Raw genomic sequence first — 56,976 nt, 5'->3', positions numbered from 1 at the left:
CTGGACCGCGGGAGCGACACGGGCAGGCGACCCGAGGGGTTCACGCGGCCGGAGATGACGCCGGCGAGCGCACTGCCGCCCTCTTCTCCGGGGAAGAACGCCTGGAGCACCGCCCCGGGCTTCCGGGCACCGGCCTCGCCGGAGTCCTGAGCGCCGTCGAGCGCCCAGCCCACCGCGTACGGGCGGCCGGTGATCAGCACCATGACGACGGGCTTGCCCGCGGCGAGCACCGCCTCGACGAGCTCGCGCTGCACGCCGGGCAGGTCGAGCGACTCGCTGTCGTTGCCCTCACCCACCGTGCCCCGGCCGAAGAGCCCCGCCTGGTCGCCCACGACGACCACGGCGACGTCGGCCGCCTCCGCGGCGGCGACGGCCTCCGCGAAGCCGGACGTGTCGTCACCCTCGACCTCGCAGCCCTGGGCGAACGTGAGCTCGGGCGCGGGCAGGCCCGCGCGGTCGAACTCGGCGGCGAGCGCGTCGGCCACCGACGGGATCTCGAACCCTGTCGGGACGCCGGGGAAGTGCGCGAGCACGTGGTTCGCGAACGAGTAGCAGCCCATCAGCGCCTCGGGGCGGGCCGCGTTCGGCCCGATCACCGCCACGCGGGCGGGCTTGTCGTGCCACGAGCCGAGCGGCAGCACGCCGTCGTTCGAGAGCAGCACGACCGACTCCTCGGCGAGCCGCCTGGCCACGTCGCGGTGCGCGGGCGAGTCCAGGTCGACGACGGCGGGCGGCGCGTCCTCGTACGCCTCGGGCTCGAGGAGCCCGAGCTCCTCCTTCTGCCTCAGCGCGCGCAGCACCGCCCGGTCCACGATCTCGACCGGCACCGTCCCGTCCGTGACGAGCGCGGCGAGCGGTTCGAGGTACGCGTCACCCGACGGCAGCTCGACGTCTACGCCCGCCTCCAGCGCGGCCGCGGCGGCCGCACCCCGGTCGGCGGCGATGGCGTGCATGACGGTCAGGAACGCGACGCCGAAGTAGTCGGCGACCACGACGCCGTCGAACCCCCACTGCTCGCGGAGCAGACCCGTCAGGTACTCGCCCGACGAGTGCATGGGCACGCCGTCGACATCGTTGTACGACGCCATCACGCTTCGCACGCCGCCGTCGAGCACGGCCATCTCGAAGGGCGGGAGGAAGACGTCGGCGATCTCGCGCGGGCCGGCGCTCACCGGGGCGTGGTTACGCCCGGCCTTGGAGCCGGAGTAGGCGACGAAGTGCTTGAGCGTGGCGTGCACGCCAGCCCCCTGCAGCCCGCGCACGTACGAGGTGCCGACCGTCCCGACGAGGTAGGGGTCCTCGCCGATGCACTCGTCGACCCGTCCCCACCGGGGATCGCGGACGACGTCGAGCACCGGCGCCAGCCCCTGGTGGATGCCGAGCTCACGCATGGACTCCCCGATGAGCCGGCCCATCTCGGCCACGAGCTCCGGGTCGAACGACGCGCCCCACGCCAGCGGCGTCGGGAAGGTGGCCGCCTGCCAGGCCGCCAGGCCCGTGAGGCACTCCTCGTGCACCAGCGCGGGGATGCCCAGGCGCGTCTCACGCTTGAGCCTCCGCTGCTCGTCCCACAGCCACGCCGCCCGCTCCACCGGGTCGACCGGCCGCGTGCCGTACACGCGGGTGTAGTGACCCAGGCCGTTCTTCGTGGTCTCCTGGAGCGAGCTGGAGCCCTGGCCGCCGGCCATCTCGCCCTGCATCGGTGCCACGACGTTGCCGCCCTGGTCCAGCCAGTACCCGACCAGCTGGGCCAGCTTCTCCTCGAGTGTCATCTGTGCGTGCAGCTCGCGCACCCGCTCCGACACCTCGGGCATCGCCCGAAGCGCCACCGGCAGCTCCGTCATAAGAATCCTTTCTTGACATGCTTGTACGACCCTCTTGGGCGACCCTGCGCAGGGCGCGGCGCGCGGCCGCGCCCTGGGTCAGCCCTTGACGGCTCCGGTGAGGCCACCGACGATGCGCCGCTCGAACAGCGAGAAGAAGATCAGCGCGGGGATCATCGACAGCGACGTGAACGCGAGCACCCGTGCGGTGTCGACCGAGTACTGGGACGCGAACGCCTGGACACCCAGCGGGAGCGTGTACGACAGCTCGTCATTCAGGATGAACAGCGGCAGCATGTACGAGTTCCAGGACGCGACGAACGCCAGGATGCCGACCGTGACGACGCCCGGCAGCGACAGCGGCACGACCATCCGGAAGAAGAACCCGATGCGGCTCGCGCCATCGATCGACGCGGCCTCCTCGATCTCCTTCGGGATGGCCCGCAGGAACGGCACCAGGATGATGATCGTGGTCGGCAGCGCGAACGCGATCTGCGGCAGGACGATGCCGCCGATGGTGTTCATCAGGCCCAGGTCGCGGATCAGGATGTACAGCGGGGTGATCGCGACCGTCATCGGGAACATGAGCCCGGCCGCGAACAGCGAGTACATGGCCCCGTTGAGCTTGAAGTCGTACCGCGCCAGCACGAAGCTCACCATGAGCCCGAGCGCCACCACGCCGACGGTAGTGAGGATGCCCGCGACCGCGGAGTTGGCCACCTGGCGCCAGAACACCTCGCTCACCAGCACGCTGATGTAGTTCTCGATGACCCACGGGTTGGGCAGGCCCGACGGGTCGACGGTGATCTGCGCGTTCGTCCGGAACCCGCCCACGATGATGAAGAGCACGGGGCCGATGCAGATGCCGACGAAGAGGAAGGCGATGACATAGGTCATCGGGCTGCCCCACGCGACCTTCGGCAGCCGGCGGAGCTTCTGCGGGGACTTCGTGGGAGCTTCGAGGAGCGTCGCCATCACTTCTTCCCTTCCGTGAGCGCGCCCTCGGTGTCCCGGCGCAGCACGTACCGCTGGTAGACCAGCGCGATGACGAGCGAGATCAGGAACAGCACGACGGCGACGGCGTTGCCGTAGCCGAAGTTCCCGGCCAGGCGCCCGTTCAGGACCATGTAGGTCGCCATCGTCGAGGTGCCCGCGGTCGCGGAGATGTACTGGCCCCAGATGATGTAGACGAGGTCGAACAGCTGGAGCGAGCCGATGATCGACAGGAACGCCCAGATGCGGAGCGTCGGGCCGAGCAGCGGCAGCGTGATGGTCCGCTGGATCTGCCAGTACGAGGCGCCGTCGATCGCGGCCGCCTCGGAGAGCTCCTCGGGGATGCTCTGCAGGCCCGCGAGGAACAGGATCACGGCGAAGCCGATGTACTTCCAGCTGATGATGATCATCAGCGACCAGATGGCGATGTCGGGATCGGACAGCCAGTCGACGGCGAGGAAGCCGAGGCCCATCTTCTCGAGCATGTCGTTGACCGCACCGGAGGTCTGGAGCATCAGGCTCCAGCCGGTGCCGACGATGACCTCGGAGATCACGTAGGGCACGAAGATGAGGACCCGGATGATCGAGCGCCCGCGGATCTTCTGGTTCAGCAGGAGCGCGAGCGCGACGGCGGCCGGGCCCTGCATGAGCAGGGACAGCACGACGATGTAGCCGTTGTGCAGGAGCGCCTCGTGGAAGGCGGAGTCCTTGAAGATGATCAGGTAGTTGTCGAGCCCGACGAACTCCGTCGGCGGCCCGTACCCCTTCCAGCTGAAGAACCCGTAGTAGGCCGCCAGGAAGACGGGGAAGATGACGAACGCCAGGAACACGACGATGGCAGGGCCCGAGAGCAGGGTGATCTCGAGCGTCTTGCGCCAGTCGGTCCTCCTGCCTCGCCGCGGCCTACGGGCCGGGGACGACGTCGAGACGCCGCCCCCGGCCACCGTGGGTCCCTCAGGCGAGGCCGTCCGGGTTGCTGAGTTCTCGCCCAGGGAGTGAGTCATGTGGCTCGTTACTCCATTGCGGCCGCGGCGTTCACGGCGTCGACGATGCTCTGCGGGGTGCCGTCGCCGGCCAGCATCTCCACGACGCCGGCGTTGAGCGCGTTGCCCACGTTCTGGCCGTAGAGCGTGTCGAGCCAGACCGAGACGTACGGGGCCTCGTTGTAGGCCGCGAGCACGGACTGCAGCGCCGGGTCGGTCACGACGCCCTGCGCCTCCTTGCTGGCGGGCAGCGTCACGAACGCCTCGGCGTAGGCCTCCTGGTGCTCCTTCTGCATGAAGAAGTTCAGGAAGTCGGCGCACTCCGGGGGAGCCTCGACGAAGCAGGAGTAGCCGTCGACGCCGCCCATGAACGCGGCGGGGTCACCCTCGCCGCTCTCCGTGGCGGGGAACGGGAACCAGCCGAGGTCCTTCAGCGGCTTCTCGTCGGGGGTGAGGCCGGCGATCACGCCCGGGTCCCACGCCCCCATGAGCTCCATGGACGCCTTGTGGTTCGCGATCAGACCGGCGGAGGAGCCGGCGCCCTGCTGGGCCGTCGCGGTGAGGTAGCCGTCCTGGAACGGCTCGGTCTCGCTGAGGGCCTGCAGGTCCTCGCCGGCCGCGAGCCAGCACGGGTCGTCGAAGCTGCGCGACGCGGCGGCGGCCTCGAGGGTCTCCTGCGAGCACTCGCGGAGCGCGAAGAAGTAGAACCAGTGCGCGGCGGGCCACGCGTCCTTGGCGCCGAGCGCGATCGGTGCGATGTCGGCGGCCTTGAGGTCGGCCACCGCGTCGTTCAGGTCGTCGATGGTCGCGGGCGCCTCGGTGATGCCCGCCTCGTCGAAGAGGTCCTGGCTGTAGAAGATGCCGCCCGGGAGGACCGCCGTCGGCATGCCGTAGACCTTGCCGTCCACGGTGAAGGCGTCGAAGCCTGCGCCGACGTTGGTCTTCGTCGCCTCGTCGATCGTGTCGGTGAGATCCATGATCTGCCCGGCCTCGACGACGTCGGCCAGCTTGCCGCCGCCGCGCGCCATGAAGATGTCCGGCGCGTCGCCGGAGTTCAGGGCGGTCTGGAGCTTGCCGTCCATGTCCTCGTTCTGGATGGACTGGACGTCGATCGTCACACCGGGGTTGGCCGCCTCGAAGGCGGCGACCGTGTCTTCCCAGTAGGCCTTGCCCGGCCCGGTGGTGGAGTTGTGCCAGAAGGTCATCGAGACGTCACCGTCACCAGACCCTCCGTCGCTGCCGCCGGAACAGCCTGCGGCCAGCAGGGCAACCGTGGCGCCCAGGGCAAGAGTGCCCGCAGCCCGCGTCTTCCTCATCATTGTGGAACCCCTTGTAGTCGTCATCGACGGTCGGCAGGAGCCTGCCGGTGACGGACGACAGGTCCGTCAGTCAGGAGCGTGGCAGCCGGGCAACGGTTTCGTCAAACGGTTTCGATATCGATTTCGAAACGGATCGGTAAACCAGACACACCTCGCGGCCCGGGGTACCCTCACTTCCGTGCACAGTGGGACAGGCTCACCCGGGTCCACCGCCGGACCGGGTGACAGCGTGACGAGCGGTTCGGACACCCCGGATCCCTTCGCCATCGAGGAGCGTGCGACCGGCCGCGCCACGATCACCGACGTCGCGCGCGTCGCCGGCGTCTCGGTCGCCACCGTCTCCAAGGTCGTCAACGGCCGGTACGGCGTGGCCGCGGCCACCGCCGAGCGCGTGCTCGGCGTCGTCGCCGACCTCGGGTACGAGTCGTCCCTCGTCGCGCGCAGCCTGCGCCGCCGTCAGACCAACGTCATCGGCGTGCTGGTGGCCGAGTTCGAACCGTTCAGCACGGAGCTCCTCAAGGGCATCTCCGCCGCGATGGACGGGACGGGCTACGAGCTGCTCGCCTACTGCGGCGACGCCGGGCACTCGGACCACGTGGGCTGGGAGCGCCGCTCGCTGTCCCGCCTGGCCGGCACCCTGATCGACGGCGTCGTGATCGTCACGCCCACCCTGGCCCTGCCGGTGCACGAGGGCGTGCCCATCGTCGCCATCGACCCGCACACCGGCCCCACCGGGCCGGCCACCGTGGACTCCGACAACCTGGGTGGCGCCCGCACCGCCACCGAGCACCTCATCTCGCTCGGCCACACGCGCATCGGCTACCTGGGCGGACGTTCGGACCTGGAGTCGGCCCGACTGCGCGAGCTCGGCTTCTTCGAGGCGATGGAGGCCGCGGGCCTCGAGCCGGACCCGAGCCTGGTGCTCGAGGGCGGCTACCGCCCGGACCGGTCCGACCGCCCCACGCACGACCTGCTGGAACGCCCTGACCGGCCGACCGCCGTCTTCGCCGCCAACGACCTGTCGGCGATCCACGTCATCCAGGTGGCGCAGGAGCTCGGGCTGCGCGTGCCCGAGGACCTGTCGGTCATCGGTTTCGACAACGTCCCCGAGGCCGCCGCGTCCAGCCCGCCGCTGACGACCATCGCGCAGTCCCTGCACGAGATGGGCGCCGAGGCGCTGCGCATGGTCATCGCGATGCTCGAGTCGGGCGCCACCGCGGGCAAGCACACGCGCCTGCCCACGCGGCTGGTCGAGCGCGCGAGCACGGCTCCACCGCCCACGTCGAAATAACCTCGCCGACGGCGGCGGGCGGGGGCACCCTGGTGGGATGACCTCCCCCACCGGCCGCACGCCGGCACAGACGCCGTGGCATGTCATCGAGGTGGCGCCCGTACCGTCCGTCGACCACCCCGACGCCTGGGCGTACCACGGGACCGCCGAGGTCGAGCGGGCCACGGAGATCGCGAGCCGCGGGTACGACGACCTCGCCCGCCCGGCGCGGCAGACCGTCACCGGCATGCTGCATCAGGAGTACGCACGCAAGCAGCGGTTCGTCGCGGTCCTGGACCGGCCCGGCGGCGGAGCGCCTACCGCCGACGACGTGGTCGGCTTCGGGTTCGTGGCGATGACGCTCAAGGACAACACGCACACCGCCGACGTCCATGTGGAGGTCCACCCGGACCACCGGCGGCAGGGCATCGGCACGGCCCTCGCGGCGCGGGTGGAGGAGGCAGCCGCCGATGCGGGGCGGACCACGTTCTTCGTCTGGGCGGCGGCGGCGCGCGAGGCCGCCGCCGACGAGGAAGCGGTGGTACCGGCCACCGGCGTCGGGCGAATACCCGCCGACGTCCCCGGCGTGCGGTTCGCGCTCCGCCGCGGATACACGATCGAGCAGGTGGAGCGCATGTCACGGCTCGACCTGCCCGTGGATCCCGACGAGCTGGCGACGTTCGAGGCGGGGGCGCGCGCCAAGGCGGGTGACGACTACCGGACGCACACGTGGGAGGGCATCCCCGAGGAGTGGCGCGCGGGATACGCCCAGCTCATGACGCGGATGTCGACGGACGTGCCGCAGGGTGAGCTCGACTTCGGCGAGGAGACGTGGGACGCCGAGCGCGTCGGCGTGTACCTCGAGGAGCGCGCCGCGAGCGGCCAGCGCCTGCTGACCACTCTCGTGGAGCACGTCCCGTCCGGCGAGGTCGTGGCGGGTACGTCGTTCCTGCTGCAGGACGCCAAGCCGGCGTTCGTGTTCCAGGAGGAGACGATCGCGCTGAAGACCCACCGCGGCCACCGGCTCGGGATGCTCGTCAAGGCGGTCAACCTGCGCGAGCTGACCGCGCGCTACCCGCAGACCGAGCGTGTGCACACGTTCAACGCGGAGGAGAACGCGCACATGCTGGCCATCAACGTGGCCCTGGGCTTCCGCCCCTCGGGCGCAGAAGCAGCCCTCCAAAAACGCCTCTGACCCTTCGTCGAGTGCTGGCTATCTGCGGCCTCGCGGGCCGGAGAGGCGCAGATAACCAGCACTCAACGGGGCTTGCGGAAGCGGCCGACCAGGGTGAGGAGGCGGCCCGCCGTGCGGGTGACCACGCCGCCGGTTCCGTTCGCGACGTCCAGCAGCTGCCGTACCTGCTTGTGCGTGACGCCCGAGCCCGGCTGATAGGGCAGCCGGTCGAGGGGCATCGCGCTGGTCATGATCATGACGTCGTCCGACAGGCCCGCGCCCTGCAGCATCCCCGTGACCGTGGGGCCGATGACGGGGTGGGCCATCGCCTCACCCAGCGAGGAAGCGGCGGTGAGCGGCGGGACGACGCCGTCCGACGGCACCTCGGCGTCCGCGGTGGCCCGGATGTCTCGGCTCGACGCGCCCACCTCCACCCGGTAGGTACCGCCCTCGATCCGCCACCGGTCCGCCTGGACGTCCCAGTACGCGAGGTCGTCCCGGGCCACCGAGAGCTCCACCTCGCGGGACTCCCCCGGCGCGAGATCGACCACGGCGAACGCGACCAGTGAACGCGGGGCACGCGGGACCGGCGAGCCGGGCAGGGACACGTAGCACTGCACCACCTCGCGGCCCGCGACGCCGCCGGTGTTGGTGACGGTCACGCGCACGGTGAGCCCGACGTCGCCGGACGCGCCCTTCCCGTCGGCCGAGCCCTTCCCGTTGGCCGAGCCCCTTCCGTTGGTCGAGCCCCTTCCGTTGGTCGAGCCTGTCGAGACCCCCAGCCCCGAGTACCCGAACGTCGTGTACGAGAGCCCGTGCCCGAACGGGAACTGCACGTCCAGGTCGCGCGCGTCGTACCAGCGGTAGCCCACGTAGATGCCCTCGCCGTAGGTGACCCGCAGGCCCGTGCCCGGAAAGCTCGTCCAGGCCGGGGTGTCCTCGATGCGCAGCGGAACGGTCTCGGCCAGCCGGCCGGACGGGTTGACGCGCCCGTACAGCACGTCGGCCAGGGCCCCGCCGCCCGCCTGCCCCAGCAGCCAGCCCTCCACGATCACGGGCACCCGGTCCGCGAACCCGGACAGCCGCACCACCGAACCGTTGGACAGCACCACCACCACGCGCGGATTGACCTCCAGCACCCGGTCGAGCAGGTCGAGCTGGACGGCGGGCAGCTCGATGTCCGCGCGGTCGCGACCCTCCGCCTCGGCCGACTGCGGCAGGCCCGCGAAGAACAGCACCACGCCCGCGGAGCGGGCCGCGTCCACGGCGTCGGCGGCGAGTTCGTCCCCGCTGCCCTGGCGAAGTAGAGCGCGTGTCCGAGACCGCAGGGGGCGAGCGTCGCGGTCTCGGACACGCGCTCTACCTCGCCAGACCAGCGAGGGGTCAGTCACGTCGTAGCCCGGTGCGAAGAGGGCGTCGGGCGCCGCGTCCCGGATCGCCGTGAGGGCGTCGTCGAGCCGGGTCGGGACGATCTGGGACGATCCTGAACCCTGGTAGCGCGGCGTGCGGGCGAGCTCGCCGATCACCGCGACGCGGGTCTGCGGCGCGAGCGGCAGCAGGCCGCCGTCGTTCTTGAGCAGCACCACCGCGCGGCTCGCCGCCTCCCGCGCCAGGGCGTGGTGACCGGCGTCGTGCCAGGCCTCGGGATCGTGACCGCGCTCGGCGAGCGACGGCACACCGCCGCGCGCGGCCTGCGCCGCGAGCGCCAGCGCGACCACCCGGGTGGCCGAGCGGTCGACGTCGGCGAGGTCGAGGGCACCCGACCTCACCGCCGCGACGAGCTCCTTGACCCGGCCCTCTCCGGCGGCGGGCATCTCCAGGTCCAGGCCTGCGCGGACACCGGCGACGCGGTCGTGGACGGCGCCCCAGTCGGACATGACGAGGCCGTCGAACCCCCATTCGCCGCGCAGGATGTCGGTGGTGATGCGACGGTCCTCGCCGGTGTGGGTGCCGTTGATGCGGTTGTACGACGACATGAGCGTCGCGGGCCGGGCCTTGGTGACGACGCGCTGGAAGCCGCGCAGGTAGATCTCGCGGAGGGTGCGCTCGTCCATGTCGGCGGAGACGCGCATGCGTTCCGTCTCCTGGTTGTTCGCGGCGAAGTGCTTGAGGCTCGTGGCGACGCCGCCGGCCTGGATGCCGGTGACGAGGGCGGCGCCGATCTCGCCCGCGAGCAGCGGGTCCTCGGACACGTACTCGAAGTTGCGCCCGCACAGGGGACTGCGCTTGATGTTGATGCCCGGCCCGAGCACGACGTCGATGCCGCGCTCCTTGGCCTCGGCCGCCACTGCCTCGCCCACGCGCCGGACCAGGCCGACGTCGAACGTGCTGCCCAGCGCGACCGCCGGCGGGAAGCACGTGGCGGGGACGGCGCCCTCGATGTCGCCGACGTCGGGAGCGAGCCTGCGCACGCCGTGCGGGCCGTCCGCGAAGAAGGCCGACGGGACTCCGGGGGCCTCGGCGGTGGTCCAGAAGGATGCTCCGGACAGGAGCCGGGCCTTCTGCTCGACGCTGAGCTTCCTGACGATCGCCGCCGGGGCAGCTGCGGTGGCGACTGCGGTGCGGGCCTGCGGCTTCTTCGGCATGCGGTCACGCTACCCGTAGCAAAAAGCCGTGCGTCCGGGGACCGCCGGGAGCACCCTGGGCACATGACCTCAACCTCTGCGGTACCCGCCTCGTCGACGTCGACGTGGCGGCTGATGGCCCCTCCCCACCCGTCGTCGCTCGAGGACCCGGAGGCGTGGGCCTACCGGGGCATCGCCGAGCTCGATGCCGCAGTGGGCGCCGCCGACCTCGGTAACGCCGACGAGGCGCAGACGCCGCTCGGGATCCTGGTGACGATGAACAACCAGAACTACCGGCGCCGACTGCGGCAGATCGCCGTGGTGGACGCACCCGACGGGCCGCGGGTGGTGGGCAGCGTGCTCCTGAGCCTCTTCGTCCGGTCGAACCCGGAGCTGGCCATCGGCTTCGTCGTGGTGCACCCGGAGTACCGGCGGCAGGGGATCGGTACCGCCCTGGCCGACTGGATGCGCAGCACCGCACGCGCGGAGGGCCGGACGTCGGTCCTGGCCCCGGTCGACTTCGGGCCCGGGCCGGCGGAGGGCGAGTCGCTGGTTCCCGCGTCCGGCTCCGGCCGGGTCTCCGCCGACCTGCCGGGTGTCCGCCTGGCCCAGAAGCTGGGGCTGGGCCTGGAGCTCGTGGAGCGCCGGTCCCGGATCGACCTGCCGGTCGCACCCGAGACGGTTGCGCGGTTCGAGGCCGAGTCCCGTGCCGCCGCCGGGGACGCGTACCGCGTCCACACGTGGACGGCGCCGACGCCCGAGGAGTGGATGGTGCAGTACGCCGCTCTCCAGCAGGCCCTGGCCGACGACGAGCCGCGCGGCGGCCTGGATCTCGAGTCCGACGTCTGGGACCTCGAGCGCATCCGGGGCGAGGAGGCGGCGATGGCCGCCAAGGGCGACCAGTACGTCGTGACCGCGGCCGAGCACGTGGCCACGGGCGAGCTCGTCGCGATGACCATGCTGCAGTGGAACGACGAGAAGCCCGACCACACCGACCAGCAGGCCACGGTGGTGCTGGGCGCGCACCGGGGACACCGGCTCGGGATGCTCGTCAAGGCGGTGAACCTGCGGGAGCACGCGCGCCTGCGCCCCGGCGCCCAGCGCATCTACACCTGGAACAACGAGGAGAACCCGCACATGCTCGCGATCAACATCGCGCTGGGCTTCGTCCCGGCGGGCGGTAGCGCGGAGTTCCAGGGCCCGCTGTAGTCACAGGAGGTGGGCGGTCAGGTCCGGGCCGTCCCCGAACGCCTCCGGCGGGGCGAACGGGTGGACCGGGCCGCCCAGGTTCGTGTGCCGCAGGCGGAGCAGGTCCTGGTCCACCCCACCCGGGGTGAGCATGAGCATCCAGTCGTCGGCCATGTCGTACAGCTCGGTCTCCAGGTTGCCGATCTTCACGACGACGACGTCGGTCCCGCGCGGGTCCAGGCCGATCGCCGTGAAGTCGGACTCCAGGTGATAGGGCCTGCGCCGTTCGGTGAGGATCACCTTGAGCCCGCCGGCCGCCACCACGCAGACGGTGCCCGCCACCGGGTCGCCCTCGTGGACGTGCTCGACCACGCCGCGCAGCGTCACCGGCCCGGCCGGCCCGGCGTCGACCCGGGCGCCGGCCGTCACCTCGACGACGGCGCCCACGCCGGCGTCCGCGACCGCGCGGGCGGCCCCGGGATCGGGCAGGGACGCGTAGATGGCGCTCCGGCCGCCCACCTCCGGCGGGTTCGCGAAGGCGGGCTCCGCCAGGAGCCGGGCGAGGGTCCAGGTGACGTCCCCGGCGCCGCCGGCCATGGGGTTGTCGCCCGAGTCCGACAGGACGAAGGGCCGCGCGTCGCTCGCCAGCACGGCCTTCATGCACTCCTCGTAGGTGCCCGCCGGCGCGACGAGCTCGAACTCGCCGCGGGCGTCCCAGTACCGGCGGGCCAGGCGCTCCGCCTCGCGCGTGATGAGCGCGTCGTCGTCCCCCATGACGACGACGGCGGCCCGGCAGCGCGGCTCGTCCGCCCACGCGTACCCGACCCAGACGGAGGCGTCGAGGACGCCGTCGAGCGCGCCGACCCGTGCCACGTCCTCGTAGATGCCCCGCGCCGGCTCGACCCGGGTGCTCGTCCGCTCCCCCGGCAGCAGCACCGGGACCTGCACCCAGGCCTTCCGCGGCCGGCCCGCCCCGTCGATCCGGCGCAGCAGGTTCGTGGCCGCGCGCTCGCGTGCCTCGTCGTCGTCCTCGTGCGGTGTCATGCGATGGCAGGCGATCAGGTCGACCGTCTCGGCGAGCTCACGCGACACGTTGCCGTGCAGGTCCGTCGAGGCGGAGACCAGGCAGTCGGGCCCGACGGCGGCACGCACCGTCCGGGCGAGGTCCGCCTCCGCGTCCGTGTACCCGAGCACGGCCATGGCGCCGTGGATGTCGAGCAGCACCCCGTCGAACGGACCCTGCGCCTCCAGCGCCAGGCCGATCTCGGCGCGGACCGTCTCGTAGACGTCGGTGAGGGCCGGACCGCCCGGGAGCGCCCCGGCCCGCAGCACCCCCACCCATTCGGCCTCCCGGCGCAGCGGCGCGCCGTCCCGCAGGAACGGGTACCTCCGGACCAGCTCGTTGCCACGCAGCAGGGTGAACGCCTCCCAGCCCGAGCGATGCGGGGAGAACGTACTGGACTCGATGGCCATACCGCAGATCGCGATCCGCGGCCGATGGTTGGTACGGGTCACGCGCGCAGTGTAAGCGGGACGAGTGACGACTTAGTGGTTATTCCACGCCAAAAGGCCAGGTGTCAGCAGTTGAGCTGCCAGCACCTGGCCTCTTACCGGCCGCGGGTTCCGCGCTGGGATCAGTCGTCGTTCCGGTCGTCCGCGTCGTCGTCCGCGTCGTTCGGGGTGTTGTCGTCCTGGTCGTCGACGTAGTTCGCGTCGTTCGGCGAGTCGGCCGACTGCGCGGAGCCCGCGGTGTCGTGCGCCGACTCGTTCGGCGAGTCCGCCGACTCCGGCGACGGGTCGTAGTTCGCGTCACCGGGCGAGTCCGCCGACTGCGCGGAGCCCGCGGTGTCGCGTGCCGACTCGTTCGGCGAGTCCGCCGACTCCGGCGAGGGGTCGGCCGTCGTGCTGCCCGTGCCGCTGTCGGGCTGCGGCGCGCTGTCCAGGGCGACGGCCGCGGAGGACTCGGCGCGGGGGGCCGGGTCGTTCAGCGCCGCTGCCGTCGTGGCGCCGGCGACGCCGAGCACGGCTGCAGCTCCGACGATGGCCCAGCGCTTCTTCATGGTCGAGGGGTTCATCTCTGTGACCTCCGGTCTCGCGGCGCCCCGTTCGGGTGCCTCCTGATAGATAGTCTGCGTCGCCAGGATGAGGCGATGAGGAGACCTGCATGAGACGCCTCTCATGTCCGGGAAGGCGCCCCGGACGGTGGCCGGGCGTCAGCCCTTGAACCGGTAGCCCGCCCCGCGCACCGTCTCGATGCGGTCCGCACCCAGCTTCTTGCGCAGGTACCGCACGTAGACGTCGACCACGTTGGACCCCGGGTCGAAGTCGTAGCCCCAGACCCGCGACAGCAGCTGCTCGCGGGACATGACCTGGCCCGGATGCTGCAGGAACACCTCGGCCAGCGCGAACTCCCGTGCCGAGAGCTCCACCTCGCGCCCCGCCGCGGTGGCGGTTCGCGTACGCAGGTCGAGCCCGACGTCGCCGTGCTCCAGGCGGTCCGACGACGCCGCCTCCCCCGTCGTCCGCCGCAGCCGCAGCTTGATCCGGGCGAGCAGCTCGTCGAACCCGAACGGCTTGGACATGTAGTCGTCCGCCCCGCCCTCCAGGCCAGCCACCCGGTCGGAGAGCGAGTCCCGCGCCGTCAGGATCACCACCGGCAGCGTGGAGCCGACGTCGCGCAGGCGCTGCAGCACCGTGAAGCCGTCCAGCACGGGCAGCCCGATGTCCAGGACCATGAGGTCGTAGCCGCCGGACATCGCGTGGGCCAGCGCCGACGCGCCGTCCGACACCACGGTGGGCTGGAACCCGTGCGCCTTGAGCCCCTTGCGCACGAACTGCGCGATGCGCTCCTCGTCCTCCGCGATCAGGATCTGGTTCAACGTGCCTCCTCCTCGGTCGCCGCGCTCCTGCTACCTGCGTGCGTGCCCGACGGCGCCACACCGTCGGCCGGCCAGGTCATCACGAAGCGCGCCCCGCCCCCATCGGACCGTTCGACCACCACGTCCCCGCCGTGCCCCTGGGCGATGGCCCGCACGATGGCGAGGCCGAGACCCGAGCCGGACGCCCCGCCCGTCGTGCTGCCCCGCGCGAACCTGTCGAAGATGCGGTCCGCCTCCTCGGGCGGCACGCCAGGCCCGGTGTCGCGCACCCAGAGCCGCACCTGGCGGCCCGCGGGCCCGTCGAACACCTGCGTGCCGATGCCCACCTCGTCGTCCGGCCCGGTGAACTTCACCGCGTTGTCCGCGAGCTGCAGCACCGCCTGGGTGAGCCGGTGCACGTCGGCGACCACCTCGGCGTCCGCCCGGGCGTCCACCACCCAGCGGCGCGCGCCCAGTGCGCGGGCCTTGTCGTGCACGTCGTCGGTGAAGCGGCCCAGGTCGACGGAGGCGGTGGACACGAAGTCGGCCCGCTCCGCCTTGGCGAGCAGCACCAGTTCCTCGACGATCTGGCCCATCCGGGTCGTCTCGTCGAGCAGGAGGTCCCGCGTCTCGCGCACGTCCGCCGGGTCGTCCGGGTCGAGCACCTCCAGGTGGCCGCGCAGGACGGTCAGCGGGGTGCGGAGCTCGTGCCCGGCGTCGTCCAGGAACTGGCGCTGCGTCTCGATGGCCGTGGACAGCCGGTCGAGCATCGTGTTGAACGCGCCCGCGAGCTCGCCGAGGTCGTCATCGGTGGCCACGGGAACCCGCTGGGACAAGTCGGTCTCCGTCACGCGCGTCGCCGTCGAGCTCAGCTGCCGCAGCGGGCGCAGCAGCCGGTTCACCACCAGCCACGCGAACAGCCCCAGCAGCACCAGCGCCACGCAGCAGACGATCGCGTAGGTGCGCATCACGGCGTTCTCCGCCTCGAGCGCCTCGTCCAGCGCGGAGGCCATGACGTACGCGCCCACCTCCTGGCGGTCAGGCACCGTCACCGGGACGACGACGAACCACACCCGGCCGATCTCCGTGTCGATCTCGCGCTGGACCGTCGTGCTCGACTGCGGTGTGAGGCCGTCGACGACGTCCTGGACCACCGCGTTGTCCGCGACCACCCTTCCGATCCCCGGCGGGTTGGTCTGCTGGTGCTTGCCGTCCAGGTAAGCCGCGAAGATCTCGTAGTTGCCCGGGACGTTCTGCTCCATGGCGACGCTCATGAGGCGGCCCGCCCCGCGGAACTTCTCGCCCGTCTCCGGGTCCGCGCCGTACTCCGCCAGGTTCTTCAGCTCGTCGATCTCCTGGTCGAAGTCCTTGGAGATGCCCTCCATGATCTGCTGGGTCTGGATGGCGTGGGTCAGCACGCCCGTCGCGAGCAGCCCGATGGCGGTCACGGCCACCACCGTCGTCACGACCTTGGCCCGTACCGTCGGCCGGCGCAGGCTCATGCGCGGCCCACGCCCGACGCCGCGAGCCTGGACCCGTCGAGCCAGGAGGCCACGACGTCCAGGCGGCGCGACGTCGCCGCCTGCCATCCACGCTCCTGCACGCGGTGGGGCCCGGTGGCCAGCGAGAGCAGCACCCCGGCGACACGCGCGGCGAGGTCGCTCCGGTCGGCGCCCCGGCCACCCGGGGCCGCCACGAACCCGGCGGCGTAGTCCGCGGCGAGCTTGCGCATGCGGGCCGCGTGCGTGACCTGCGCGGGATCCTTCCCGTGCACGAGGGACAGCACGTCCAGGTGCGCGACGAGGCAGGCGAGGTCGTCGGCGCGGTGTCCAGGCCCCGCGGAGTCGACGTCGAGCAGGCCGGTGATCCGGCCGTCCGTGAGCATGATCTGGGCCTCGTAGAGGTCGCCGTGCGTGGGGTCCGCTCCGGTCCCGCGCTCCGCGAGGCGCGTCCGGACCGCGCCGGCCAGGTCGGCGGCCCGGCCTGCCTCCGCGGGCAGCGCCGCCCCGATGACGCCCGCGTAGTGCTCGGCCGAGTCGCTCCACGCGGGGCGCCGCGGCAGGTCGCGCACCTCGGCGGGCAGCCGGTCGAGCAGTTCCAGCACCTCGAGCGGGGACGGGATGCGCCCGCCGTCCCGCACGGCGGCGCGCATCTCGGTGCCGTGCAGCGGGGACAGCACGAGAAGGCCGTCGTCGGACCAGCCGAGGGGCCTCGGGACCGGCAGGCCGGCCCGCGACAGGAGCTCGTGCCGCCGGTGCAGGTCGGCGACCTTGCGGGGGCGCAGCACCTTGAGGAACACTCGGGACGACGCGGCAGTCGCCTCGATCACCGCGCGCCGCGTCGGGCGGTAGGCCCGGACCTTGAGCACGGGGTTCGCGCGGGCCTCCGGGCCGACGCCGAGGCCGGCCAGGAGCTCCTCGACGGCGGCCGGGTTGAAGGCACGGGGCAGGGCGGGCAGCGCCGGGTCGCCGGGGAAGCGCCACACGGCGACCGTCGCGTCGCCGTCCGACAGCGTGACCACGCCCGGATGGCGGCCGTCGCGGGAGCGGCCGACGCTCGCGCCGAGCGTCTCGGACCGCTCGACGCCGTCCCAGCGCACCGTCGCCCGGTAGGCGACGGTGGTCGTCGAGCCGGGGCGATGGTCCACCTGGCGCACCCGCCAGTCCACGAGCTCGCCGCCGGCCGTTGCCACGGCCGCATCGAGGAGGCCCGCGGCTGCGTCACCGGTCAGCAGGTCGAGGTGCGTGTTCACCCGGTAATCCTCGCAGCCGTCACCCACAGAAGCCCGCTGCCAGGCATTAGAAACCTCTAACCCCCACCCCACCCGTTCCGCGAAGTAGAGCGCCTGTCCGATTCTCCCTGGCGACAGCGGGGGGAATCGGACAGGCGCTCTACTTCGCGGAACGGGTGGAACGGGTGGAACGGGTCAGGAGCGGAGCTCGCGGTACTTCGCGATGAGGGCCGCCGTGGACGGGTCCTGGGCCGCGAGGGCCGCCTCGTCGCCCGCGACCGCCGGGGCGATCTCCAGCGCGAGCTTCTTGCCGAGCTCCACACCCCACTGGTCGAACGAGTCGATGCCCCACACGACGCCCTGCACGAAGGTGATGTGCTCGTACAGCGCGACGAGCTGGCCCAGCACGGACGGGGTCAGCGCGGGGGCGAGGATCGACGTCGTCGGCCGGTTGCCGCTGAACACCTTGGCCGAGACCAGGTCCTCGGCGACGCCCTCGGCGCGCACCTCGTCGGCCGTCTTGCCGAACGCGAGCGCCTTGGTCTGCGCGAAGAAGTTCGCGAGGAACAGGCCGTGCACGTCGGCGTCGGCGTCGCGCAGGGGGTAGGCGGGGTTCGCGACGGCGATGAAGTCCGCCGGGATGGTCCGCGTGCCCTGGTGGATGAGCTGGTAGAACGCGTGCTGCCCGTTGGTGCCGGGCTCGCCCCAGAAGACCTCGCCGGTCTCGGTGGTGACGGGTGTGCCGTCCCAGCGCACGGACTTGCCGTTGGACTCCATGGTGAGCTGCTGCAGATAGGCCGGGAACCGGTGCAGCTGCTGCGCGTACGGCAGGACGGCGTGCGTGTGCGCGTCGCGGAAGTTCACGTACCAGACGTTGAGCAGCCCCATCAGGACGGGCACGTTGTGCTCGAGCGGCGTGGTCCGGAAGTGCTCGTCCATCGCGTGGAAGCCGCCCAGGAACTCGGCGAACGCGTCCGGCCCGATGGCGACGGCGAGCGACGTGCCGATCGCCGAGTCGACGGAGTAGCGGCCGCCGACCCAGTCCCAGAACCCGAAGGCGTTCTCGGGGTCGATCCCGAACGCCGCGACCTTGTCCAGCGCGGTCGATACGGCCACGAAGTGCTTCGCGACGGCGTCGGAGCGGCCGTCCTCGGAGTCCTCGATGGCGCCTGCCGCGACCAGCGAGCGCCACAGCCAGTCGCGCGCGAGGCGCGCGTTGGTGAGGGTCTCCAGCGTGCCGAAGGTCTTGGACGCGACGATGAACAGCGTGGTCGTCGGGTCGAGGTCGGCGGTCTTCTGCGCGACGTCGGTGGGGTCGATGTTCGAGACGAACCGGACCTCCAGGCCGTCCTGGACGTAGGGCTCCAGGGCCTCGTACGCCATGACCGGGCCGAGGTCGGAGCCGCCGATGCCGATGTTCACGATCGTCCGGACGGGCTCGCCCGTGACACCGGTCCACTCGCCGGAGCGAACCTTCTCGGCGAACGCGTAGACCTTGGCGAGCTCGTCGGCCACGTCGGCGGCGATGTCCTGGCCGTCCACCGTCAGCGGCTCGTCCGACGGGCGGCGCAGCGCCGTGTGCAGCACCGCGCGGTCCTCGGTGACGTTGATGTGCTCGCCGGCGAACATCGCGTCGCGGCGTTCGGTGAGCCGCACCTCGTCCGCCAGGGCGACGAGAGTGGCGAGCACCTCGTCCGTCAGCAGGTTCTTCGACAGGTCGACGTGCAGGTCAGCGGCCTGGTAGCTCAGGCGCTGGGCGCGGTCCGGGTCCGCGGCGAACCAGCCGCGCAGGTCGGGCCGGAGGTTCTTGGAGAGCTCGGTGAGCGAGCCCCAGGCGTTGGTGGTGGTGGCGTCGACAGGCCCACGGGCCGGCTCTGAGGTCATGAGACAACCGTAGTCCGGAGCGCCTCGGCCGCAGCCTCGGCGAGTGTCTGATCCGTCACCTCGTAACCCGCCTCGTCCCCGCCGCCCGGGCCCGCGGCGTCGACCACCGTGCGCTTCGCGGAGAGGTGCACGGCGTCCACGCCGACGCGCAGCAGCGCCGGGATGTCCGCCGCGGTGACGCCGCCGCCCGCCATGATCTCGATGCCCAGCTCGGCGCTGTGCTCGACCAGGGCGGCCAGCCGGTCCAGCCCCTCGCCCGCGCGGGCCGCGCCGCCGGAGGTCAGCACCCGCGCGACGCCGAGCTCGGCCAGCGCGTCGAGCGCGGCGATCGGGTCCGCGATCACGTCGAGCGCGCGGTGGAACGTCACCTCGGCGTCCTCGGCCGCGGCGACCAGGTCGCGCATCCGCCGCACGTCCACCGTGCCGGACGACGTCAGGGCGCCCACCACGACGCCGTCGGCGCCCTGGTCGGTCGCCAGGGTGACGTCCCGCAGCATCAGGTCGATCTCGGCGGCCGAGTACACGAATCCGCCCGGGCGCGGGCGCACCAGGACGTGCACCTCGAGGATCGGGGAGCTGTCGGACGACGGGACCACCGCCGCGGCGTCGACCACCGCCTCGACGAGCGCGGCGCTCGGCGTGATGCCGCCGGTGGCGCCGAGCGCGGAGCAGAGCTCGACGCGGCGGGCGCCGACGCCGGCAGCGATCACCGCCCCGGCCGGATCCTGGACAGCGAGCTCGAGAGCGACACGTTGGGGCACGGCGCCAGCGTAGCCGGGCCCCGGGCCGGTCTGTCGCCCGCCGTGTCCGCCGCCGAGTCGGTAGGGTCCCTGGCATGGCTATCGATCCCAGTGCGATCCTCACGGGTCGCGCCCCCGGGCGTGCCCCGATCGGAGTGATCCTGGGGATCGTCTTCGCGTCGGTGTGCCTCATCGTCATCCTCGCGTTCGACGCGATCACGGGCGGTGCGTCGTTCGTCGTGGGGCTGTCGCTCGCGGTGCTGCCCGTCGCCGTCTGGCTGCCGCTGGTGCTCGCCCTGGACCGGCTGGAGCCGGAGCCGCCGAACGCCCTGATCTTCGCGTTCCTGTGGGGTGCTGGCGTCGCCGCGCTGTTCGCGAGCATCCTGAACACGCTCGGGCTGTCGCTGCTCACCGAGACCGAGCTCACCGGCGAGGAGGAGGGCTGGTACATCGTCGCGACGTTCGGCGCCCCGGTCGTCGAGGAGCTGCTGAAGGGCGCGGTCCTGTTCGGCATGCTCTGGTGGCGGCGCCAGGAGCTGAACGGGCCCACCGACGGCGTCATCTACGCCGCGATGGTGGGCCTCGGCTTCGCGGCGACGGAGAACATCCAGTACTTCATCGACGCCGTCGAGGTGGACCAGCTCGGGTACGTGTTCGTGCTGCGGGCCATCGTGTCGCCGCTGCTGCACCCGCTGTGCACCGCGATGACCGGCATCGGCGTGGCGGTCGCCGCGCTGGCCGGGCCGGGGAGACTGCGCCGGCGGGCTCCGCTGTACGGGCTGCTCGGCGCCATCGCCCTGCACAGCCTGTGGAACGGCTCCACGAAGTTCGGGATCGGCGGCCTGGCCTTCGCCTACCTGGTCGGCTTCGCGGTGCTGATCGGCCTCATCGTGATCCTGGCGCGGGACCGCCGTCGGATCGTCCAGCTCATCGGCCACTACCTGCCGCTGTACGGCCCGGTCGGCATCGTCACGCACGACGACCTGCGGATGCTGTCGACGCTCCCCGGCCGCCGGGCGGCCCGGTCCTGGGCCCGGTCCGCGGGCGGCCGCCCCGCCGAGCGCGCGATGACCGACTACCAGCAGGCCGCGACCGAGCTCGCCCTGCTGCACCAGCGCGCCGGCGCGCAGCGGGATCTCGACCCGCACGGGCTGGAGCAGCAGCGGCAGTACCTGGTGTGGGTCATGCAGCAGGCCCGGGCCGCATTCCTGGCCCGCCAGCCCCGCCCCCCGGCACCCACATGGGGCACGACAGGCTTCGGCCCCCAGGGCCGCCTCTGACGGATCCGTGAAGTAGAGCGCCTGTCCGAGTCTCCCGTGCAGCACCCAGGGAGATCCGGACAGGCGCTCTACTTCGCGGATCCGTCAGAGGGCTTTGGTCAGGTCCAGCAGGAGGGCGCGCAGGAGGGCCGTGCGGTCCGGGATCCGGGCCGTCAGGACGTGCTCGTCGGCGGCGTGGGCGCCGCCGCCCACCGCGCCGAGGCCGTCGAGCGTCGGCGTGCCGACGCCGGCGGTGAAGTTGCCGTCCGACGCCCCGCCCACCGCCACACCGGTCAGCGGCGGCAGGCCGGCCTCCGCGGCGATCTGCGACGCCCGGGCGAAGAGCGCGGCGGACAGCGCGCCCTCCAGCGGCGGCCGGTTGATACCGCCCTCGATCTCGAGCGCGGCGTCGGGCAGCACCGGCGTCAGCGCGCGGATCGCGGAGTCGACCCGCTGCTGCTCGGCGACCGTCCGGGCGCGGACGTCCACCGCGAACGATGCCTCGGCCGGGACTGTGTTGCCCGTGGTGCCGGAGGCAGCGACCGTCGGCGTCACGGTGGTGCCGAGCGCCGGGTCGCCGAGCACGGCGACCGCCAGCACCTGGTGCGCCAGCTCGACCGACGCGTTGACGCCCTTCTCGGGCTCCAGGCCCGCGTGCGCGGCCCGGCCCTTCACCAGCACGCGGTAGATGGAGGTGCCCTTGCGCTCGAGCTTGAGCGCGCCGCCGTCGGCCGAGGCCTCCAGCACGAGGGCGGCGTCCGCCCCACGGGCCTCGTCCTCGATGAGCGTCCGGGACGACGGCGAGCCGATCTCCTCGTCGCCGGTCACCAGGAGGGTGACTCCGGTCCGGTCGTCGAGGGACCCGAGCACGTGCAGCGCCATGGCCAGGCCGGTCTTCATGTCGAAGCTGCCGGGGCCGCGCAGCACGCCGTCGGAGATCCCGAACGGGTGCGTCCGCAGGGTGCCGATCGGCCACACCGTGTCGTGGTGCGCCAGCACCAGCACGCGCGTGGGGCCGCCGAGCCGCCACCGCAGGTGGATGCCGAGCCGCTCGGGCTCCACACCCAGGTGCGCGGCGCCCAGCCGGGCCACCAGGTCGGCGGACCGGGCCAGCGCGTCCGGGTCCGACGACGGCGACTCGCACTCGACCAGCGTCCGGAGGTCGGCGATCAGGGCGTCGGCGTCAGGAGAAGTCATGCCCGCACGGTAGCCGCCGCTCGGGTCAGAGCGAGAGCAGGCGCAGCACGAGAGCCGCCACCGAGAGCAGCATCAGACCGGCCGTCGGGCCGACTCCCGGCCAGTCCTTCGCGCGGACGTGCGTGACGACCGCGCCCAGGAAGTACAGGACGAAGCACGCGGTGGCAGCGATGCCGATCGGCGCCCACCAGATCCCGACGACGGTGCCGACGGCGCCGGCGACCAGCAGCGTGCCGAGCACCGGGACGAGCTTCTCGGGCACACCGAGCTTGGTGGTGAGCGGCTCGACCACCTGCGGGTTGCCCGTCAGCTTGCCGTAGCCGCTGAACGCGGTGACCAGGGCGAGCAGGGCAGAGACGACTACAGACGCAACGAACACGGGTCCTCCGAGGACGACGGCCGGGATACCCGGCGAGAGCAGGCGCCCGTCCGGACGCCTCACGAATCGTCCGGCACCCGCCGAGACTTGCCAAGGGCCGGGTTAGCAACTCACTATGAGTAAGTGACTTCCGAGGCGCCCGCTCCCCGCTCCCTGACCCTGGCCCCCTTGCCGGACTCCGGCGCACCGAACATGGCCGACGACGAGGCGTGCACCGTCTTCCAGCGCACTCTCGAGCTCGCCGGCCGGCGCTGGTCGGGAGCCATCCTCTACGCGGGCGTCGCGGGCGCGCGGCGCTTCGTCGAGTACCGCCGCTACGTCCGCGGCATCTCCGACCGGCTCCTGACCCAGCGCCTGCGCGAGCTGGAGCGGCAGGGGTTCATCGCACGCGAGGTCGTGCCGACGATGCCCGTACAGATCCGCTACGCGCCGACCCCCGCGGGGGCAGAGCTGCTGGAAGCTCTGCTTCCCCTCGGCGAGTGGGGACGCAAGCACTACGACGTGGTCGAGGCGAGCTCGGAGGTCTGACGCCGGCACCGCGCGGGCCGGGCGCCACGACGAGGTGGCGCCCGGCCCGGGCGGCGTCAGGCTGGAGTACCGATCAGCTCAGGAGTGCGAGACGCCGAGGTGGAAGCTGCCCCTCCCCACGCCGGACAGCGTCTTCGAGTTCACGGCGACATAGCGCTCCAGGTAGGCCGCCTCCTCCCCCTGTGTGGCGACGTCGCCCGCCGGGTCCTGCAGGTCGAGCGAGAGCCGCGCACCGCTCACGCGCACGGTGTTGCCGGACGGCTCGGGCAGCCAGTTCCAGGAGTTGTAGTTGATCGTCCCGATCTGCACGCCGAGCTGGTGTCCTTCCGCGAGGGTCCAGTCGGTCGACTTCAGGTCGAACGACAGCCGCCCCCGGCGCTCGATCAGCGCCGCGTTCTCGTCGAACATGGTCGCCCGTCCGTCGGGCGCGACGTCCCAGAGCCGCACCATCACGTCCCCGACCGCACTCGCGTTCAGCGTGACCGACGGCGTGCCGGTGATCCGCACCGCCGACTCGACGGGCGCCGACCACGTCCAGTAGGACGACGTGACGGCGCCCGCGGCGCGGCTCTCCGGCGCGAGCGAAGGGGCGAGCGAGGGCGCGAGCGTCGGCGCGTTCTCCATGTCCCACCCGTCGACCCGGTCCGCCGTCGGCCCCGCCGACCGCGCCGGCCGTGGCCCGCCGTCGTCCACGTAGGAGCCCTTGCGCAGCCGCACCCGGGTCGAGCTGTCGGCCTCGGGCCACGTGTCCTGCGCACGCCAGGCACCGGTGTTGTCCTGGATCGCGTACGCCGGGTCCTCGACACCCGGCTCGACGCCCTTGAGGAACTCGTCGTAGAACCGCATCACCTCGTCGAAGAAGCCTGCGCGCCCCATGGCGAGCCGCCCGTCGGTGACGTCGTTGCCCCGCACGTGGTCCCACGGGCCGAGCCAGCCGCGCTCCACGCCCGTGTGGTTGTCGAGGAAGAGCTCCATGTCCTCGGGCTTGGTGTTGGGCTCGATGAAGCCCTGGGTCACGAACAGCGGCGTGTCCGTGCCCGCGGCGTCCTCGGCCAGGTTGCGGGCGTCCCAGTACTCCGACCCGGCGTCCGGCTCGTTCGGGTCCGACAGGTTGTTCGCCAGGCACTCGGGGTGCCGTTCCTCGTAGCGGGCGTTCTTCGCGTACCGCTTGCTGTCGCCCTTCATGGGCTTCATGGTGGCGATGGAGTTGTACGCCTCGGGGGTGCCCGTCAGGTTCGGCCGGGCGACCTTGTTGCTCCACAGGTAGTTGTACATGTTCCACAGCGGCTCCTGGGCCACCACCGCCTTGAGCGGCTCGAGGTCCAGGTTGTTGCCGGCCAGCCCGGTGACGGCGTCGTACGACTTGCCGTACATGCCGACGTCGCCCGTGGACCACCGCCGGCTCGCGGACCACTCGATCGCCGCGGCGATGTCCGCCTGCTCGCCCGGACCCACCCAGTCGAGGCAGCCGGTGCTGCCGCCGTAGCCGCGGATGTCCACCATGACGAAGGTGTACTCGTGTCTCATGAGGTCGGCGCCGTCGACGAAGTCCCGGAACCGCGCGGACGGGCCCACTACGTCCCAGCCCTCGGGCCCCGTCTGCCCGGCGTGCGCGAAGTACGGCCCGATCGACAGGATGACCGGCGTCCGCACGTTCGGGCCCAGGTGAGCGGGGCGCAGGATGTCGGCGTGCAGCTCGGCGCCGTCCCCCGACGGAAAGTACGCCTGGGTCCACGCCGCGCCCTCGGGCACGCGCTCGTTCTCGTCGTGGGTGACGGGGTCGCCCGCGGCGGCCGTCGTGCCGGCGACGGCCCCGGCCGGACCCGCGCCCGCGGCGGGCACAGCGCTCCCGGCGAACATGAGCGTGGCCGCTGCGGCGACCGCGGGCGCAGTCCTGCTGAGTCTCGTACGAAATCTCATCGAGGCGTCCTCCCTGGGGCCCAGGTCTGAGATGCCTGGGTTCACCTGAGAGGTTAGAGAAGATTCACCCGCAATGCCCCGAATTTAGGCGAGAGCTGATCCCGACGGAGCGCCGCGCCTGACGGTGCGTAGCCCCAGCGCGACGACTGCGGCCACAGCCACGTGCATGGTCACCAGGATCGCGACCGCCCCTGGCGTGGTCCCGGCGAGCGCGCCCACCATGGACGCCAGCAGGACGACGCCGCACAGCACGAACCACACGACCACGCCGCCGCCGCGCACCAGACGCCCGATCAGCACTCGCACGCCCCAGCCGGCAAGTCCCGCCGCGAGCGCGGTGACCGCCGCCGCCACCACCGAGACGGCCTGCACGTCCGCGCCGAGCTGCGCCTCGAGGTTCACGCCGAGCGCCGCGCCGATCAGCCACACCGCCACGGCGACCACTGCCGCGGCGAGCGGCACCGCCCAGGCGGGCCACGAGCTGCTGGTTGCTGAGTTCTCGGTCATGAGATTCCTCCGCTCCTCGGCACGTCCGTCGTGCCTGAGCGCACCCTCTCGAAGACCGGGCACGGCGGCATCAGCCTGTGGTACCGCGTCGTGTGGCCCTCAGGCGGGTGTGCCCGACCGGTGACCCGGGTAGGACGGCGGAACGGCTCAGCCGCGCAGGCCCAGGAACTCCGCCACCCGGTCCGACGCCGGTGCGGCCCGCAGCTCGCCCGCGGCGGCGACCTGGAGGAGCCGTCCCCGGTCCATGACGCCGATCCGGTCGGCGACGGCGGCCGCCTCGGCGTGGTCGTGCGTGACGAACACCGCCGTCGTACCGGTCTCGACCAGCGCCGAGCGCACCTCGCCCGCGAGCCGTTCCCGGAGCTGCCGGTCGAGCGCGGAGAGCGGCTCGTCCAGCAGGAGCAGGCGGGGCCGCGGGGCCAGGGCCCGTGCGAGGGCCACCCGCTGCTGCTCGCCGCCGGACAGCGTGGGCACGGCCCGCTGCTCGTAGCCGGCGAGCCCCACGAGGTCGAGCAGCGTGGACACCCGCTCGTCCCGTTCCGCCCGGGTCAGGTCCTGGGTCTCCAGCCCGTAGGCGACGTTCCGCCGCACGTCCCGGTGCGGGAAGAGCTGCCCCTCCTGGAACATGAGCCCGAACCGGCGCTTGTGGACCGGCACCCCGGCGAGGTCCTCGCCGTCGTACCGGACGCTGCCGCCGGCCAGCGGCTCGAGCCCGGCCACGGCGCGCAGCAGCGACGACTTGCCGCACCCGCTGGGGCCGAGCAGCGCGACCACCTCGCCGGGCGCGACGGTCAGCGACACCCCGTCGACCGCGGTCGAGGCCCCGTAGCGCACGCTGACGTCCCGAACTTCCAGCCCAGCCATCAGAACTCCCCTCCGGCGCGTTCGTCGCGCAACCGCTCGGCCACCATCATCACCGTCGCGGTGAGCACGGCGAGCACCACCGACGCCGCGAGCGCCATCCCGTAGTTCTCGGCGCCGGGCCGTCCGATGAGGCGGTAGATCACGACGGGCAGCGTGGCGCCGTCGGGCCGTGCGAGGAACGACGTCGCGCCGAACTCGCCGAGCGACACCGCGAAGGCGAACCCGGTGGCCAGGCCGACCGAGCGCAGGGCGATCGGCAGGTCCACGGTCCGCAGGACGCGGCCGGGACCGGAACCGAGCACCGCGGCTACCTCCCGCAGCCGGGGGTCGATCGCCCGGAGCACCGGCAGCACCGTGCGCACGACGAGCGGTACGGCGACCACCGCCTGCGCCACGGGGACGAGCAGTCCGGAGGTCCGCAGGTCCACGCCGAGCACCGGCTGGTCCATGGTGATGAGGAAGCCGAAGCCGACGGTCACGGCGGACACCCCGAGCGGGAGCATGAACAGCCCGTCCAGCGCCCCGACGGCGCGGCGCGCGCCGACCGACCGAGGCCGCCGGGACACCACGAGCGCCACGAGACCGCCGACCACCAGGGCGATCACCGTCGCGGCCAGCGCCGTCCGCAGCGAGGTCGCGGTGGCCTCCCACACGGTCACGACCAGCGCGTTGCGCTCGCCGGTGGTCCCGAGCGCCACGTAGTTCCCGGGACCCCAGGAGCCGTCGGGCTCGCGAAAGCTGCGGGCCACCAGGCCGGCCAGCGGCAGCACCATGAGCCCGCCGACGATCGCCGCGCCCACGAGCGCCATCACCATGTCCTGGGGCGACCGCCAGGACAGCCGCCTGGCGGAACCGTGCGCGGACACGAGGCGCAGCGCCGCCTCGCGGCGCCGGCGGGCCCGGGCGGACACCGCGAGGGCGCCCGAGATGACCACGAGCTGCAGGATCGAGAGCACCGACGCCGTCCGCAGGTCCAGGAACTGGGTGGTGCGGGTCCAGATCTCGGTCTCGACGGTGCCGTACCGCACGCCGCCGAGGACCAGCACCACCCCGAACGCGGTGGCGCAGAACAGGAACACCACCGAGGCCGCGGACGCGATCGCGGGACCCAGCGAGGGCAGCGTCACCGTGCGGAAGACCCGCGCGGGCCCCGCCCCGAGGGATGCGGCGGCCTGCTCGGTCCTGGGGTCGAGCCGCTCCCACAGCCCGCCGACGGTCCGCACGACCACCGACACGTTGAAGAAGACGAGGGCGACGACGATCCCGGCCAGCGACTCCTCCAGGCCCAGGAAGCCGAGGGCGCCGCCGGGCGCGAACAGGGTACGGAACGCGACTCCGACGACGACGGCGGGCAGCACGAACGGCACCGTCACGAGCCCGCGCACCAGTACCCGGCCCGGGAAGGACCGGCGGTAGAGCAGGTACGCGAGCGGCAGGCCGAGCAGCACCGAGAAGGCGGTGCCGAGCACCGCCTGGGTCAGCGTGAGCCACACGAGCCGCCACGTGCGCGGGCTGGACAGCACGTCCGCGAAACCGGTGAGGTCGAGCACGCCGTCGGGCACGAAACCGCGGACCACCAGCGCGGCCACGGGCCAGGCGAAGAAGACGGCGAGGAAGCCGAGGGGGACGGCGACCGCCGTCCCCCAGAGCAGCGGCGCGGGCCGCAGGACCGGCCGACCCAGCCTCCGACTCAGCCGACTACGGTCTCTGTCCACCGCTCTATCCACTCGTCGCGGTGCTCGCTCACCTCGGCGGGATCCACCTCGAACGGCGCCTCCGCCTGGGGTGCGAACTTCTTCCAGTCGGCGGGCAGCTCGGTGGCGGGGTCGGCCGGGTACATGTACATCGACTCGGGCAGCGCGGCCTGGGCGTCCTCGCCGAGCAGGAAGTCGACGAACGCCTGGGCGCCCTCCGGGTTGTCCGACCCGGCGAGCACCCCCGCGTACTCGACCTGCCGGAAGCACGTCTCCAGCAGCGCGCTGGTGGTCGACTCCGAGCCGTCCTCGCTCACCGTGAACGCGGGCGACGTCGCGTACGACAGGACGAGCGGGCGCTCGCCGCCCTCGCCCGCACCCGAGAAGTCCACGTAGTAGGCGTCCTCCCAGGAGTCGGCGACCTTGACGCCGTTGTCGGCCAGGGACGCCCAGTAGTCCTCGAACCCGTCCTCGCCGAACGCCCCGACGGTCGCCAGCAGGAAGGCGAGCCCGGGCGACGACGTCGCGGGGTTGCTCACCACGAGCAGGTCCCGGTACTGCGGGTCGGCCAGGTCCTCGAGCGTCTTCGGCACCTCGAGGTCCGACTTCTCGAACCAGGCCTCGTCCGCGTTCACGCAGACGTCGCCCTGGTCGATCGGGGTGAGCGCCCCGCCGAGCTGCTCGACGCCGTCGGGCAGGTCCGCCGGGGTGTACTCCTCGACCACCCCCGCCTCGAGCGCTCGGGACGCGAAGGTGTTGTCGATGCCGAACACGGCGTCGCCGAGCGGCGCGTCCTTGGTCAGCACCAGCTGGTTCACCAGGGTCCCGGCGTCGCCCGCCGCGCTGACCTCGACGGTGAGCCCGGACTCCTTCTCGAACCGCTCGACGACCTTCTCGTCGAGCGCCCAGGAGTCGTGGGTCACGAGGGTCACGGTGCCCGACGCCGCCGGGTCGCCCCCGCCGGAGCCACCGCTCTCCGAGCCGCCGCACCCGGCGAGCAGGAGCGCCACGGAGAGCGCTCCGGCGACCGGAACAACATGGATGGTGCCCTCGCGAGCACCGGAAAGACGCAACATCGTGCCTCGACTTCCTCCGCCGGTCTTACCCGGATCAGGTTCAAGGGTCTGCGGTGTTCCGCACTCTCAGCGCCGTGTGGCGCTCCCCTGTCGTGTCCGGCCAGCCTACTGGCTGGTCGGACGCTACGGTGTAGAGATGGCCAAGATCGAGACGGAACAGACACTCGCCGAGAAGGTCGGCACTCTTGCCCTGACGCTCGCAGCCGGCTGGGTCGCGCAGAAGGCGGTCAGCATGATCTGGAAAGGCGTGACCGGCAACGACGCGCCCAGCAAGGCGGACGACCCGGAGCTGGACCTGGTGCAGGCCACCGTGTTCGCGGCGGTCGCCGCAGGTACCGCGGTGTTCGCGAAGCGCATGGCGGCGAAGGGCGCGTCCACGGCCGCCCTGCGGCTCGCCGCCCGCCGCGCCGCGCGCTGACCCGACGGATGCCCGGCCGGGGATCACCGGGCCGGGCATCCGATCGCAGGCTCAGGTCACGGGCTCAGCCGGACGTGCGCGCCGGCACCTTCCGCGGCCGCCGGGTGAGCAGGGGGTCGTGCCCGCGTGGCCGCCCCACCGGCTCGACGCCGTCCAGCGCGCGTGCGAGGCCTTCCTGCGTGATGCCTCCCCGCTCACGGTCCACCCGCTCGCCGTCGGCTCGTAGCCTGGCCATCACCTGGTCGGCGGCCAGCCGCAGCGGGATGTCCACCCGCTGGGCGGCTTCGTGCAGCAGGTGACCGGCGATCTCCTCGCTCACCCCGCGCACCGCCATGATGACGCCCTTGGCCTGCTCGATCACCGCCTGGCTGACGAAGGCCCTGGTCACGACCGCCTCGGACTTGCGCGCCAGCGCCTCCTTCTGGACCGGCGTGACGTCGATGACGTACCCGACCAGCTCCGGCGACCGGGCGGGGCCGCTGCGCCGGCCGTGGCCGATGACGACCACGGAACGTGTGCGGCCCTTGCGGTCCACTATCCGGTGCGCGCACGCGAACGGCCGGCCCGTCCGCAGCGCCTCGGCGGCGGCCCGCACCACACGGGCGCGATCGTCGGGATGCTTGCGGGACCGGAGCGCCTCGAGGCACGGCTGGACCTCGTGCCGTCTCCACCCGTGCATCGTGTACAGCTCGTCGGACCACCACCAGGTCCCCGACGTGATGTCGACGCGGTAGCTGCCGACGAGCAGGTTGGTCCCCAGGCCGAGAGCATGCGCCAGGTCGCCCGCCGAGAAGCTCGGTGACCGTTCAGCCGTGTCGCCGCCTGCGCCGTCCACGATGCTGAGCCTGGGCTGCAGAGAAGGGGGCATCTTGAACCTCCCAGATCCGAGGTGGACCTGGAGCCGCTTCATGACTCCACCGACTCGATTGTAGGAGCGAGGCGCTGCGAGTGCCAGAGCCCCGTGCCAGCCTGGGACAGGCCCGCCCGAGGGCCGGCACAGGGACCGACCAGTACGGATCAGCAGCACGGATCGAGCAGCGGAGGTGCACCGTGAGCGAGACCCCCTACGACGCGACGACTGACGCGACGACTGACCTGGAAGGCACCGGCAGCGGCACACCGGGGGTCATGGCCCCCGGCCCGCTCCGCACCGACGTCGTGGTGGTCGGCGCCGGTCTCACCGGTGTCGTGACCGCCCAGCTGCTCGCCGACGGCGGCGCCGACGTCGTGGTGCTCGACGCCCGCGGCGCGCGAGCGACCACCACCGCCCGCTCGACGGGCAAGCTCTCAGTGCTGCAGGGCACCCGGCTCGCCCGGATCGCCGCCCGGCACGGCGACGAGGTGGTGCGCGACTACCTCGCGGCCAACTTCGCCGGCCTGGGCTGGCTGCGCCGCACCCTCGAGAACCTGGACGTGCCCGTCGAGAACCGGGACGACCTGACCGTGGCGGCTACCCCCGAGCAGGTGGCCGACGTCGACGCGGTGCTCACCACCTGCGCCCGCCAGGGACTCACCGCGCAGTGGGAGGAGGACCCGCCGTACCCCGCGCGCTCCTACGGCGCGGTACGCCTGCCCGGCCAGGCGCAGGTGGACCCCTTGCGCATGCTCTCGGCGCTGCGCGCCCGCCTGCGCGCCCGCGGCGTTCCGGTGCACGACGGCGTCCGGGTCCACCAGGTGCGTCGGCGCCGGTCCGGCGTCGTGCTGCGCACCAGCCGCGGCGCCGTCCTCGCCGACCGGGTGGTGCTGGCCACCGGCACACCGCCCGGGCGGCTGGGCGGGCTGTTCCTCCGCCTGGAGGCGGGCCGCAGCCTGCTCACCACGTGGGAGATCACCGACCCGGCCGCGCTGCCGCCAGGGTTCGACGAGACCATGTCGATCACCGCCGGGTCGCCCGTGCGATCGCTCCGCACGGCAGGCGGGCTCCTCATGGTGGGCGGCGAGGGCTACACCGTCGGCCGGGAGCGGGACCCGGCCCGGCGGCTGGCCGCGCTGGAGGAATGGACGCGGGTCCACCTCCCCGTGGACCAGCCCCGGCACACGTGGGCGGCCCAGGACTACACCAGTGACACCGGCCTGCCGCTGGTCGGACCGGCCACGCCCGGTGACGACCGCGTGCTCGTGGCCACCGGCTACGCCAAGTGGGGCCTCACGAACGGTGCCGCGGCCGGGCTGGCGCTCGCCGGCCGGATCCTCGGCGACCCCGTCGAGTGGGAGCGGACCTTCGAGCCGTGGGCCCGCAGGCCCGCGCCGAGGGCGAGCACCGCCGCCACCTTCGCCGTGCAGACCAAGGGCTGGGCGCACGCGGCGACCCGCCCGTCCGGACAGCGGCCGGGCGCCCCGCGCGTGTCCCGGGTCTGCCCGCACGCGGGCGCCGTCGTGTGCTGGAACGAGCAGGAGCAGTCCTGGGACTGCCCCGCGCACGGCTCGCGGTTCGAGCCCGACGGCACGCTGATCGAAGGTCCCGCCACCGAGGACCTGTCGCGGCGCTGAACCGCGCGGAACCCCCGACCTGCGCGGATGCGGGCGTCGTCGGGACCCCGTTCCGGTCGAGAAGCGGTTCAAGATGCGAGTGCTTCTGGGCGCCTCGAACGTAGGAGAACCGGAAGAAGCCCGGTGACGACCATCCGTGGAGGTCACTGTGCGAGTCCTCGGTGTCAATGCCCTCTTCCATGACCCGTCGGCGGCGCTCGTCGTCGACGGTCACGTCCTCGCAGCAGCCGAGGAGGAACGGTTCAGCCGACGCAAGCACGGCAAGCGCCCCGTCCCGTTCGCGGCCTGGGAGCTGCCGGAGCAGGCGATGCGGTGGTGCCTCGAGGTCGGCGGCCTGCGGCCGGAGGACCTGGACGCCGTCGCCTACTCGTTCGACCCGGCCCTCGCCAAACCGTCCGACGAGATGGGCCTGCCCGACCCGTGGGACTGGCTGCGGCAGCGGTACGCCGAACGGGCGCCGCAGTTCATCGCCACCGCACTGCCCGGGCTCAACCCCGCCGCCGTGCGCTTCGTGCCGCACGAGGTGTCGCACGCCGCGTCGGCAGCCCTCGCGTCCCCGTTCAGGATCTGCAGCGTCATGTCGCTCGACGGTCGTGGCGAGCGCTCCTCCTACCTCGCCGGCCGGTATGCCGACGGACAGCTCGAGGTGCTCGCGAGCCAGGAGCTGCCGCACTCCCTCGGCCTCGTGTACGAGTCCCTCACCGAGCACCTCGGCTTCCTGCGGTCCAGCGACGAGTACAAGGTGATGGCACTCGCGTCGTACGGCCGGCCGCGGTTCCTGCCCGAGCTGCGGGAGCTGCTCCGGACCACGCCCGACGGCGGCTTCGTGGCCGAGGCTCCCGACTGGTCGCGGTGGGCGGCACCGGCCACGCCCGGCAGCATCCAGGAACCCAGCGGCGCGGGCGGCCTGCCGCCCGACCAGGCGGACCTCGCGGCGTCGGTCCAGGCGCGGCTGGAGGAGCTGCTGGTCGAGCTAGCCACGGCCCTGCACCAGCGGACCGGTGACACCGCGCTGACGCTGGCGGGCGGCACCGCGCTGAACTGCGTGGCCAACTCGCGGCTGTGGCGCGAGACCCCCTTCGAGCACGTGTGGGTCCAGCCCGCGGCGGGTGACTCGGGTACGGCGCTCGGCGCGGCCCTGCAGCTGACGGCGGAGGCCGGCGTCCCGACGGTGCCGATGACGTCGGCGGCCCTCGGCCGCGGCTGGTCCGACGACGAGCTGGCGGACGCGCTGCGCACGGCGCGCGTGCCCTTCACGACCCCCGCCGACCTGCCGGAGCAGGTCGCCGGCGTGCTCGCCGACGACGGGATGGTGGCCTGGTTCGACGGCCGCTCCGAGTTCGGGCCGCGCGCGCTCGGCCAGCGCTCGCTGCTGGCCCACCCGGGTACGCGGGCCAACACCGAACGGCTCAACATCGTCAAGGGACGCGAGCAGTTCCGGCCGGTCGCCCCGATGGTGCTCCTGGAGGACGCCGCGGACATCTTCTCCGGCGGGCCGATCCCGAGCCCCTACATGCTGTTCGTCCACGACGTCGCCCCCGCCTGGCGCGACCGGATCCCGGCGACCGTCCACGTGGACGGCACGGCCCGGATCCAGACGGTGGACGACTCGCAGCCACGCCTCCAGTCGATGCTCCGCGCGTTCCGTGCGCGCACCGGGCTGCCCGTGGTGGTGAACACCAGCCTCAACACCGCGGGCCGCCCGATGGTGGACAGCCCGCGGGACGCGCTGGAGCTCTTCGGCTCCGCGCCCGTCGACGTCCTGGTGCTCGGTCCCCACCTCGTCCGGCGCGCGGACCTGTTCACCGGCGGCCGGCCGTCCGGAGGTGCCGCGTGACGCCTTCGTACTCGATAGTCGTCCCGACGATCGGCCGCCCGCAGCTGGGTGCGCTGCTCGACTCGGTGCGCGTCGCCTGCGCCGTCGGGCCGCCGCCGCTCGACGTCGTGGTGGTCGACGACCGGCCGTTCCCGGCCGAGGGCGTGAACCCGCCCCTCGACCTCGGGCCCGACCCGGTGCCCGGCGTGCGGGTGCTCCGCACCGGCGGCCGTGGCCCGGCCGCCGCCCGCAACACCGGCTGGCGCAGCGTCCGCACGGAGTGGGTCGCCTTCCTGGACGACGACGTGGTGGTCCCCGAGCTCTGGGCGGCGACCCTGGAGCAGGATCTCGCGGCCGCCGGCCCCGACGTCGGTGGCGTGCAGGGCCGGATAGTGGTGCCGCTGCCGAGCCACCGGCCCCCGACCGACCTCGAACGCAACACCGCCGGGCTGGAGACGGCTGCCTGGGCGACCGCCGACATGGCCTACCGCCGGGCCGCGCTGGAGGCGGTGAGCGGCTTCGACGAGCGCTTCCCCCGTGCGTACCGCGAGGACGCCGACCTCGCGCTACGGGTCCGCGAGGCGGGCTGGGACCTCGTCCGTGGCGTCCGGTTCGTCGAGCACCCCGTCCGGCCCGCCGGGAACCTGGCGAGCGTCCGGGCCCAGGTGGGCAACGCCGACGACGCGCTGCTGCGCACGCTGCACGGCCGCGACTGGCGCCGGCGCACCGAGGCCGGCCGAGGCCGCCTGCCGTGGCACGCCGCGACGGTGGCGGCGGGCCTGACGGCGCTCAGCGGCTGCGTGGCCGCAGCCCTCCCCGGCACGCGCGACCCGCACGCTGCGCGGACCACCGCTGCCCTCGCCGGTTCGGCCTGGGCGGCGCTCACCGCGATGTTCGCCGCGCAGCGGCTCCGGCCCGGGTCACGGCCCGGCGACGACGGCTTCGGCCCGGAGCTGCGCCGCATGGTCGTGACGAGCGCGCTGATCCCGTTCGCCGCCGTCGCGCACCGCGTGCGCGGGGCGTGGCGGTGGCGGCGCGGGCTGGACGGGCGCGTGCCGGCCTGGCCGCCGCCCGTCCGCGCGGTGCTGTTCGACAGGGACGGCACGCTCGTCCGCGACGTGCCCTACAACGGCGACCCGGACGCCGTCGACCCCATGCCGGGCGCACGGCGCGTGCTGGACGGGCTACGGGCCGGCGGCGTGCGGGTCGGCGTGGTCTCCAACCAGTCGGCGATCGGGCGAGGGCTGCTCACGAGCGAGCAGGTGGATGCGGTGGACGAGCGGGTCCGCCGGCTGCTGGGCCCGTTCGACACCTGGCAGCGCTGCCCGCACCGGCCGGAGGAGGACTGCACGTGCCGCAAGCCCGAGCCGGGCCTCGTGCTCCGCGGGGCCGCGGCGGTCGGGGTGCTCCCGGCGGAGTGCGCGGTGGTCGGGGACATCGGCTCGGACGTGGGCGCCGCCGTGGCTGCCGGCGCACGAGGCGTCCTCGTGCCGACCGAGGTGACCAGGCGCGAGGAGCTGTCCGCCGCTCCCGTCGTGGCCGCGACTCTCGATGAGGTGGTGATGTTGCTATGACCTCCGCGGAACGCCCCGTCCGGGTGCTCGCGATCCGGCTCGACAGCGACGGGGACGTGCTCCTGACCGGCCCCGCCGTACGCGCGCTGGCCGCTACCTACGACCAGGTGGACCTCCTGGTCTCCGGCTCGGGACTGCAGGCCGCCGAGCTGCTGCCCGGCGTCACCGAGACGCTGCGGTTCGACGCACCGTGGTCCGGCGCGGAGCCGCCCCAGGTCTCGGCCGAGGCGGTGCTCGACCTCGTGGCCGGCCTCGTCGCGCGCCGGTACCAGCTCGCGGTGATCTTCACGTCGTTCCACCAGTCGCCGCTCCCGATGGCGCTGCTGGCGCGCCTCGCCGGCGTGCGCCGGATCGTCGCGGTGAGCGAGGACTACCCGGGCTCGCTGCTCGACGTACGGCACAAGCGTCCACCGGGGCTGCACGAGGTGGAGGCGGCCCTCGACCTCGCGGAACAGGCGGGAGCCGTGCTGCCGGTGGAGGACGACGGGCTGCTCGCCGTCCGCCGTCCGCTCCCCGCCCTGCCCGCGCGGGCCGAGCGCGCGCTCCGTGCCGGGGGCGCGCTCGGCGCCGAGGGTGCCTGGCGGAATCGTTCGGTGGTCCTCCACCCCGGAGCGTCGGTACCCGCCCGGGCGCCGCTGCCGGAGGACGCCCGGGCCATCGCCGAACGCCTCGCGCACGACGGCTGGGAGGTACTCGTGACGGGCGCCGCGGCGGAGCGGGACCTCACCGCGTACGTGGCCGGTGACCACGCCACCGACCTGGGCGGGCAGACCAGCCTGGCCGAGCTCGCCGCCGTCCTGGAGTCGGCGGCCTGCGCGGTCGTCGGGAACACCGGCCCGGCGCACCTGGCCGCGGCCGTCGGCACGCCGGTGGTCAGCCTGTTCGCGCCGGTGGTCCCCGCCGACCGGTGGGCGCCGTACGGGGTGCCCCGGCTGCTCCTCGGTGACCAGGGTGCCGCGTGCCGCGGCACGCGGGCCCGCACGTGCCCCGTGGCGGGCCACCCGTGCCTCGCGTCGGTCACGCCGGAGCAGGTGTCCGACGCCGTCGCGCGCCTCACGTACCCGCAGCCCCGAGCGTCGGCGACCGCCGGCGGGAACAGAGTAAAGGGATGGCCCTCATGAGGATCCTCCTGTGGCACGTGCACGGGTCGTGGACCACCGCCTTCGTCCAGGGCGAGCACGAGTACCTGGTGCCGGTGCTGCCCGGCCGGCCCGCCGACGGACGCGGGCGCGCCCAGACCTGGGACTGGCCCACCTCCGTCCGCGAGCTGGACCCCGCCGGGCTGCGCCGGGCCTTCGACGAGGAGGGGGTGGACGCCGTGGTGCTCCAGCGGCCGCACGAGGCCCGCCTCCTGCGCGAGTGGACCGGACGCCTGGCCGGGCGGGACGTGCCCACCGTGTACCTGGAGCACGACGCCCCCGGCGGCCCCGCCGCCGCCACCCGGCACCCCCTGGCCGACGTCGATATCGCGACCGAGGGGCGCGTCCCGATCGTGCACGTGACCCAGTTCAACGCCCTCATGTGGGACACCGGCCCGGCACGCACCGCCGTGATCGAGCACGGCATCCCCGACCCGGGCCACCGGTACACCGGCGAGCGCGAGACCGTCGCGGCGGTGGTGAACGAGCCGGTGCGCCGGTGGCGGGCAGCGGGCACGGACGTGCTGCTGGAGGTCGCCCGCCAGGTCCCTGCCGAGGTGTACGGGATGGGCACGTCGCTCCTGGCGGAGCACCTCTCGCCCCTGGGCCCGACGGCTGCGGGAGCCGCCGACCGCCTGTACGACCTGCCCCAGTCGGAGCTGCACGACCGGCTGGCGGGGGCCCGTGCCTACCTGCACCCGTACCGGTGGACGAGCCTCGGGCTCGCCCTGCTGGAGGCCATGGCCCTCGGCCTGCCCGTGCTCGCCCTGCCCGTCACCGCCGCGTACGCGGCGGTGCCGCCCGAGGCCGGCGTGCTCAGCGCCGACCCGGACGAGCTCGCGGCAGTCGCCCGGCGCTGGCTCGCCGACCCGGAGGAGGCCGCCGCGCACGGCAAGGCCGCCCGGGAGCACGTGCTCACCCACTACCCGCTCGACCTGTTCCTCGACCGCTGGACCACCCTGCTGACACAGGAGGTGTCGCCATGAAGATCGGCATGATCTCGGAGCACGCCAGCCCGCTCGCCGTACTCGGTGAGGCGGACGCCGGTGGGCAGAACGTCCACGTCGCGGCGCTGGCACAGCGCCTCGCCGCGGACGGCCACACCGTCGACGTCTATACGCGGCGCGACGACCCGGCGCTCCCGGAACGGGTTCCCCTCACCGACGGCGTCGACGTCGTGCACGTCGACGCCGGCCCGCCCGAACGGTTGCCGAAGGACGACCTGCTGCGCTGGATGGACCAGTTCGGTGACGACCTCGCGGCCCGCTTCACCGACCCCGAGGCACGGCCGGACGTGCTGCACGCGCACTTCTGGATGTCGGGCCTGGCCGCGCTGCGCGCGACCCGCCGGGCGGACGACGACCTGCCCGCCGTACCGGTGGTCCAGACCTTCCATGCGCTGGGCTCGGTCAAGCGCCGGTACCAGGGCGCCGCGGACACCAGCCCCACCGCGCGGATCCCGCTGGAGCGGACCCTGTGCGCCGACGTGGACCTGGTGATCGCCACCTGTCAGGACGAGGTGCGTGAGCTACGACAGCTGGGCGCGACGGACGACCGGGTCCGCGTGGTGCCGTGCGGCGTCGACCTCGGTGTGTTCACGCCCGGCACCGCCCGGACGCACCAGGAGGACGAGGACCGGCCCCTCCGCCTGCTGTCCCTGGGCCGGCTCGTGGAGCGCAAGGGGGTCGCGACCGTCGTCGAGGCGCTCGCCCGGCTCGGCGACGGGGCTCCCCCGGTGGAGCTGCTGGTCGCCGGCGGGCCGCCGCTCGGCGAGCTCGACCGCGACCCCGAGGTGCGCCAGCTGCGGGACCGGGCCGAGCGGCTGGGCGTCGGCGACCGGGTGCGGTTCCTCGGCGCGGTGTCGCACGAGGACGTCCCGAACCTGCTCCGGGACGTCGACGTCGTGGCCTGCACACCCTGGTACGAGCCGTTCGGCATCGTGCCGCTGGAGGCCGCCGCGTGCGGGCTGCCCGTGATCGCCTCCGCGGTCGGCGGCATGCTCGACACGGTGGTGCACGAGCGCACCGGCCTCCTCGTCCCGCCGCGTGATCCCGCCGCCGTCGCCGACGCGCTGCTGCGGCTCTCGGACCGCCGGTTCCGGCTCCGGCTCGGAGCCGGGGCCCGGGTCCGCGCCGAGCGCCAGTACGGCTGGGCCGCCGTGGCCCGGCAGACGGCCGAGGCATATGCCGAGGTCGTCAGTTCCTCGTCCGCCCGCAGGCCCCTGCCGCAGCGGTCTGCGACGGGCGCTCCGCTGGTTTCCGCAGGAGGTACCCGATGAGTTCCGAGTCCGTCCGACCGACCGCCCTCCAGCCCTCCTCCAGCGGCCGGAGCTGGCTCCGACAGCACCGCGCCGACCTCACGGTGGGCCTCGACCACCTCAGCGCCAGCTTCGACCGGATCGAGGCCTGGGGCCAGGACCTCGCCGAACGGCTGGTCTCGGGCCATCGGCTGCTCGTGGCGGGCAACGGCGGCAGCGCCGCCGAGGCCCAGCACCTGACCGCCGAGCTCGTCGGCAGGTTCGAGGACGAGCGGATACCGCTCGCCGCGATCGCCCTGCACGCCGAGACCTCCAGCCTCAGCGCGATAGTCAACGACTACGGCCAGGACGAGATGTTCGCCAGGCAGGTCGCGGCGCACGGCAGGCCGGGCGACGTCCTGCTCTGCCTGTCGACGTCCGGCGCGAGCGCCAACGTGCTCGTCGCGGCCCGGCGGGCCCGGGAGCTCGGGATCACCACCTGGGCGCTCACCGGCCAGGCGCCCAATCCCCTCGCAGCGCTGTGCGACGACGCGCTCACGGTCCCGTCGGCGTCCACGTCGGCGGTGCAGGAGATCCACCTCGTCGTCGCGCACAGCCTGTGCGCGGTGCTCGACGCCCACATCGCCGGCAGCAGCGCACGGACCCGCCGTCCGGGGTCGCAGAGATCCCGGTCGAGGACGGCCGGAGCACGCGCATGACCGAGAACGGCGCCGTCGTCGGTGACCTCTCGCGCAGGCTGTCCGGCTCCTCGTCCGGCTCCTCGTCCGGCGGAGAGGTCGCCCGGCCACGGGTCGCCGTCGTCGGGGACGTCCTGCTCGACCGGGACGTCGACGGCTCGGTCACCCGGCTGGCGCCTGACGCCCCCGTGCCGGTCGTCGACGTGGCGGAGGTCCGGCAGAGCCCGGGTGGCGCGGGGCTGGCCGCGCTGCTGTGCGCGCAGCGGGCCGACGTCGTGCTCGTCGCACCCCTCGCGGACGACGCGGACGGCGAGGAGCTGCGCCGTCAGCTCGCGGACGTCACGGTCGTCCCGCTCGGGCACGAGGGCCCGACCCGTCGCAAGACGCGCGTCCGCAGCTCGGGGCAGGGACTGGTCCGGGTCGACGACGGCGGGCCCGGCACCCCGCTCGGCGTGAACGAGGCGACCGCCGAACGGGTGCGGAACGCCATCGCGGGCTGCGACGCGGTGCTCGTCGCCGACTACGGCGGCGGTGTCACCCTGGAGCCGCTGCTGCGTGAGGTGCTCGCCGAGTCGGCAGCACGCGTGCCGCTCGTGTGGGACCCGCACCCGCGCGGCGGCGAGCCCGTGCCCGGCACGGCGCTGGTGACGCCCAACGCGGCGGAGGCCGAACGCGCGGCGCGGCAGCTCCCGCTGCCGCCCGCCGACGAGGACACCGAGCTCCCTGCGGTGGCGGACGTTCTGCGCCGGGCCTGGGACGCGCGGGCGGTCAGCGTCACCGCCGGGGACCGGGGCGCCTTCGTCGCCACCCGGCCGCCCGACGGGGACGGTACCGACGACGGCCCGGGCGTCATCCGGCACCTGCCGACCGAGCCCGCGCACGGGCCGGATCCCTGCGGGGCCGGCGACCGCTTCGCCGCGACGGTGGCGGACCGGATGGCCCGCGGGGACGAGGCCACCACCGCCGTCCGGGAGGGTGTGGTCGCGGCGAGCGCCTGGGTCGCGTCAGGGGGTGCGGACGGTTTCCGGCGCGCCCGCGAGGCCGCTCAACGGCCCGCCGAGCGGAGCAGCCCCGAGTCCCTGGAGGAGCTCGGCGCCCGGCTGCGCGCGGCGGGCGGTGTGCTGGTCGCGACCAGTGGTTGCTTCGACCTGCTGCATGCCGGCCACGTCAGCATGCTCGACACCGCGCGCCGGCTCGGCGAGCACCTGGTGGTGCTGGTCAACTCCGACCGTTCGGTGCGTCGCCTCAAGGGGCCCGAGCGACCGGTGGTGCCGCTGGCGGACCGGCTCCGCGTCCTGGAGGGCCTCGCGAGCGTCGACGCCGCCGTCGTGCTGGACGACGACGAGCCGTCGGCCGCCGTCGCCGCGCTCCGTCCGGACATCTGGGCCAAGGGCGGCGACTACACGTGGTCCGAGTTGCCCGAGGCCGCTGTCGTCCGCTCCTACGGGGGACGTGTGGTGACCCTGCCGTACCTCCCGGGCCGCTCGACGACCGGGCTCGTCAGCCAGGTCCGGGCGGCCGAACCCCTGCCCGCCTCGATCCCACCGACCATGAGGAGGTCATCATGACCGCAACCACGACACCTGCTACCGCACCGTCCGCCGGCCCCGCTCCTGCCTCTCCGCTCACGCCCAGGTCCGTCGGCACGGTCTTCGTCACCGGCGGCTCGTCCGGCCTCGGCGCGGCGCTCGTCGACGTCCTGACCGCCGCGGGCGGCACGCCGGCCGTGCTCGACGTGGCGGAGCCGGCCGCGGACGTGCCGTTCGCTGCCGCCGACCTCGGCGACCCCGGCGCCGCACAGGCCGCCGTCGACTCGCTGGTGGAGCAGGTGGGCCCGCCCGACGCGGTGGTGACGGCCGCCGGGATCGACGCGTGCGGCCCGCTCCTCGACATCGATCCGGAGGACTGGGAGCGCGTCGTCCGCGTCAACCTGTTCGGCACCGTCTCGGTGGTCCGGGCCGCCCTGCCGTACCTGGAGGAACGGCGCGGCACGGTCGTCACCGTCGCCTCGACGCTCGCGCTGCGCGGTGCGGGCGACGCGACGGCGTACTGCGCGTCGAAGTGGGGGATCCGCGGGTTCACCCAGGCCCTCGCGGCCGAGTACGCGGGCCGGGTCGGCGTGACGTGCCTGATTCCCGGCGGCATGCGGACGCCGTTCTTCGACGGCCGCACCGAGCAGTACAAGCCGGGCCCGGACGCGGACCTCAACGATCCGGCCGCGACGGCCGCAGCCGTCGTGACGGCGCTGACCCAGCCGCAGGGCAGCGAGATCAGGGAGATGCTGGTCATGGCGTCAGGAGAGGCGTCGTGGCCGTGACCTGGCGGCCGGCCGGGCCGACCAGGAGCCCGGCATGACCGTCCTCGTGCTGCGGGCGCTCGGGCTCGGCGACGCGCTGACCGGCGTGGCCGCGCTCCGCGGCGTGCGGCGGGCATGGCCGGGACACCGGATCGTGCTCGCCGCACCCCGGCCGCTCGGCCAGCTGCTCGCCGACCACGGGATCGTCGACGCCGTCCTGCCGACCCAGGGGCTGGCCCGCCTCCCCTGGCCCTGGGCCGGGCCGGGCGGCGCCCAGGACGCGCCCGGATGCCTCGCGGTCGACCTGCACGGCAGCGGGCCGCAGAGCCACCGCGTGCTGCAGGCGACGCGGCCGGACGCCCTGATCGCGTTCGACAGCGCGGACGCCGACCACCTCGGGCCCGACTGGGACGACGACGAGCACGAGGTGCTCCGCTGGTGCCGGCTCGTGCGGAGCGTGGGCGGGCCGTGCGGGCCGGAGGACCTACGCCTCGGCCCGGCGGACCCGCCCGGCGGCCGGGCCGATGTGGTGGTCCACCCGGGCGCCGCCGCGGAGGCCCGCCGCTGGCCCGCCGCCCGCTGGGCACGGGTCGTCGCCGCGCTCGCCGCGCGGGGCCACTACGTGGTCCTCACCGGGTCCGAGGCGGAGCGGGACCTCTGTGCCCGGGTGCGGCTCGAGGCGAACGCGGGCGGCGCCGTGCGCGACACCTCGGGCCGGCTCGGCCTGCCCGCGCTCGCCGAGCTCGTGTCCACCGCCCGGCTGGTCGTCAGCGGGGACACCGGCACGGCGCACCTCGCCACCGCGTACGGCACGCCGTCCGTCACGCTGTTCGGGCCCACGCCGCCCGCGCTGTGGGGGCCGACGCTGGACCTGGACCGCCACGTCGTCATCTGGCACGGCGAGCGGGGAGCGCCGCGGCGCGACCCGAACGCGGGGCAGCTCGACCCGGCGCTCGCCCGGGTAGCGGTCGACGAGGTGGTCGCCGCCTGCGAGTCGATGCTCACGCGGCTCCCTGGGACCGCGAACGGAACCACGACACCGTCCGGGCCAGACCGTCCGTCCAGCCGACCTGCGGTTCCCAGCCCAGCTCCGTCCGCGCGAGGGTGATGTCGGGGCAGCGCATCCCCGGGTCGTCCACCGGCCGTTCGACGTACTCGACGGGCGACCGGGAGCCGGTCGCCCGGATCACGTCCTCGGCGATCTGGCGGACGGTGAGCTCGTGCGGGTTGCCGAGATTCATGGGGCCGGGGTGGCCGCTGCGCGCGAAGGCCAGGAGGCCGGCCACCAGGTCGTCGACGTAGCAGAGCGACCGCGTCTGGTTGCCGTCGCCCGCGACCGTGAGGGGCTCGCCCGCGAGCGCCTGCCGGATGAAGGTGGGCACCACCCGCCCGTCGTGCTCCCGCATGCGGGGCCCGTAGGTGTTGAAGATCCGGACGATCCCCGTATCGGTCCCGAGCGCGCGCCGGTACCCCGCGGTGAGCGCCTCGCCGAAGCGCTTGGACTCGTCGTAGACGCTCCGCGGTCCGACACTGCTGACGTTCCCCCAGTACTCCTCGGTCTGGGGATGAACCTGTGGATCGCCGTACACCTCGGACGTGGAGGCGAGCACGAGGCGCGCGCCGTGCTCACCCGCGAGGTCGAGTGCCGCGCGGGTGCCGCGCGAGCCGGCGTCGAGGGTCTCGATGGGATGCTCGAGGTAGTCGACGGGCGACGCGGGCGAGGCGAGGTGCAGGACCAGGTCGACGCCGGGACGCAGGGCGGCCCGGACCGCGCGCGAGCCGAATCCCTCGGCGACGTCGCACTGCTCGAACTGGAACGCCGGGTGCCCGCGGAGGCCGCCGAGGTTGTCGGGTGCGCCCGTCAGGAGGTTGTCGAGGCAGACGACCTCTGCCCCGGAGTCGAGGAGTACCTCGCACAGCCTGCTGCCCACGAATCCGGCGCCGCCGGTGACGACCGCCCTCATCGCGGGGCCTCACCTGGGCACGGGTTCCAGTCGTCGCTGCGCATGGGGTCGTCCTCTCACCGGGAGCTCCGGCAGCCTGGTCTCGACCGCACGGTTCAACGGTGCACCGGAGCCACTTCACTCGCAGCCGAGCGCCCGGGCCGGTCCCGCGACCCGCGCGACGTGACACCCTGGTCCCGTGAGCTTCACGCACCTTGACGACCGCGGCCAGGCCCGCATGGTCGATGTCACCGCCAAGCAGCCGACGATCCGCTCCGCCACGGCGACGGGCACCGTCCGCTGCGGTCCCGACGTCGTGCGGGCGCTGCGCGACGGCGCCGTCCCCAAGGGGGACGTGCTGGCCGTTGCCCGCATCGCCGGGATCGCGGCCGCGAAGAGGACGCCGGAGCTGCTGCCGCTCGCGCACGTGATCGGCGTGCACGGCGCCGCGGTGGACCTCGACGTCACCGACGAGGGCGTCACGATCACGGCGACCGTCCGCACGGCCGACCGCACCGGCGTGGAGATGGAGGCGCTCACCGCTGTCGCGGTCGCGGGCCTCGCCGTCGTCGACATGGTCAAGGGCCTGGACAAGTCCGTCTCGCTCGCGGACGTGCGCCTCGAGCGCAAGACGGGCGGCAAGTCGGGCGACTGGGTGCGTCCGGCATGATCACGGTCCGCTATTTCGCCGGAGCCCGCGAGGCCGCCGGGGTCACCACCGAACAGCTCGGCGGCCCGACGTCGGTGGCCGCCCTCCGCGCTGCCCTCACCGCGGCGCACCCGCGCCTGGCGGACGTGCTGCCGAAGTGCGCCCTGCTCGTGGCGGGCGCCCGCACGACGTCCGACGACGCCCAGATCCCGGACGACGCGACGATCGACGTCCTGCCCCCCTTCGCGGGCGGCTGAGCTCGTTCAGGCGACCGACCCGCTCGGGTCAGTGATCGCCGCCGACGAGCTGCGAGCGGACGTGCGGCCAGAGCGTGAGCACCACCTGGAGCCCGTCGCGCACCCCGCCGGACGACCCGGGCAGGTTCACCACCAGCGCGCGCTCCCCGTCGGCCGTGCCGGCGATCCCGGCCAGCCCCCTGGAGAGCGCCGCGGTGGGCACGCCCGCCGCGATGCCCTGCTGGCGGACGGCCTCCGCGATCCCCGGGATCTCGTGGTCAAGCACCTCGCGCGTGCCCTCGGGGGTGAGGTCCCGCGGGGCGATCCCTGTGCCGCCGGTGGTGATGACGAGCCGCGCGCCGTCGTCGAGCACGGCGCGCAGCACGTCCCGGACCGACTCGACGCCGTCGGGCACCAGGTGCTGGTGCACGTCGGTGAGCCCCGCCTGCTCCAGGAGGGACACCGCCGTCGGACCGGACCGGTCCTCCGCCTCGCCGCGTGCACAACGGTCGGAGACGGTGATCACCGCTACCCGGTCGGACGTCATACCGACACGCTATCGGCCTCCGGCTCGTGGGGCTTGGCCGTCTCGGCGGCCTCGGCCGTCTCGGCGGCCTTGTCGCGACGGTACGCACGCACCGCCCAGGCGACGGCGGCGGCCCAGGTCACCCAGATCACCACGTACACGGTGTTCATCAGGACGGGGCCCGCGGCGATCCAGTCGCTGTTGAGCAGCGTGCGCGAGTTGGTGAGGATGATGACGCCGCCCACGAGCGAACCGAGGACGCGCGGCGGTACGAGGCGCACCAGCCAGGCGGCGATCGGCGCGGCGATCAGACCGCCGATGAGCAGGGCCAGCACCCAGGTGAAGTCGATGCCCTCGCCGCTGAGGCCGACGAAGAAGCCGATGCTCGCCGCGATGGCCACGAAGAACTCGCTGGTGTCGATCGAGCCGATCACCTTGCGAGGCTCCATGCGGCCGCTCGCCAGGATCGCGGGGGTGCCCACGGGACCCCAGCCGCCACCACCGGTGGCGTCCATGAAGCCGGCCACCAGGCCGAGCGGGGTGAGGAAGCGACGGCGCAGCGGCTTGTCCGAACGCGCGGGCAGGCCCTGCAGGGTGAAGCGGAGCAGCACGTAGATGCCGAGCCCCAGCAGGAGCAGCGACATCACCGGCTTGGCGACCTCGGTGGAGAGCGACGACAGGAAGGTGGCACCGGCGAACGCACCGACGGCGCCCGGGATACCGATGCGGGCGACGACCTTCCAGTCCACGTTGCCGAAGCGCCAGTGCGAGGCGCCGGAGGCGAGCGTGGTGCCGATCTCGGCGAGGTGCACGGTGGCCGACGCCGCGGCCGGGTTGGTGCCGATCGCGAGCAGCAGCGTCGTGGAGGTCACGCCGTAGGCCATGCCCAGACTGCCGTCCACCAGCTGGGCACCGAGGCCGACGAGCGCCAGCAGGATCAGGGTTCTCATGGTCGTGACCTTCCAGGTCCAGGGAATACGGCGGAGGCCGCACCAGTGCGGCCCGCGCCAGAGTAATCACCTAACCCGGTCGGAAACAACGACCATCTCACAGGTCGGATAAGTGCGCATGACGAACCCGGGTTAAAGCTCTGGGATTCGTCAGAATTCGGCCAGGAACCGGGCTCCCGCCGGGTTCAGGAGTTGGCCCACGCAGACTCGCCCTGCGTGAGGGCGCGGACTTCGTCCGGCAGCGTGCCGTCCACCAGGTCGGCGAGCGATACCGACTCCAGCACCGCGCGGACGTTGGCACGCAGCGCCACCCACACGTGCAGCAGCGGTGCGGCCGGACCCTGGAACTCCAGGTCGGACGGCCGGGTGCCGCGGACGAAGACCAGCGGACCGTCGACAGCCCGCACCACGTCGGCGACGGTGATCGAGTCGGCCGAGCGCGCCAGGCGGTACCCGCCGCCGGCCCCGCGGTGGCTCGTGACGAGCCCGTCGCGACGCAGGTCGCTCAGGATGCCCTCGAGGAAGCGGTGGGGAATGTCCTGCGCCCGGGCCAGGGCCTCGGCGCGGACGGGCCCGTCGTGGTCGGCCGCCGCCAGCTCGGCGGCTGCCCGGACGGCATAGTCGGCTCGTGCGGAGATCCTCATGTACCCATTCTCTCCTGTACCCCTGGGGGCGGTGTTCCGACCGTCGACGGTTCCGCAGACCGGGGGAAGTCGGCGGCATCGGACCGCATACTCGGTGGTAACGTCGCCCGTGTGCCGCACATGAGGATTCGAGAGGCCGCCGCGTACCTCGGCGTCAGTGACGACACCGTGCGCCGCTGGATCGACCGCGGGCTGCTCGGCGTCCGCACCGACGACTCCGGCCGCAAGGTCGTCGACGGTTACGAGGTGGCGATGGTGGCGCGTGAGCACGCCTCGCCGCCCGGCCTGCCGCCGGGTCTGCGCAGCTCCGCACGCAACCGTTTCGTCGGCCTGGTCACCGCCATCCAGGCCGACACCGTCATGGCCCAGGTCGAGCTGCAGTGCGGGCCGTTCCGCGTCGTCTCGCTGATGAGCAGCGAGGCCGTGCGCGACCTCGGCCTGGAGCCGGGATCGGTGGCGGTAGCCGCCATCAAGTCGACGAACGTCGTGATCGAGACCGAGGATCGGCCAGGTTCCGCATGAAGCTCCGTATGAACGGGTACACGCATCGACACCGGTTGATGGTCGGTGCGCTGACCACGGGGCTCCTGGCCGCGGGCACGCTCTCGGCCTGCAGTGGATCGCCCAGCGCCGACGGCGGGGACGCGCCGTCCGACCGCACGCTCACCGTCTACGCGGCAGCGTCGTTGACCAGCACGTTCGAGCAGATCGCCGCGGACTTCGAGGCGGCACACGACGGGGTCTCCGTGGAGCTGTCCTTCGCCGGCTCCTCGGACCTGGTCGCCCAGATCCAGCAGGGCGCCCCGGCGGACGTGTTCGCGTCGGCGGACACGGCGAACATGGACAAGCTCGCGGCGGACGACCTGCTGGCGGGGACACCCGCCGACTTCGCGGCAAACACCCTGATGATCGCGGTCCCGCCGGGCAACCCCGCGGGTGTCGGGTCGCTCGCGGACCTGGCCGCCGACGACCTGAACCTGGTCGTCTGCGCGCCGGAGGTGCCGTGCGGCGCGGCGACCGAACGGGTCGAGCAGGCGGGCGGCGTCTCGTTCTCCCCCGTCAGCGAGGAGCAGAGCGTCACAGACGTCCTGAACAAGGTGATCACCGGGGAGGCAGACGCCGGCCTCGTCTACGTCACGGACGTGCGCGCCGCCGGCGACCAGGTCGAGGGCATCGAGTTCCCCGAGTCGGACGACGTCGTCAACGTGTATCCCGTCTCGGTGCTCGAGGGCAGCGCGCAGCCGGAGCTCGCCCAGGAGTTCGTCGAGGCGGTGCTGGGCCCCGAGGGGCAGCAGGTGCTGTCCGACGCCGGCTTCGCGGCGCCATGATCCCCCGGTGGGTCGCCGGGGTCGCGGCGGTGGGTGCGCTCCTGGTGGTGCTCCCCCTCGCGGCGCTGGCGGCGCGCGTGGACTGGCCCAACTTCTGGACCCTGATCAGCAGCGAGTCGTCGGTGGCGGCGCTGCTGCTGAGCCTGCGCACCTCGACCGTGAGCACGCTGCTGTGCCTGGTGGTGGGGATGCCGCTGGCGCTGGTGCTGGCTCGCGCCCGCTTCCCGGGGATCAACCTGCTGCGTTCGCTGGTGCTGGTGCCGCTCGTCCTGCCGCCGGTGGTGGGCGGGATCGCGCTCCTGTACACCTTCGGACGCCGCGGGCTGCTCGGCGAGTCGCTCGAGGTGGCGGGCATCCAGATCGCGTTCTCCACCACGGCCGTCGTGCTGGCGCAGACCTTCGTAGCTCTGCCGTTCCTCGTGATCAGCCTGGAGGGCGCCCTGCGTACGGCAGGCACCCGGTACGACGTCGTCGCCGCGACCCTGGGCGCCCGGCCGACCACTGTCCTGTTCCGGGTGACGCTGCCGCTCGTGTGGCCCGGACTGCTGTCCGGCACCGTGCTGTCCTTCGCGCGCTGCCTGGGCGAGTTCGGCGCGACCATCACGTTCGCCGGCAGCCTGCAGGGCGTCACGCGGACGCTGCCGCTGGAGATCTACCTGCAGCGGGAGACCGACCCGGACGCGGCGGTCGCGCTGTCCCTCGTCCTCGTGGCGGTCGCCGTGCTCGTCATCGGCTTAACCCGCCGCAGCCGGAGCGCCCTGTGAGCCTCAGCCTCTCCGCGCATCTTCCGGACCGCGACGTCCAGCTCGACCTCGAGGTCGCCGACGGGGAGACCGTCGCCCTGCTCGGTCCCAACGGCGCCGGCAAGTCCACTCTCCTGGCGGTCGCGGCCGGTCTGCTGCGCCCGTACGACGGCCGGGTCACGCTCGGCGACCGCACGCTCACCCACGTCGAGGCCGGCCGTACCCGCGCCTGGGTGCCCCCGCACGCACGGCAGGTGGCCCTGCTGGCACAGGACCCCCTGCTGTTCCCGCACCTCTCGGTGCGGCAGAACATCGCGTTCGGTCCCCGGGCCCGCGGCGCTTCCCAGCGGTCGGCCGGCGCGGAGGCCGACCGCTGGCTGGACCGGATAGGCCTGGCCGATCTGGGCGGGCGGCGCCCGTCCGCGATCTCCGGCGGGCAGGCCCAGCGCGCCGCGGTGGCGCGGGCACTCGCGGCCGAACCCCGGCTCCTGCTGCTCGACGAGCCGATGTCCGCCCTCGACGTCGACGTCACGCCGGCGCTGCGACACCTGCTGCGTGAGGTCCTCAGCGAACGGACCGTCGTCATCGCCACGCACGACGTCCTGGACGCGCTCCTGCTCGCCGACCGGGTGGTGGTGCTCGACGGCGGCCGCGTCGTCGAACAGGGCCCTACCCGCGAGGTGCTCTCCCGGCCGCGGAGCGCGTTCGCCGCCCGGATCGCGGGCCTGAACATCATGGCGGGCACCTGGTCCGACGAGGACGGCGGAATCCGCACGGCGACCGGCGTCGTGGTGCAGGGCCTGCCGCACGACGACGGCGGTGGCAACGACCGAGCGCTGCCCACGGCAGGGACCCCGATGATCGCGGCGTTCCGCCCGACAGCCGTCTCCGTCTTCCCTGCCCGCGCGACCGGTTCCCCTCGGAACTCCTGGCCGGTGACGGTGACCACCCTCGAACCGCACGGCGATCTCGTGCGGGTCCGGGCCGGAGACCTCAGCGCGGACATCACCCCGCAGGCGGCGGCCGACCTCGCACTCGCGCCGGGCGACTCCGTCTGGCTCACGGTCAAGGCGACCGAGGTCGACCTGTACCCGGCTTGACGGTCCGCGCCCGGCCGCGAGCGGGGCGGTCAGGCCAGGATCTGGCCGGCCCGCTGTGCCGAGGCCGCGAACGAGCCGGTCAGCGGCAGCTCCGGCAGGATCACGGCCTGGGCTGCGTGATAGACGTCCGGCTTGCCGATCCACGTGCGGCCCGACGGCCGGTTCTCCGTGTCGAGCTCGTGGTGCCACGAGCCGTGCTCGACGTCGACGAGGTTCTTCCGAATCCAGGCCCACCACTCGGCCTCGAGCTCCGCATAGCGTGCCTCGCCGGTGACCCGCCCCAGCACCTGCGCGGTCGCGACCGCCTCGGCCGCCACCCAGTGGAAGCGCCGCGCCTCTACCGGCGTACCCGTCCAGTCGGTGGTGTAGACGAAGCCACCCCCCTCGGGGTCCCACCCGTCGGCGACCGCTCGCTCGAACAGTGCGACGGCGGCCTCGGTCCGTCGGCCGGAGGCGCCCGCCTCGGCGTCGATCTGCAGCAGCAACCGGGCCCACTCGAGCCCGTGACCGGGTGTGGCGCCGTACGGCTTGAACGGGTCCTGGGGTCGGTCCGCGTTGTACTCGAGGAGCGGGTTCCACGCTGCGTCGAAGTGCTCAGGGATCCGCCAGTCGTTCGACTCCGCCCAGCTCACGACGCGATCGCCGATGGTCGCCGCGCGGTCCAGCCACAAACCGTCTCCGGTCGCGGCATGCGCCGCCAGCAGCGCCTCGACGGCGTGCATGTTCGCGTTCACACCACGGTAGTCCGAGGTCTCGGACCAGTCGCGTGACCGCTCGTCCAGGTGCAGCTCCTGCTCCGGCTCCCAGAACCGCGCGTCCAGCACGGCGAGGGCCTTGGTGAGCAGGTCCGACGCTCCCGCTATGCCGGCGATCTTGCCGGACGACGCGGCGAGCACCACGAACGCGTGCGCGTACGCCTGCTTCGTGCCGACGACCTCGTCACCCTCACCGCGAGCCGCAAGCCATCCGCCGAACTCCGCGTCGCCCAGAACGTCCTGGAGACCGCTGATGGCTCGCGCGGCATACTCGTCCGCACCGCTGACGCCGAGCAGGTGCCCCAACGCGAAGATGTGCGCCATGCGCGACGTGATCCACGTTTCCACAGGGTGTGAACTGTCGGGCCGCCCGTGATCGTCGAGCCAACAGGCAGCTCCGTCCTCACGAACCGACGCCTCGGCGAAACGCAGCAGCGAGACGAAGTGGTCCCTGCGCCACGCCGACTCACTCGTGCTCGAGGGCTGGTTGCTGGTCGAGTCCGCGCCGGTGCGGGTTATGTCTGCGTTCACATGGCCACGATAGCCGCGGTCGATGTGTCCCCGGCAAGTTTGCCCGGTGCGCGGCCGACCGGAGTTCCCGACCGCCACTTTGCTGGCCGGCGCCTTGCTCCTGCGTGATCGCTCCTGCCGGAGTCGTTCTGGGTGTGCGGGTGTTCTGGGAATGCAGGAAGGGGGTGGAGCCCCGCACAACCCTCACGGGTTTGTGCTGGCTCCACCCCCTTGCTGGGAATGGTTGTCCGGCGGCGTCCTACTCTCCCACCCCGTCTCCAGGGCAGTACCATCGGCGCTGTAGGGCTAAGCTTCCGGGTTCGGAATGGGACCGGGCGTTTCCCCCACGCTAAGACCACCGTAACACTATCGAGAAGGCAAAACCCGTCTCCGCCACCCCCGACCAACCCACAAGAGGGTGGTCGGGTGACGGGGGTTTGGTGCCCGTGACTCGGGAACCGCATAGTGGACGCGAAACAAAACCTTCGAAAACTTATTAAGAGTGTTGATGTGTTGTGAAGTTATCGGCAGTTAGTACCGGTCAGCTCCGACAGTCTTTAGTCCTGTCTTCCACATCCGGCCTATCAACCCAGTGGTCTGCTGGGTGCCTCTCACACCACAAGGGTGTATGGAAACCTCATCTCGAAGCAGGCTTCCCGCTTAGATGCTTTCAGCGGTTATCCCTTCCGAACGTAGCCAACCAGCCATGCTCCTGGCGGAACAACTGGCACACCAGAGGTTCGTCCGTCCCGGTCCTCTCGTACTAGGGACAGCCCTTCTCAAGTTTCCTGCGCGCGCAGCGGATAGGGACCGAACTGTCTCACGACGTTCTAAACCCAGCTCGCGTACCGCTTTAATGGGCGAACAGCCCAACCCTTGGGACCTACTCCAGCCCCAGGATGCGACGAGCCGACATCGAGGTGCCAAACCATGCCGTCGATATGGACTCTTGGGCAAGATCAGCCTGTTATCCCCGGGGTACCTTTTATCCGTTGAGCGACGGCGCTTCCACAAGCCACCGCCGGATCACTAGTTCCGACTTTCGTCCCTGCTCGACCTGTCGGTCTCACAGTCAAGCTCCCTTGTGCACTTGCACTCGATACCTGATTGCCAACCAGGCTGAGGGAACCTTTGAGCGCCTCCGTTACATTTTAGGAGGCAACCGCCCCAGTTAAACTACCCACCAGGCACTGTCCCTGATCCGGATTACGGACCGAGGTTAGACATCCGAAGCGATCAGAGTGGTATTTCAACAATGACTCCACCCGAGCTGGCGCCCTGGCTTCACAGTCTCCCACCTATCCTACACAAACCGCACCGAACACCAATACCAAGCTATAGTAAAGGTCCCGGGGTCTTTCCGTCCTGCTGCGCGTAACGAGCATCTTTACTCGTAGTGCAATTTCGCCGAGTTCGCGGTTGAGACAGCGGAGAAGTCGTTACGCCATTCGTGCAGGTCGGAACTTACCCGACAAGGAATTTCGCTACCTTAGGATGGTTATAGTTACCACCGCCGTTTACTGGGGCTTAAATTCTGAGCTTCGCCCAAAGGCTGACTCGTCCTCTTAACCTTCCAGCACCGGGCAGGCGTCAGTCCGTATACATCGTCTTGCGACTTCGCACGGACCTGTGTTTTTAGTAAACAGTCGCTTCTCCCTGGTCTCTGCGGCCCTCCCCGCGTCCCCCAGCAAGTGGGTTAACGGTTCAGGCCCCCCTTCTCCCGAAGTTACGGGGGCATTTTGCCGAGTTCCTTAACCACGATTCTCTCGATCGCCTTAGTATTCTCTACCTGACCACCTGAGTCGGTTTAGGGTACGGGCGGCTAGTCCCTCGCGTCGAGGCTTTTCTAGGCAGCATAGGATCACCAGATTCCCGCATACACGGTCTCTATCAGCTCTCACCCTATATGCCCCACGGATTTGCCTATGGGACGGGCTACGACCTTGGACATGGACAACCATCGCCACGCCTGGCTACCTTCCTGCGTCACCCCTGTTAACACGCTTACCTACTACCGGATCAGGTCCCACGCCTCGCCCACGATGACACCCGAAGGTGTCGGTGTAGGTCCGGGGTGGTTAGTATCACCGGGCTCGGTATGGGCGGTACTTCGCCGGTAGGAGAATATCAACTCCTTGTCCATCGACTACGCCTGTCGGCCTCGCCTTAGGTCCCGACTTACCCAGGGCGGATGAACCTGGCCCTGGAACCCTTGGTCATTCGGCGGACGGGATTCACACCCGTCATTCGCTACTCATGCCTGCATTCTCACTCGTGTAGGCTCCACCGCTGGATCACTCCGCGACTTCACTGCCCACACGACGCTCCCCTACCCACCCACACACCTGAACACACAGAACAAGTCTGGTGCTGGGCTAACGTGTGAGTGCCACGGCTTCGGTGGTGTGCTTGAGCCCCGCTACATTGTCGGCGCGGAATCACTTGACCAGTGAGCTATTACGCACTCTTTCAAGGGTGGCTGCTTCTAAGCCAACCTCCTGGTTGTCTGTGCAACTCCACATCCTTTCCCACTGAGCACACGCTTTGGGACCTTAGCCGATGATCTGGGCTGTTTCCCTCTCGACCACGGAGCTTATCCCCCGCAGTCTCACTGCCGCGCTTACGACTTACCGGCATTCGGAGTTTGGCTGACGTCAGTAACCTGGTGAGGCCCATTAGCCATCCAGTAGCTCTACCTCCGGTAAGAAACACGCGACGCTGCACCTAAATGCATTTCGGGGAGAACCAGCTATCACGAAGTTTGATTGGCCTTTCACCCCTAACCACAGGTCATCCCCCAGGTTTTCAACCCTGGTGGGTTCGGTCCTCCACGCCGTCTTACCGGCGCTTCAACCTGCCCATGGCTAGATCACTTCGCTTCGGGTCTAGACCCGGCGACTGAATCGCCCTATTCGGACTCGCTTTCGCTACGGATACCCCACACGGGTTAACCTCGCCACCGAGCACTAACTCGCAGGCTCATTCTTCAAAAGGCACGCCGTCACCCCTACCAAGGAGGCTCCGACGGATTGTAGGCACACGGTTTCAGGTACTATTTCACTCCCCTCCCGGGGTACTTTTCACCTTTCCCTCACGGTACTTGTCCGCTATCGGTCACTAGGTAGTATTTAGGCTTAGCAAGTGGTCTTGCCAGATTCACACGAGATTTCACGGGCCCCGTGCTACTTGGGATCCCCTCAACCAGGCCGCACCATTTCGTCTACGGGACTCCCACCCACTACGGTCCGGTATTCAACCCGGTTCGACTATGACACGACTTTCTTACTGGCTGAAGAACTGTCAGATTCTTCCAGAAGGTCCCACAACCCCGCACACGCAACGCCTGACAGCTTGACACGCATACGGTTTGGCCTCATCCGCTTTCGCTCGCCACTACTCACGGAATATCTCTTCCTGTCGGTACTGAGATGTTTCACTTCCCGACGTTCCCTCCACACGCCCTATACATTCAGGCGCGGGTAACCGAACATGACTTCGGCTGGGTTCCCCCATTCGGAGACCCTCGGATCACAGCTCGTCTGCCAACTCCCCGAGGATTATCGCAGGCTACAACGTCCTTCTTCGGCTCCTAGTGCCAAGGCATCCACCAATGTGCCCTTAAAAACTTCAGGCAACACTACAATCACAGAAACCAAGATGACCACAAAACAAGGAACCACAAACCCGAAAGCCTATGGCCCAACAGTTTCGCGATCGCAATCTTGGAAAATTTCAAAGATGCTCGCGTCCACTATGCAGTTCTCAAGCAACGGACGAACCCACCAGGCAAACCCGCACCACCACACCCAACATCCGAACCAGTCCAAGACCAGCCGGCGTGAGCGGGTATGACACGAACCTCGTGACCCGTACTCGATCCAGAAACACACAACCTTGCTTGCCCCCGAAGGAGCAGGCCGGCCGGTTGTCTCAGGACCCAACAGTGTGCTTGGCGAACCCCCACCACCCAGAAGACCACGTTCCAACCCGTGCGTACCTCCCGAGGGAGACACCACCTGGCGTACTAGCAGTCAGCCCGGACAGGGCGACTCTTCGTCAATGTTCCACCCATGAGCAACCAACCCAGACGCGTACGGCCTGGGCCTGGCCTCTGCCACCAGCACCAACTCTCGCCCCACCCGGTGAAGAGTGAACGCGTGCTCCGAAGAGCCGGTCGGCGACCCCCACTATGTGGGGCCTGGTGGAGATGAGCTCCTTAGAAAGGAGGTGATCCAGCCGCACCTTCCGGTACGGCTACCTTGTTACGACTTAGTCCCAATCGCCAGTCCCACCTTCGACCACTCCCTCCCTTGCGGGTTGGGCCGTGAGCTTCGGGTGTTACCAACTTTCGTGACTTGACGGGCGGTGTGTACAAGGCCCGGGAACGTATTCACCGCAGCGTTGCTGATCTGCGATTACTAGCGACTCCGACTTCACGGGGTCGAGTTGCAGACCCCGATCCGAACTGAGACCGGCTTTTTGGGATTCGCTCCACCTCACGGTATCGCAGCCCTCTGTACCGGCCATTGTAGCATGCGTGAAGCCCAAGACATAAGGGGCATGATGATTTGACGTCATCCCCACCTTCCTCCGAGTTGACCCCGGCAGTCTCCCATGAGTCCCCGGCATGACCCGCTGGCAACATAGGATAAGGGTTGCGCTCGTTGCGGGACTTAACCCAACATCTCACGACACGAGCTGACGACAACCATGCACCACCTGTGTACGAGTGTCCAAAGAGTTCGTCATCTCTGACGCGTTCTCGTACATGTCAAGCCTTGGTAAGGTTCTTCGCGTTGCATCGAATTAATCCGCATGCTCCGCCGCTTGTGCGGGCCCCCGTCAATTCCTTTGAGTTTTAGCCTTGCGGCCGTACTCCCCAGGCGGGGCACTTAATGCGTTAGCTGCGGCACAGAACGAGTGGAACCCGCCCCACACCTAGTGCCCAACGTTTACGGCATGGACTACCAGGGTATCTAATCCTGTTCGCTCCCCATGCTTTCGCTCCTCAGCGTCAGTAACTGCCCAGAGACCTGCCTTCGCCATCGGTGTTCCTCCTGATATCTGCGCATTCCACCGCTACACCAGGAATTCCAGTCTCCCCTACAGCACTCTAGTCTGCCCGTACCCGATGCAAGCCCACAGTTGAGCCATGGGATTTCACACCAGACGCGACAGACCGCCTACGAGCTCTTTACGCCCAATAATTCCGGACAACGCTTGCGCCCTACGTATTACCGCGGCTGCTGGCACGTAGTTAGCCGGCGCTTCTTCTGCAGGTACCGTCACTTTCGCTTCTTCCCTGCTGAAAGAGGTTTACAACCCGAAGGCCGTCATCCCTCACGTGGCGTCGCTGCATCAGGCTTTCGCCCATTGTGCAATATTCCCCACTGCTGCCTCCCGTAGGAGTCTGGGCCGTGTCTCAGTCCCAGTGTGGCCGGTCGCCCTCTCAGGCCGGCTACCCGTCGACGCCTTGGTAGGCCATTACCCCACCAACAAGCTGATAGGCCGCGAGCCCATCCCCCACCGAAAAACTTTCCAACACCCACCATGCGGTCGGTGCTCATATCCGGTATTAGACCTCGTTTCCAAGGCTTATCCCGAAGTAGGGGGCAGGTTGCTCACGTGTTACTCACCCGTTCGCCACTGATCCACCCAGCAAGCTGGGCTTCACCGTTCGACTTGCATGTGTTAAGCACGCCACCAGCGTTCGTCCTGAGCCAGGATCAAACTCTCCGTAAAAGAGAAACATCCACACCCACCGAAGTGAGCGTGAACAATGATACCGGCCAGACCAATCTGATGATTAAGATCTGTCCAAAACAACCCCCACATGATGCGACCCGACTAACCGGACGGTCAGACGATGCCACACCCGCAAGGGGTTAAAACATTGGCATTGACTATCAAGCACACTGTTGAGTTCTCAAACAACCGACGCACACCGTCAGATCCGCAATCTTCCGATCGCTTC

The 56,976-nt window shown here is 71.7% G+C and carries 47 protein-coding genes, 3 rRNA genes and 1 riboswitch (1 of these 51 only partly in view); of the genes, 22 read left to right on the top strand and 28 right to left on the bottom strand.

Annotated features, from left to right (window positions below; translation table 11 throughout):
- From ACNYC2_RS00250 to ACNYC2_RS00235, 4 genes are all read right to left on the bottom strand, one after another.
- A protein-coding gene (locus tag ACNYC2_RS00250) for a beta-glucosidase family protein (RefSeq protein ID WP_419705143.1) crosses the window boundary here: on the bottom strand, positions 1–1,844 show its 5' portion. 610 nt of this gene lie to the left of the window's left edge; the window shows 1,844 of its 2,454 coding nt (coding positions 1–1,844); the start codon lies at positions 1,842–1,844; its stop codon lies beyond the left edge, outside the window.
- A 78-nt stretch (positions 1,845–1,922) separates the two neighbouring features.
- Positions 1,923–2,798, bottom strand: coding sequence for a carbohydrate ABC transporter permease (locus ACNYC2_RS00245; RefSeq protein WP_419705142.1), 876 nt, complete (start codon positions 2,796–2,798; stop codon positions 1,923–1,925).
- Positions 2,798–3,820 (bottom strand): carbohydrate ABC transporter permease, encoded by a 1,023-nt coding sequence (locus ACNYC2_RS00240; protein WP_419705141.1) that lies wholly within the window; start codon positions 3,818–3,820, stop codon positions 2,798–2,800. Before ACNYC2_RS00240 ends, ACNYC2_RS00245 begins: the two co-directional genes overlap by 1 nt.
- 8 nt (positions 3,821–3,828) lie before the next feature.
- Positions 3,829–5,115, bottom strand: a complete 1,287-nt coding sequence (locus ACNYC2_RS00235; RefSeq protein WP_419707747.1) for an extracellular solute-binding protein — start codon at positions 5,113–5,115, stop codon at positions 3,829–3,831.
- A gap of 181 nt (positions 5,116–5,296) precedes the next feature.
- Here ACNYC2_RS00235 and ACNYC2_RS00230 point away from each other — a divergent pair, with 181 nt between their 5' ends.
- Both ACNYC2_RS00230 and ACNYC2_RS00225 read left to right on the top strand, forming a co-directional pair.
- A complete protein-coding gene (locus ACNYC2_RS00230) occupies positions 5,297–6,409 on the top strand; it encodes a LacI family DNA-binding transcriptional regulator (protein WP_419705140.1) in 1,113 nt (370 codons plus the stop codon).
- A 37-nt stretch (positions 6,410–6,446) separates the two neighbouring features.
- Positions 6,447–7,583 carry a GNAT family N-acetyltransferase gene (locus ACNYC2_RS00225; RefSeq protein WP_419705139.1) on the top strand — a complete coding sequence of 379 codons (1,137 nt, stop codon included), beginning with the start codon at positions 6,447–6,449 and terminating at the stop codon, positions 7,581–7,583.
- 62 nt (positions 7,584–7,645) lie between these two features.
- Here ACNYC2_RS00225 and ACNYC2_RS00220 read toward each other — a convergent pair whose 3' ends face one another.
- Positions 7,646–10,147, bottom strand: coding sequence for a glycoside hydrolase family 3 C-terminal domain-containing protein (locus ACNYC2_RS00220; RefSeq protein WP_419705138.1), 2,502 nt, complete (start codon positions 10,145–10,147; stop codon positions 7,646–7,648).
- A 63-nt stretch (positions 10,148–10,210) separates the two neighbouring features.
- Here ACNYC2_RS00220 and ACNYC2_RS00215 point away from each other — a divergent pair, with 63 nt between their 5' ends.
- The gene (locus ACNYC2_RS00215; RefSeq protein WP_419705137.1) at positions 10,211–11,335 is read left to right on the top strand and encodes a GNAT family N-acetyltransferase; all 1,125 of its coding nucleotides are present in this window, start codon (positions 10,211–10,213) and stop codon (positions 11,333–11,335) included.
- On the opposite strand, the gene ACNYC2_RS00210 is transcribed toward ACNYC2_RS00215, so the two are convergent.
- The 7 genes from ACNYC2_RS00210 to ACNYC2_RS00180 all read right to left on the bottom strand — a co-directional run bounded on the left by ACNYC2_RS00210 (position 11,336) and on the right by ACNYC2_RS00180 (position 19,548).
- On the bottom strand, positions 11,336–12,829 hold the full coding sequence (locus ACNYC2_RS00210) for a M81 family metallopeptidase (RefSeq protein WP_419705136.1): 1,494 nt from the start codon (positions 12,827–12,829) through the stop codon (positions 11,336–11,338).
- 119 nt (positions 12,830–12,948) lie between these two features.
- Complete coding sequence (locus tag ACNYC2_RS00205) at positions 12,949–13,389, bottom strand: hypothetical protein (protein WP_419705135.1); 441 nt, start codon at positions 13,387–13,389, stop codon at positions 12,949–12,951.
- A 138-nt stretch (positions 13,390–13,527) separates the two neighbouring features.
- Positions 13,528–14,193: a response regulator transcription factor gene (locus tag ACNYC2_RS00200; RefSeq protein WP_419705134.1), complete on the bottom strand. Its 666-nt coding sequence runs from the start codon at positions 14,191–14,193 to the stop codon at positions 13,528–13,530.
- On the bottom strand, positions 14,190–15,761 hold the full coding sequence (locus ACNYC2_RS00195) for a sensor histidine kinase (RefSeq protein WP_419705133.1): 1,572 nt from the start codon (positions 15,759–15,761) through the stop codon (positions 14,190–14,192). The genes ACNYC2_RS00200 and ACNYC2_RS00195 overlap by 4 nt, the downstream gene beginning before the upstream one ends.
- Positions 15,671–16,924: a phosphotransferase gene (locus tag ACNYC2_RS00190; RefSeq protein WP_419705132.1), complete on the bottom strand. Its 1,254-nt coding sequence runs from the start codon at positions 16,922–16,924 to the stop codon at positions 15,671–15,673. The genes ACNYC2_RS00195 and ACNYC2_RS00190 overlap by 91 nt, the downstream gene beginning before the upstream one ends.
- 174 nt (positions 16,925–17,098) lie before the next feature.
- Entirely contained in the window at positions 17,099–18,787 is a 1,689-nt protein-coding gene (pgi, locus tag ACNYC2_RS00185; RefSeq protein WP_419705131.1) for a glucose-6-phosphate isomerase, read from the bottom strand.
- Complete coding sequence (locus ACNYC2_RS00180; protein ID WP_419705130.1) at positions 18,784–19,548, bottom strand: copper homeostasis protein CutC; 765 nt, start codon at positions 19,546–19,548, stop codon at positions 18,784–18,786. The genes pgi and ACNYC2_RS00180 overlap by 4 nt, the downstream gene beginning before the upstream one ends.
- A gap of 74 nt (positions 19,549–19,622) precedes the next feature.
- Between ACNYC2_RS00180 and ACNYC2_RS00175 the strand changes: the two genes are divergently transcribed.
- Entirely contained in the window at positions 19,623–20,807 is a 1,185-nt protein-coding gene (locus ACNYC2_RS00175) for a PrsW family intramembrane metalloprotease (protein WP_419705129.1), read from the top strand.
- A gap of 84 nt (positions 20,808–20,891) precedes the next feature.
- Here ACNYC2_RS00175 and ACNYC2_RS00170 read toward each other — a convergent pair whose 3' ends face one another.
- Entirely contained in the window at positions 20,892–21,983 is a 1,092-nt protein-coding gene (locus tag ACNYC2_RS00170) for a M20/M25/M40 family metallo-hydrolase (protein ID WP_419705128.1), read from the bottom strand.
- Positions 21,984–22,008: 25 nt separating this feature from the next.
- Entirely contained in the window at positions 22,009–22,425 is a 417-nt protein-coding gene (locus ACNYC2_RS00165) for a DoxX family protein (protein WP_419705127.1), read from the bottom strand.
- 60 nt (positions 22,426–22,485) lie between these two features.
- Here ACNYC2_RS00165 and ACNYC2_RS00160 point away from each other — a divergent pair, with 60 nt between their 5' ends.
- Positions 22,486–22,890 carry a winged helix-turn-helix transcriptional regulator gene (locus ACNYC2_RS00160; protein ID WP_419705126.1) on the top strand — a complete coding sequence of 135 codons (405 nt, stop codon included), beginning with the start codon at positions 22,486–22,488 and terminating at the stop codon, positions 22,888–22,890.
- A 78-nt stretch (positions 22,891–22,968) separates the two neighbouring features.
- On the opposite strand, the gene ACNYC2_RS00155 is transcribed toward ACNYC2_RS00160, so the two are convergent.
- The 5 genes from ACNYC2_RS00155 to ACNYC2_RS00135 form a co-directional block, all read right to left on the bottom strand.
- Complete coding sequence (locus tag ACNYC2_RS00155) at positions 22,969–24,810, bottom strand: CocE/NonD family hydrolase (protein ID WP_419705125.1); 1,842 nt, start codon at positions 24,808–24,810, stop codon at positions 22,969–22,971.
- An 84-nt stretch (positions 24,811–24,894) separates the two neighbouring features.
- Entirely contained in the window at positions 24,895–25,317 is a 423-nt protein-coding gene (locus ACNYC2_RS00150; RefSeq protein WP_419705124.1) for a DUF6069 family protein, read from the bottom strand.
- A 147-nt stretch (positions 25,318–25,464) separates the two neighbouring features.
- The gene (locus ACNYC2_RS00145) at positions 25,465–26,181 is read right to left on the bottom strand and encodes an ABC transporter ATP-binding protein (protein ID WP_419705123.1); all 717 of its coding nucleotides are present in this window, start codon (positions 26,179–26,181) and stop codon (positions 25,465–25,467) included.
- Positions 26,181–27,875, bottom strand: coding sequence for an ABC transporter permease (locus ACNYC2_RS00140; RefSeq protein ID WP_419707746.1), 1,695 nt, complete (start codon positions 27,873–27,875; stop codon positions 26,181–26,183). The genes ACNYC2_RS00145 and ACNYC2_RS00140 overlap by 1 nt, the downstream gene beginning before the upstream one ends.
- Entirely contained in the window at positions 27,872–28,951 is a 1,080-nt protein-coding gene (locus ACNYC2_RS00135; RefSeq protein WP_419705122.1) for a thiamine ABC transporter substrate-binding protein, read from the bottom strand. Before ACNYC2_RS00135 ends, ACNYC2_RS00140 begins: the two co-directional genes overlap by 4 nt.
- A riboswitch (TPP riboswitch) is annotated at positions 28,946–29,050 on the bottom strand. Its footprint overlaps the gene before it by 6 nt.
- Positions 29,051–29,087: 37 nt before the next feature.
- Between ACNYC2_RS00135 and ACNYC2_RS00130 the strand changes: the two genes are divergently transcribed.
- Entirely contained in the window at positions 29,088–29,369 is a 282-nt protein-coding gene (locus ACNYC2_RS00130; protein WP_116677200.1) for a DUF4235 domain-containing protein, read from the top strand.
- 64 nt (positions 29,370–29,433) lie between these two features.
- Here the strand turns inward: ACNYC2_RS00130 and ACNYC2_RS00125 are convergent, their stop codons facing one another.
- Positions 29,434–30,237: a PAS domain-containing protein gene (locus ACNYC2_RS00125; RefSeq protein ID WP_419705121.1), complete on the bottom strand. Its 804-nt coding sequence runs from the start codon at positions 30,235–30,237 to the stop codon at positions 29,434–29,436.
- 182 nt (positions 30,238–30,419) lie between these two features.
- On the opposite strand from ACNYC2_RS00125, the gene ACNYC2_RS00120 reads away from it, so the two are divergent.
- The 10 genes from ACNYC2_RS00120 to ACNYC2_RS00075 all read left to right on the top strand — a co-directional run bounded on the left by ACNYC2_RS00120 (position 30,420) and on the right by ACNYC2_RS00075 (position 42,726).
- Positions 30,420–31,859 (top strand): FAD-dependent oxidoreductase, encoded by a 1,440-nt coding sequence (locus tag ACNYC2_RS00120; RefSeq protein WP_419705120.1) that lies wholly within the window; start codon positions 30,420–30,422, stop codon positions 31,857–31,859.
- Between the two features lie 148 nt (positions 31,860–32,007).
- The gene (locus tag ACNYC2_RS00115; RefSeq protein ID WP_419705119.1) at positions 32,008–33,696 is read left to right on the top strand and encodes a carbamoyltransferase; all 1,689 of its coding nucleotides are present in this window, start codon (positions 32,008–32,010) and stop codon (positions 33,694–33,696) included.
- Entirely contained in the window at positions 33,693–35,249 is a 1,557-nt protein-coding gene (locus ACNYC2_RS00110) for an HAD-IIIA family hydrolase (RefSeq protein WP_419705118.1), read from the top strand. The genes ACNYC2_RS00115 and ACNYC2_RS00110 overlap by 4 nt, the downstream gene beginning before the upstream one ends.
- Complete coding sequence (locus ACNYC2_RS00105) at positions 35,246–36,370, top strand: glycosyltransferase family 9 protein (protein ID WP_419705117.1); 1,125 nt, start codon at positions 35,246–35,248, stop codon at positions 36,368–36,370. Before ACNYC2_RS00110 ends, ACNYC2_RS00105 begins: the two co-directional genes overlap by 4 nt.
- On the top strand, positions 36,367–37,374 hold the full coding sequence (locus tag ACNYC2_RS00100; RefSeq protein ID WP_419705116.1) for a glycosyltransferase family 4 protein: 1,008 nt from the start codon (positions 36,367–36,369) through the stop codon (positions 37,372–37,374). Before ACNYC2_RS00105 ends, ACNYC2_RS00100 begins: the two co-directional genes overlap by 4 nt.
- Positions 37,371–38,666, top strand: coding sequence for a glycosyltransferase (locus ACNYC2_RS00095; RefSeq protein ID WP_419705115.1), 1,296 nt, complete (start codon positions 37,371–37,373; stop codon positions 38,664–38,666). Before ACNYC2_RS00100 ends, ACNYC2_RS00095 begins: the two co-directional genes overlap by 4 nt.
- Positions 38,663–39,343, top strand: a complete 681-nt coding sequence (locus tag ACNYC2_RS00090) for a D-sedoheptulose-7-phosphate isomerase (protein ID WP_419705114.1) — start codon at positions 38,663–38,665, stop codon at positions 39,341–39,343. The genes ACNYC2_RS00095 and ACNYC2_RS00090 overlap by 4 nt, the downstream gene beginning before the upstream one ends.
- A complete protein-coding gene (locus tag ACNYC2_RS00085; protein ID WP_419705113.1) occupies positions 39,340–40,890 on the top strand; it encodes a PfkB family carbohydrate kinase in 1,551 nt (516 codons plus the stop codon). Before ACNYC2_RS00090 ends, ACNYC2_RS00085 begins: the two co-directional genes overlap by 4 nt.
- On the top strand, positions 40,887–41,639 hold the full coding sequence (locus tag ACNYC2_RS00080; protein WP_419705112.1) for an SDR family oxidoreductase: 753 nt from the start codon (positions 40,887–40,889) through the stop codon (positions 41,637–41,639). The genes ACNYC2_RS00085 and ACNYC2_RS00080 overlap by 4 nt, the downstream gene beginning before the upstream one ends.
- 34 nt (positions 41,640–41,673) lie before the next feature.
- Positions 41,674–42,726, top strand: a complete 1,053-nt coding sequence (locus tag ACNYC2_RS00075) for a glycosyltransferase family 9 protein (RefSeq protein WP_419705111.1) — start codon at positions 41,674–41,676, stop codon at positions 42,724–42,726.
- Here ACNYC2_RS00075 and ACNYC2_RS00070 read toward each other — a convergent pair.
- Complete coding sequence (locus ACNYC2_RS00070) at positions 42,620–43,582, bottom strand: NAD-dependent epimerase/dehydratase family protein (RefSeq protein WP_419705110.1); 963 nt, start codon at positions 43,580–43,582, stop codon at positions 42,620–42,622. The two genes, ACNYC2_RS00075 and ACNYC2_RS00070, sit on opposite strands and share 107 nt — an antisense overlap.
- Before the next feature lie 178 nt (positions 43,583–43,760).
- Between ACNYC2_RS00070 and moaC the strand changes: the two genes are divergently transcribed.
- Positions 43,761–44,231, top strand: coding sequence for a cyclic pyranopterin monophosphate synthase MoaC (moaC, locus tag ACNYC2_RS00065; RefSeq protein ID WP_419705109.1), 471 nt, complete (start codon positions 43,761–43,763; stop codon positions 44,229–44,231).
- On the top strand, positions 44,228–44,467 hold the full coding sequence (locus tag ACNYC2_RS00060) for a MoaD/ThiS family protein (protein WP_419705108.1): 240 nt from the start codon (positions 44,228–44,230) through the stop codon (positions 44,465–44,467). Before moaC ends, ACNYC2_RS00060 begins: the two co-directional genes overlap by 4 nt.
- Before the next feature lie 28 nt (positions 44,468–44,495).
- Here the strand turns inward: ACNYC2_RS00060 and ACNYC2_RS00055 are convergent, their stop codons facing one another.
- The 3 genes from ACNYC2_RS00055 to ACNYC2_RS00045 all read right to left on the bottom strand — a co-directional run bounded on the left by ACNYC2_RS00055 (position 44,496) and on the right by ACNYC2_RS00045 (position 46,566).
- Entirely contained in the window at positions 44,496–44,993 is a 498-nt protein-coding gene (locus ACNYC2_RS00055; protein WP_419705107.1) for a MogA/MoaB family molybdenum cofactor biosynthesis protein, read from the bottom strand.
- Positions 44,990–45,922: a sulfite exporter TauE/SafE family protein gene (locus ACNYC2_RS00050; protein WP_419705106.1), complete on the bottom strand. Its 933-nt coding sequence runs from the start codon at positions 45,920–45,922 to the stop codon at positions 44,990–44,992. Before ACNYC2_RS00050 ends, ACNYC2_RS00055 begins: the two co-directional genes overlap by 4 nt.
- Positions 45,923–46,107: 185 nt before the next feature.
- Entirely contained in the window at positions 46,108–46,566 is a 459-nt protein-coding gene (locus ACNYC2_RS00045) for an RrF2 family transcriptional regulator (RefSeq protein WP_419705105.1), read from the bottom strand.
- Positions 46,567–46,677: 111 nt separating this feature from the next.
- Between ACNYC2_RS00045 and ACNYC2_RS00040 the strand changes: the two genes are divergently transcribed.
- Genes ACNYC2_RS00040 through ACNYC2_RS00025 form a run of 4 tightly spaced genes read left to right on the top strand, consistent with a single transcriptional unit; the run spans position 46,678 to position 49,737 of the window.
- Positions 46,678–47,088, top strand: a complete 411-nt coding sequence (locus ACNYC2_RS00040; protein WP_419705104.1) for a TOBE domain-containing protein — start codon at positions 46,678–46,680, stop codon at positions 47,086–47,088.
- The gene (gene modA / locus ACNYC2_RS00035) at positions 47,085–47,894 is read left to right on the top strand and encodes a molybdate ABC transporter substrate-binding protein (protein WP_419705103.1); all 810 of its coding nucleotides are present in this window, start codon (positions 47,085–47,087) and stop codon (positions 47,892–47,894) included. Before ACNYC2_RS00040 ends, modA begins: the two co-directional genes overlap by 4 nt.
- On the top strand, positions 47,891–48,658 hold the full coding sequence (locus ACNYC2_RS00030) for an ABC transporter permease (protein WP_419705102.1): 768 nt from the start codon (positions 47,891–47,893) through the stop codon (positions 48,656–48,658). Before modA ends, ACNYC2_RS00030 begins: the two co-directional genes overlap by 4 nt.
- Positions 48,655–49,737, top strand: coding sequence for a sulfate/molybdate ABC transporter ATP-binding protein (locus ACNYC2_RS00025; protein WP_419705101.1), 1,083 nt, complete (start codon positions 48,655–48,657; stop codon positions 49,735–49,737). Before ACNYC2_RS00030 ends, ACNYC2_RS00025 begins: the two co-directional genes overlap by 4 nt.
- A 29-nt stretch (positions 49,738–49,766) precedes the next feature.
- Here ACNYC2_RS00025 and ACNYC2_RS00020 read toward each other — a convergent pair whose 3' ends face one another.
- The 4 genes from ACNYC2_RS00020 to ACNYC2_RS00005 form a co-directional block, all read right to left on the bottom strand.
- Positions 49,767–51,023 carry an AGE family epimerase/isomerase gene (locus ACNYC2_RS00020; protein ID WP_419705100.1) on the bottom strand — a complete coding sequence of 419 codons (1,257 nt, stop codon included), beginning with the start codon at positions 51,021–51,023 and terminating at the stop codon, positions 49,767–49,769.
- Between the two features lie 225 nt (positions 51,024–51,248).
- Positions 51,249–51,365 (bottom strand): 5S ribosomal RNA (gene rrf / locus ACNYC2_RS00015).
- 149 nt (positions 51,366–51,514) lie between these two features.
- Positions 51,515–54,634: ribosomal RNA gene (locus ACNYC2_RS00010) — 23S ribosomal RNA — on the bottom strand.
- Between the two features lie 588 nt (positions 54,635–55,222).
- Positions 55,223–56,744: ribosomal RNA gene (locus tag ACNYC2_RS00005) — 16S ribosomal RNA — on the bottom strand.
- The 16S, 23S and 5S rRNA genes sit together here, the layout of an rRNA operon.
- Positions 56,745–56,976: the final 232 nt, after the last annotated feature.

Origin of the sequence: Promicromonospora sp. NFX87, from assembly GCF_048564965.1 — a bacterium.
Lineage (GTDB): Bacteria > Actinomycetota > Actinomycetes > Actinomycetales > Cellulomonadaceae > Promicromonospora.
Note: the sequence above shows the minus strand (reverse complement) of the source record. Positions and strands in the feature narration are given on the sequence as shown.

What these genes read in the sequence shown, in the direction of transcription:
- ACNYC2_RS00245 (WP_419705142.1), bottom strand. Translation starts at nt 2,798, where the DNA reads ATGGCGACGCTCCTCGAAGCTCCCACGAAGTCCCCGCAGAAGCTCCGC.
- ACNYC2_RS00240 (WP_419705141.1), bottom strand. Translation starts at nt 3,820, where the DNA reads ATGACTCACTCCCTGGGCGAGAACTCAGCAACCCGGACGGCCTCGCCT.
- ACNYC2_RS00235 (WP_419707747.1), bottom strand. Translation starts at nt 5,115, where the DNA reads ATGAGGAAGACGCGGGCTGCGGGCACTCTTGCCCTGGGCGCCACGGTT.
- ACNYC2_RS00225 (WP_419705139.1), top strand. Translation starts at nt 6,447, where the DNA reads ATGACCTCCCCCACCGGCCGCACGCCGGCACAGACGCCGTGGCATGTC.
- ACNYC2_RS00220 (WP_419705138.1), bottom strand. Translation starts at nt 10,147, where the DNA reads ATGCCGAAGAAGCCGCAGGCCCGCACCGCAGTCGCCACCGCAGCTGCC.
- ACNYC2_RS00215 (WP_419705137.1), top strand. Translation starts at nt 10,211, where the DNA reads ATGACCTCAACCTCTGCGGTACCCGCCTCGTCGACGTCGACGTGGCGG.
- ACNYC2_RS00205 (WP_419705135.1), bottom strand. Translation starts at nt 13,389, where the DNA reads ATGAACCCCTCGACCATGAAGAAGCGCTGGGCCATCGTCGGAGCTGCA.
- ACNYC2_RS00195 (WP_419705133.1), bottom strand. Translation starts at nt 15,761, where the DNA reads ATGGCAGGCGGCGACGTCGCGCCGCCTGGACGTCGTGGCCTCCTGGCT.
- pgi (WP_419705131.1), bottom strand. Translation starts at nt 18,787, where the DNA reads ATGACCTCAGAGCCGGCCCGTGGGCCTGTCGACGCCACCACCACCAAC.
- ACNYC2_RS00175 (WP_419705129.1), top strand. Translation starts at nt 19,623, where the DNA reads ATGGCTATCGATCCCAGTGCGATCCTCACGGGTCGCGCCCCCGGGCGT.
- ACNYC2_RS00170 (WP_419705128.1), bottom strand. Translation starts at nt 21,983, where the DNA reads ATGACTTCTCCTGACGCCGACGCCCTGATCGCCGACCTCCGGACGCTG.
- ACNYC2_RS00155 (WP_419705125.1), bottom strand. Translation starts at nt 24,810, where the DNA reads ATGAGATTTCGTACGAGACTCAGCAGGACTGCGCCCGCGGTCGCCGCA.
- ACNYC2_RS00150 (WP_419705124.1), bottom strand. Translation starts at nt 25,317, where the DNA reads ATGACCGAGAACTCAGCAACCAGCAGCTCGTGGCCCGCCTGGGCGGTG.
- ACNYC2_RS00145 (WP_419705123.1), bottom strand. Translation starts at nt 26,181, where the DNA reads ATGGCTGGGCTGGAAGTTCGGGACGTCAGCGTGCGCTACGGGGCCTCG.
- ACNYC2_RS00135 (WP_419705122.1), bottom strand. Translation starts at nt 28,951, where the DNA reads ATGTTGCGTCTTTCCGGTGCTCGCGAGGGCACCATCCATGTTGTTCCG.
- ACNYC2_RS00130 (WP_116677200.1), top strand. Translation starts at nt 29,088, where the DNA reads ATGGCCAAGATCGAGACGGAACAGACACTCGCCGAGAAGGTCGGCACT.
- ACNYC2_RS00125 (WP_419705121.1), bottom strand. Translation starts at nt 30,237, where the DNA reads ATGCCCCCTTCTCTGCAGCCCAGGCTCAGCATCGTGGACGGCGCAGGC.
- ACNYC2_RS00105 (WP_419705117.1), top strand. Translation starts at nt 35,246, where the DNA reads ATGACCTCCGCGGAACGCCCCGTCCGGGTGCTCGCGATCCGGCTCGAC.
- ACNYC2_RS00100 (WP_419705116.1), top strand. Translation starts at nt 36,367, where the DNA reads ATGAGGATCCTCCTGTGGCACGTGCACGGGTCGTGGACCACCGCCTTC.
- ACNYC2_RS00095 (WP_419705115.1), top strand. Translation starts at nt 37,371, where the DNA reads ATGAAGATCGGCATGATCTCGGAGCACGCCAGCCCGCTCGCCGTACTC.
- ACNYC2_RS00090 (WP_419705114.1), top strand. Translation starts at nt 38,663, where the DNA reads ATGAGTTCCGAGTCCGTCCGACCGACCGCCCTCCAGCCCTCCTCCAGC.
- ACNYC2_RS00085 (WP_419705113.1), top strand. Translation starts at nt 39,340, where the DNA reads ATGACCGAGAACGGCGCCGTCGTCGGTGACCTCTCGCGCAGGCTGTCC.
- ACNYC2_RS00080 (WP_419705112.1), top strand. Translation starts at nt 40,887, where the DNA reads ATGACCGCAACCACGACACCTGCTACCGCACCGTCCGCCGGCCCCGCT.
- ACNYC2_RS00075 (WP_419705111.1), top strand. Translation starts at nt 41,674, where the DNA reads ATGACCGTCCTCGTGCTGCGGGCGCTCGGGCTCGGCGACGCGCTGACC.
- ACNYC2_RS00070 (WP_419705110.1), bottom strand. Translation starts at nt 43,582, where the DNA reads ATGAGGGCGGTCGTCACCGGCGGCGCCGGATTCGTGGGCAGCAGGCTG.
- ACNYC2_RS00060 (WP_419705108.1), top strand. Translation starts at nt 44,228, where the DNA reads ATGATCACGGTCCGCTATTTCGCCGGAGCCCGCGAGGCCGCCGGGGTC.
- ACNYC2_RS00055 (WP_419705107.1), bottom strand. Translation starts at nt 44,993, where the DNA reads ATGACGTCCGACCGGGTAGCGGTGATCACCGTCTCCGACCGTTGTGCA.
- ACNYC2_RS00050 (WP_419705106.1), bottom strand. Translation starts at nt 45,922, where the DNA reads ATGAGAACCCTGATCCTGCTGGCGCTCGTCGGCCTCGGTGCCCAGCTG.
- ACNYC2_RS00045 (WP_419705105.1), bottom strand. Translation starts at nt 46,566, where the DNA reads ATGAGGATCTCCGCACGAGCCGACTATGCCGTCCGGGCAGCCGCCGAG.
- modA (WP_419705103.1), top strand. Translation starts at nt 47,085, where the DNA reads ATGAAGCTCCGTATGAACGGGTACACGCATCGACACCGGTTGATGGTC.
- ACNYC2_RS00030 (WP_419705102.1), top strand. Translation starts at nt 47,891, where the DNA reads ATGATCCCCCGGTGGGTCGCCGGGGTCGCGGCGGTGGGTGCGCTCCTG.